Origin of the sequence: [Micrococcus luteus] ATCC 49442 (genome assembly GCF_010367585.1) — a bacterium.
GTDB classification, from domain to species: domain Bacteria; phylum Actinomycetota; class Actinomycetes; order Actinomycetales; family Micrococcaceae; genus Arthrobacter; species Arthrobacter luteus_A.
In genome coordinates, this window is the sequence record NZ_JAAAXP010000001.1 from 286,918 (window position 1) to 343,519 (window position 56,602).

54 protein-coding genes (2 of these 54 running past the window's edge) are annotated in these 56,602 nt (G+C 66.2%); 38 read left to right on the forward strand and 16 right to left on the reverse strand.

All coding sequences use genetic code 11. The features are described 5' to 3' along the window. The 5 genes in view from atpD to GUV69_RS01330 are tightly spaced (at most 10 nt apart) and all read left to right on the forward strand, a layout consistent with a single transcriptional unit that may run on beyond the window. Positions 1-1,364, forward strand: the 3' portion of a protein-coding gene (gene atpD, locus GUV69_RS01310) for a F0F1 ATP synthase subunit beta (protein WP_164199034.1). It extends 91 nt beyond the left edge of the window; 1,364 of the gene's 1,455 nt are visible here — the last part of the coding sequence; the start codon falls outside the window, past its left edge; the stop codon is at positions 1,362-1,364. Between the two features lies 1 nt (position 1,365). Further along, positions 1,366-1,650, forward strand: a complete 285-nt coding sequence (locus tag GUV69_RS01315) for a F0F1 ATP synthase subunit epsilon (protein ID WP_164199036.1) — start codon at positions 1,366-1,368, stop codon at positions 1,648-1,650. 10 nt (positions 1,651-1,660) lie between these two features. After that, positions 1,661-2,092 carry a DUF2550 domain-containing protein gene (locus GUV69_RS01320; protein ID WP_164199038.1) on the forward strand — a complete coding sequence of 144 codons (432 nt, stop codon included), beginning with the start codon at positions 1,661-1,663 and terminating at the stop codon, positions 2,090-2,092. Between the two features lie 4 nt (positions 2,093-2,096). After that, positions 2,097-3,404: an alpha/beta hydrolase gene (locus GUV69_RS01325; protein WP_164199040.1), complete on the forward strand. Its 1,308-nt coding sequence runs from the start codon at positions 2,097-2,099 to the stop codon at positions 3,402-3,404. Then, positions 3,401-5,929 carry a bifunctional lysylphosphatidylglycerol flippase/synthetase MprF gene (locus GUV69_RS01330; protein WP_244292822.1) on the forward strand — a complete coding sequence of 843 codons (2,529 nt, stop codon included), beginning with the start codon at positions 3,401-3,403 and terminating at the stop codon, positions 5,927-5,929. Before GUV69_RS01325 ends, GUV69_RS01330 begins: the two co-directional genes overlap by 4 nt. Positions 5,930-6,041: 112 nt before the next feature. Here the strand turns inward: GUV69_RS01330 and GUV69_RS01335 are convergent, their stop codons facing one another. Then, the gene (locus tag GUV69_RS01335; RefSeq protein WP_011692441.1) at positions 6,042-6,245 is read right to left on the reverse strand and encodes a cold-shock protein; all 204 of its coding nucleotides are present in this window, start codon (positions 6,243-6,245) and stop codon (positions 6,042-6,044) included. 296 nt (positions 6,246-6,541) lie between these two features. After that, the gene (nucS, locus tag GUV69_RS01340; RefSeq protein WP_164199042.1) at positions 6,542-7,237 is read right to left on the reverse strand and encodes an endonuclease NucS; all 696 of its coding nucleotides are present in this window, start codon (positions 7,235-7,237) and stop codon (positions 6,542-6,544) included. Positions 7,238-7,274: 37 nt separating this feature from the next. On the opposite strand from nucS, the gene GUV69_RS01345 reads away from it, so the two are divergent. Together GUV69_RS01345 and GUV69_RS01350 are read left to right on the forward strand one after the other, a co-directional pair. Continuing rightward, positions 7,275-7,643, forward strand: coding sequence for an ATP/GTP-binding protein (locus tag GUV69_RS01345; protein ID WP_164199044.1), 369 nt, complete (start codon positions 7,275-7,277; stop codon positions 7,641-7,643). Between the two features lie 75 nt (positions 7,644-7,718). Continuing rightward, positions 7,719-8,516 (forward strand): alpha/beta hydrolase, encoded by a 798-nt coding sequence (locus GUV69_RS01350; RefSeq protein WP_164199046.1) that lies wholly within the window; start codon positions 7,719-7,721, stop codon positions 8,514-8,516. A gap of 7 nt (positions 8,517-8,523) precedes the next feature. Here GUV69_RS01350 and GUV69_RS01355 read toward each other — a convergent pair whose 3' ends face one another. Continuing rightward, positions 8,524-9,762 (reverse strand): AI-2E family transporter, encoded by a 1,239-nt coding sequence (locus GUV69_RS01355; RefSeq protein ID WP_164206100.1) that lies wholly within the window; start codon positions 9,760-9,762, stop codon positions 8,524-8,526. Between the two features lie 286 nt (positions 9,763-10,048). Between GUV69_RS01355 and GUV69_RS01360 the strand changes: the two genes are divergently transcribed. From GUV69_RS01360 to GUV69_RS01400, 9 genes are all read left to right on the forward strand, one after another. Next, on the forward strand, positions 10,049-11,746 hold the full coding sequence (locus tag GUV69_RS01360) for a DUF8094 domain-containing protein (protein WP_244292582.1): 1,698 nt from the start codon (positions 10,049-10,051) through the stop codon (positions 11,744-11,746). A 57-nt stretch (positions 11,747-11,803) separates the two neighbouring features. Next, positions 11,804-12,826, forward strand: coding sequence for a tetratricopeptide repeat protein (locus GUV69_RS01365; RefSeq protein WP_164199048.1), 1,023 nt, complete (start codon positions 11,804-11,806; stop codon positions 12,824-12,826). Next, entirely contained in the window at positions 12,826-13,923 is a 1,098-nt protein-coding gene (locus tag GUV69_RS01370; protein WP_164199050.1) for an NADH:flavin oxidoreductase/NADH oxidase, read from the forward strand. The genes GUV69_RS01365 and GUV69_RS01370 overlap by 1 nt, the downstream gene beginning before the upstream one ends. A gap of 5 nt (positions 13,924-13,928) precedes the next feature. Then, a complete protein-coding gene (locus GUV69_RS01375; protein WP_164199052.1) occupies positions 13,929-14,240 on the forward strand; it encodes a DUF3253 domain-containing protein in 312 nt (103 codons plus the stop codon). Positions 14,241-14,337: 97 nt separating this feature from the next. Beyond that, positions 14,338-15,132, forward strand: coding sequence for an ABC transporter ATP-binding protein (locus tag GUV69_RS01380; RefSeq protein ID WP_164199054.1), 795 nt, complete (start codon positions 14,338-14,340; stop codon positions 15,130-15,132). Beyond that, a complete protein-coding gene (locus GUV69_RS01385) occupies positions 15,114-16,685 on the forward strand; it encodes a transporter (RefSeq protein WP_164199056.1) in 1,572 nt (523 codons plus the stop codon). Before GUV69_RS01380 ends, GUV69_RS01385 begins: the two co-directional genes overlap by 19 nt. A gap of 46 nt (positions 16,686-16,731) precedes the next feature. Continuing rightward, positions 16,732-17,511 (forward strand): glucosamine-6-phosphate deaminase, encoded by a 780-nt coding sequence (gene nagB / locus GUV69_RS01390; RefSeq protein WP_164199058.1) that lies wholly within the window; start codon positions 16,732-16,734, stop codon positions 17,509-17,511. Positions 17,512-17,633: 122 nt separating this feature from the next. Further along, positions 17,634-17,975: a DUF3039 domain-containing protein gene (locus GUV69_RS01395; RefSeq protein ID WP_164199060.1), complete on the forward strand. Its 342-nt coding sequence runs from the start codon at positions 17,634-17,636 to the stop codon at positions 17,973-17,975. Further along, positions 17,975-19,759, forward strand: coding sequence for a DEAD/DEAH box helicase (locus GUV69_RS01400; RefSeq protein WP_164199062.1), 1,785 nt, complete (start codon positions 17,975-17,977; stop codon positions 19,757-19,759). Before GUV69_RS01395 ends, GUV69_RS01400 begins: the two co-directional genes overlap by 1 nt. 74 nt (positions 19,760-19,833) lie before the next feature. Here GUV69_RS01400 and GUV69_RS01405 read toward each other — a convergent pair whose 3' ends face one another. Together GUV69_RS01405 and GUV69_RS01410 are read right to left on the reverse strand one after the other, a co-directional pair. Continuing rightward, positions 19,834-20,466 (reverse strand): isochorismatase family protein, encoded by a 633-nt coding sequence (locus tag GUV69_RS01405; protein ID WP_164199064.1) that lies wholly within the window; start codon positions 20,464-20,466, stop codon positions 19,834-19,836. After that, a complete protein-coding gene (locus tag GUV69_RS01410) occupies positions 20,466-21,794 on the reverse strand; it encodes a nicotinate phosphoribosyltransferase (RefSeq protein ID WP_244292583.1) in 1,329 nt (442 codons plus the stop codon). Before GUV69_RS01410 ends, GUV69_RS01405 begins: the two co-directional genes overlap by 1 nt. 96 nt (positions 21,795-21,890) lie before the next feature. On the opposite strand from GUV69_RS01410, the gene clpS reads away from it, so the two are divergent. The 6 genes from clpS to rdgB all read left to right on the forward strand — a co-directional run bounded on the left by clpS (position 21,891) and on the right by rdgB (position 26,307). Continuing rightward, entirely contained in the window at positions 21,891-22,283 is a 393-nt protein-coding gene (gene clpS, locus GUV69_RS01415) for an ATP-dependent Clp protease adapter ClpS (protein WP_164199066.1), read from the forward strand. Beyond that, positions 22,276-22,842 carry a DUF2017 domain-containing protein gene (locus GUV69_RS01420; protein WP_164199068.1) on the forward strand — a complete coding sequence of 189 codons (567 nt, stop codon included), beginning with the start codon at positions 22,276-22,278 and terminating at the stop codon, positions 22,840-22,842. Before clpS ends, GUV69_RS01420 begins: the two co-directional genes overlap by 8 nt. An 80-nt stretch (positions 22,843-22,922) precedes the next feature. Beyond that, complete coding sequence (gene murI, locus GUV69_RS01425; protein ID WP_164199070.1) at positions 22,923-23,990, forward strand: glutamate racemase; 1,068 nt, start codon at positions 22,923-22,925, stop codon at positions 23,988-23,990. Beyond that, positions 23,987-24,784, forward strand: coding sequence for an MBL fold metallo-hydrolase (locus GUV69_RS01430; RefSeq protein ID WP_164199072.1), 798 nt, complete (start codon positions 23,987-23,989; stop codon positions 24,782-24,784). Before murI ends, GUV69_RS01430 begins: the two co-directional genes overlap by 4 nt. 63 nt (positions 24,785-24,847) lie before the next feature. Beyond that, complete coding sequence (gene rph, locus GUV69_RS01435) at positions 24,848-25,606, forward strand: ribonuclease PH (RefSeq protein WP_164199074.1); 759 nt, start codon at positions 24,848-24,850, stop codon at positions 25,604-25,606. Between the two features lie 71 nt (positions 25,607-25,677). Further along, positions 25,678-26,307 carry an RdgB/HAM1 family non-canonical purine NTP pyrophosphatase gene (gene rdgB, locus GUV69_RS01440; protein ID WP_164199076.1) on the forward strand — a complete coding sequence of 210 codons (630 nt, stop codon included), beginning with the start codon at positions 25,678-25,680 and terminating at the stop codon, positions 26,305-26,307. Positions 26,308-26,398: 91 nt separating this feature from the next. Here rdgB and GUV69_RS01445 read toward each other — a convergent pair whose 3' ends face one another. After that, on the reverse strand, positions 26,399-27,169 hold the full coding sequence (locus tag GUV69_RS01445; protein ID WP_280113775.1) for a VTT domain-containing protein: 771 nt from the start codon (positions 27,167-27,169) through the stop codon (positions 26,399-26,401). Positions 27,170-27,319: 150 nt separating this feature from the next. On the opposite strand from GUV69_RS01445, the gene GUV69_RS01450 reads away from it, so the two are divergent. Together GUV69_RS01450 and GUV69_RS01455 are read left to right on the forward strand one after the other, a co-directional pair. After that, positions 27,320-28,333, forward strand: a complete 1,014-nt coding sequence (locus GUV69_RS01450) for an exonuclease domain-containing protein (protein WP_164199078.1) — start codon at positions 27,320-27,322, stop codon at positions 28,331-28,333. A gap of 68 nt (positions 28,334-28,401) precedes the next feature. Then, positions 28,402-28,920 (forward strand): DUF4395 domain-containing protein, encoded by a 519-nt coding sequence (locus GUV69_RS01455; protein ID WP_164199080.1) that lies wholly within the window; start codon positions 28,402-28,404, stop codon positions 28,918-28,920. Here the strand turns inward: GUV69_RS01455 and GUV69_RS01460 are convergent. Continuing rightward, entirely contained in the window at positions 28,907-29,986 is a 1,080-nt protein-coding gene (locus GUV69_RS01460; protein ID WP_164199082.1) for an ADP-ribosylglycohydrolase family protein, read from the reverse strand. The genes GUV69_RS01455 and GUV69_RS01460 overlap by 14 nt on opposite strands. A 205-nt stretch (positions 29,987-30,191) precedes the next feature. On the opposite strand from GUV69_RS01460, the gene GUV69_RS01465 reads away from it, so the two are divergent. From GUV69_RS01465 to GUV69_RS01480, 4 genes are all read left to right on the forward strand, one after another. Further along, positions 30,192-31,154, forward strand: coding sequence for an MIP/aquaporin family protein (locus GUV69_RS01465; protein ID WP_164199084.1), 963 nt, complete (start codon positions 30,192-30,194; stop codon positions 31,152-31,154). Between the two features lie 92 nt (positions 31,155-31,246). Next, complete coding sequence (locus GUV69_RS01470) at positions 31,247-32,452, forward strand: exonuclease SbcCD subunit D (RefSeq protein WP_164199086.1); 1,206 nt, start codon at positions 31,247-31,249, stop codon at positions 32,450-32,452. Further along, positions 32,449-35,706 carry an AAA family ATPase gene (locus GUV69_RS01475; protein ID WP_164199088.1) on the forward strand — a complete coding sequence of 1,086 codons (3,258 nt, stop codon included), beginning with the start codon at positions 32,449-32,451 and terminating at the stop codon, positions 35,704-35,706. The genes GUV69_RS01470 and GUV69_RS01475 overlap by 4 nt, the downstream gene beginning before the upstream one ends. Positions 35,707-35,786: 80 nt before the next feature. Then, positions 35,787-37,154, forward strand: a complete 1,368-nt coding sequence (locus tag GUV69_RS01480) for an MFS transporter (RefSeq protein ID WP_244292585.1) — start codon at positions 35,787-35,789, stop codon at positions 37,152-37,154. Between the two features lie 31 nt (positions 37,155-37,185). Here GUV69_RS01480 and GUV69_RS01485 read toward each other — a convergent pair whose 3' ends face one another. The 3 genes from GUV69_RS01485 to GUV69_RS01495 all read right to left on the reverse strand — a co-directional run bounded on the left by GUV69_RS01485 (position 37,186) and on the right by GUV69_RS01495 (position 40,340). Then, positions 37,186-37,833 carry a phosphoribosyltransferase gene (locus tag GUV69_RS01485; RefSeq protein ID WP_164199091.1) on the reverse strand — a complete coding sequence of 216 codons (648 nt, stop codon included), beginning with the start codon at positions 37,831-37,833 and terminating at the stop codon, positions 37,186-37,188. A 118-nt stretch (positions 37,834-37,951) separates the two neighbouring features. Beyond that, on the reverse strand, positions 37,952-38,779 hold the full coding sequence (locus tag GUV69_RS01490; RefSeq protein WP_164199093.1) for an alpha/beta fold hydrolase: 828 nt from the start codon (positions 38,777-38,779) through the stop codon (positions 37,952-37,954). Between the two features lie 181 nt (positions 38,780-38,960). Then, positions 38,961-40,340: an amino acid permease gene (locus GUV69_RS01495; protein WP_164199095.1), complete on the reverse strand. Its 1,380-nt coding sequence runs from the start codon at positions 40,338-40,340 to the stop codon at positions 38,961-38,963. A gap of 196 nt (positions 40,341-40,536) precedes the next feature. Between GUV69_RS01495 and GUV69_RS01500 the strand changes: the two genes are divergently transcribed. From GUV69_RS01500 to GUV69_RS01520, 5 genes are read left to right on the forward strand one after another with little or no spacing between them, the layout of a single operon-like run. Beyond that, complete coding sequence (locus GUV69_RS01500; protein ID WP_208786690.1) at positions 40,537-41,247, forward strand: NUDIX hydrolase; 711 nt, start codon at positions 40,537-40,539, stop codon at positions 41,245-41,247. Continuing rightward, positions 41,244-42,566 carry a quinolinate synthase NadA gene (gene nadA, locus GUV69_RS01505; RefSeq protein WP_164199099.1) on the forward strand — a complete coding sequence of 441 codons (1,323 nt, stop codon included), beginning with the start codon at positions 41,244-41,246 and terminating at the stop codon, positions 42,564-42,566. The genes GUV69_RS01500 and nadA overlap by 4 nt, the downstream gene beginning before the upstream one ends. 35 nt (positions 42,567-42,601) lie before the next feature. Further along, positions 42,602-44,332: an L-aspartate oxidase gene (gene nadB / locus GUV69_RS01510; protein ID WP_164199101.1), complete on the forward strand. Its 1,731-nt coding sequence runs from the start codon at positions 42,602-42,604 to the stop codon at positions 44,330-44,332. Continuing rightward, on the forward strand, positions 44,329-45,198 hold the full coding sequence (gene nadC / locus GUV69_RS01515) for a carboxylating nicotinate-nucleotide diphosphorylase (RefSeq protein ID WP_164199103.1): 870 nt from the start codon (positions 44,329-44,331) through the stop codon (positions 45,196-45,198). Before nadB ends, nadC begins: the two co-directional genes overlap by 4 nt. A gap of 10 nt (positions 45,199-45,208) precedes the next feature. After that, complete coding sequence (locus GUV69_RS01520; protein ID WP_164199105.1) at positions 45,209-46,366, forward strand: cysteine desulfurase family protein; 1,158 nt, start codon at positions 45,209-45,211, stop codon at positions 46,364-46,366. Between the two features lie 87 nt (positions 46,367-46,453). Here GUV69_RS01520 and GUV69_RS01525 read toward each other — a convergent pair whose 3' ends face one another. Genes GUV69_RS01525 through GUV69_RS01535 form a run of 3 tightly spaced genes read right to left on the reverse strand, consistent with a single transcriptional unit; the run spans position 46,454 to position 48,530 of the window. Further along, entirely contained in the window at positions 46,454-46,945 is a 492-nt protein-coding gene (locus GUV69_RS01525) for a GtrA family protein (protein WP_164199107.1), read from the reverse strand. 17 nt (positions 46,946-46,962) lie between these two features. After that, a complete protein-coding gene (locus tag GUV69_RS01530) occupies positions 46,963-47,811 on the reverse strand; it encodes a fumarylacetoacetate hydrolase family protein (protein WP_164199109.1) in 849 nt (282 codons plus the stop codon). A gap of 56 nt (positions 47,812-47,867) precedes the next feature. Then, complete coding sequence (locus GUV69_RS01535) at positions 47,868-48,530, reverse strand: DUF1684 domain-containing protein (protein ID WP_164199111.1); 663 nt, start codon at positions 48,528-48,530, stop codon at positions 47,868-47,870. A 93-nt stretch (positions 48,531-48,623) separates the two neighbouring features. Between GUV69_RS01535 and GUV69_RS01540 the strand changes: the two genes are divergently transcribed. Both GUV69_RS01540 and GUV69_RS01545 read left to right on the forward strand, forming a co-directional pair. Next, positions 48,624-49,442 carry a hypothetical protein gene (locus GUV69_RS01540; RefSeq protein ID WP_244292586.1) on the forward strand — a complete coding sequence of 273 codons (819 nt, stop codon included), beginning with the start codon at positions 48,624-48,626 and terminating at the stop codon, positions 49,440-49,442. Positions 49,443-49,513: 71 nt separating this feature from the next. Next, complete coding sequence (locus GUV69_RS01545) at positions 49,514-50,320, forward strand: transglutaminase-like domain-containing protein (RefSeq protein ID WP_164199113.1); 807 nt, start codon at positions 49,514-49,516, stop codon at positions 50,318-50,320. Between the two features lie 32 nt (positions 50,321-50,352). On the opposite strand, the gene GUV69_RS01550 is transcribed toward GUV69_RS01545, so the two are convergent. Beyond that, entirely contained in the window at positions 50,353-50,823 is a 471-nt protein-coding gene (locus tag GUV69_RS01550; protein WP_164206111.1) for a MarR family winged helix-turn-helix transcriptional regulator, read from the reverse strand. Continuing rightward, positions 50,823-51,932, reverse strand: coding sequence for an LLM class flavin-dependent oxidoreductase (locus tag GUV69_RS01555; protein WP_164199115.1), 1,110 nt, complete (start codon positions 51,930-51,932; stop codon positions 50,823-50,825). The genes GUV69_RS01550 and GUV69_RS01555 overlap by 1 nt, the downstream gene beginning before the upstream one ends. A gap of 343 nt (positions 51,933-52,275) precedes the next feature. Between GUV69_RS01555 and GUV69_RS01560 the strand changes: the two genes are divergently transcribed. The 3 genes from GUV69_RS01560 to GUV69_RS01570 are packed head-to-tail and all read left to right on the forward strand — an operon-like array spanning position 52,276 to position 54,954. Next, positions 52,276-53,070 (forward strand): ABC transporter permease, encoded by a 795-nt coding sequence (locus tag GUV69_RS01560; RefSeq protein ID WP_208786566.1) that lies wholly within the window; start codon positions 52,276-52,278, stop codon positions 53,068-53,070. A 37-nt stretch (positions 53,071-53,107) separates the two neighbouring features. Then, on the forward strand, positions 53,108-54,130 hold the full coding sequence (locus tag GUV69_RS01565; RefSeq protein ID WP_164199119.1) for an ABC transporter substrate-binding protein: 1,023 nt from the start codon (positions 53,108-53,110) through the stop codon (positions 54,128-54,130). A gap of 14 nt (positions 54,131-54,144) precedes the next feature. Further along, complete coding sequence (locus tag GUV69_RS01570; RefSeq protein WP_164199121.1) at positions 54,145-54,954, forward strand: ABC transporter ATP-binding protein; 810 nt, start codon at positions 54,145-54,147, stop codon at positions 54,952-54,954. A 96-nt stretch (positions 54,955-55,050) separates the two neighbouring features. Here GUV69_RS01570 and GUV69_RS01575 read toward each other — a convergent pair whose 3' ends face one another. Next, on the reverse strand, positions 55,051-56,602 hold the final stretch of the coding sequence (locus GUV69_RS01575; protein ID WP_164206113.1) for an efflux RND transporter permease subunit. Its footprint extends 1,661 nt past the window's final position; 1,552 of the gene's 3,213 nt are visible here — the last part of the coding sequence; the start codon falls outside the window, past its right edge; it ends in the stop codon at positions 55,051-55,053.

Genomic DNA, 56,602 nt, shown 5'->3' on the forward strand with positions numbered 1-56,602 from the left:
TCCCGGCTGACGCAATCCCCTCGATTTACAACGCCCTCACCACGGAGATTACCCTCAACGGTGAGACCAGGACCATCACGTTCGAGGTTGCCCTCCACCTGGGCGATAACCTCATCCGCGCCATCTCCCTGCAGGCCACCGATGGACTCGTCCGCGGCACCAACGTAGTGGACAGCGGCTCCCCGATCACCGTGCCTGTGGGCGACGGCGTCAAGGGCCACATCTTCAACGTCCTCGGCAAGCCGCTGGACGTTGACGAGTCGGAAATCCAGGCTTCGGACTACTGGCCGATCCACCGCAAGGCTCCCGCCTTCGCAACCCTCGAAGGTTCCACCGAGATGCTGGAAACCGGCATCAAGGTTATCGACCTTCTCACCCCGTACATCAAGGGTGGAAAGATCGGCCTGTTCGGCGGCGCCGGCGTGGGTAAGACGGTTCTGATCCAGGAAATGATCACCCGTGTGGCACGTAACTTCGGTGGTACTTCGGTATTCGCCGGTGTTGGCGAGCGTACCCGTGAAGGTAACGACCTCTGGGTTGAAATGGAAGAGGCAGGCGTCCTGAAGGACACTGCCCTTGTGTTCGGCCAGATGGATGAGCCGCCGGGAACGCGCCTGCGCGTTGCACTGTCCGCACTGACCATGGCGGAGTACTTCCGCGATGTGCAGAACCAGGACGTGCTGTTGTTCATCGACAACATCTTCCGCTTCACCCAGGCAGGCTCCGAGGTTTCCACCCTCCTCGGCCGCATGCCTTCGGCTGTGGGCTACCAGCCCAACCTGGCTGACGAAATGGGCCTCCTCCAGGAGCGCATCACGTCCACCAAGGGCCACTCCATCACCTCGATGCAGGCCATCTACGTTCCCGCAGATGACTACACCGACCCGGCTCCGGCCACGACCTTCGCACACCTCGACGCGACCACGGAACTTTCCCGTGAAATCGCATCCCGTGGTCTGTACCCGGCCGTTGACCCGCTGACGTCGACCTCGCGCATCCTGGACCCGCAGTACATCGGTCAGGACCACTACAACACGGCTGTCCGTGTGAAGCAGATCCTGCAGAAGAACAAGGAACTCCAGGACATCATCGCCATCCTCGGCGTTGACGAGCTCTCTGAAGAGGACAAGATCGTCGTGTCGCGTGCACGCCGCATCCAGCAGTTCCTCTCCCAGAACACCTACACCGCCAAGCAGTTCACCGGCGTGGAAGGCTCCACGGTTTCCATCAAGGACACCGTTGAAGGCTTCACCGCTATCTGCGACGGCGACCTCGACCACATCGCAGAGCAGGCGTTCTTCAACGTCGGCGGCCTGGATGACGTTGAGCGCCAGTGGGCCAAGATCCAGGAACAGACCAAGTAATATGGCTGAGCTTGAGGTTGAGATTGTCGCAGCGGACCGGTTTATCTGGTCCGGAGCGGCCAAGATGGTCAAGGCCCGCACCAGCGATGGTGAAATCGGAATCCTGCCCGGCCACGCGCCCCTGCTGGCGATCCTGGCCGAAGGTGAACTGGCTATCCAGCCGGTTTCCGGTGACCGTATTGCCGTGGTTGTTGACGGCGGGTTCTTCTCTGTCGACAACAACCGCGTGGTGATTGTTGCTGACAACGCCCAACTGGGCGACGCGGCTACTGCTGGGATCCGCTAGCATCACCCTGATGGACGTCCAGACACTCCCGTTCATCGCACTGGCAATCAGTTTTGGATTGCTCATCTTTGCACTGTGCCTTGTGGGGGTGCGCCGCTTCAATCTGCGGCGCGCCCTCGGCACGGTGGACGCCTCCATTTGCATGGCTGGAAACAGCTGGCAGATGGGGGTTTGTCGTTATCAGGACAACGACCTCGAATGGTTCCGCTTGGCGTCCCTGAGCCTGCGTCCCAAGCATAAGTTCAAGCGCAGCTCGCTGGAGCTCCTTGGCCGGCGCAAGCCCGCTGAAGCCGAGGCAGTCAAGGTCCAGCCCGACGTTGTGATCGTGGAACTGCGGTACGAAGGACGTGATCTTCGGCTGGCCATGAAGTTCGATGCCTACACAGGGTTGTCCTCCTGGCTGGAAGCCGGGCCGGTCATCGGCGTGGGCACCTGGCGCTAGCCTCGTGGACTGGATTGCAGATATCCGGTTGACGGACGGCCCGCTGTACTGGACCGCCTTGGTTCTCGGCGCGGCCGCGACGGCGTACCTGATCTGGCGCCCGCGTCCGCTTGGCCTCCGCCGCTGGCTCCTCAGCGCGGCCGCCGCACTCGTTGCCGCTGCCGGCCTGGTGCTTCTGGTGCACTGGATCCTGATCTATATCACTCCGGTCTTCCCTGATGACCTCCCGTTCACTGTCCTGGCGTGGGTCTTCGCCGCAGTGGCCGCACTCATGCTGATGCTGCTCCGGATCCCAACGGGTTCATGGCGGCGCCGCGCCCTGGATACCGGGGCGCTTCTGGGTGTCGTCTTGCTGTGCAGCGTTCAGGTGAACGCCTACTTTGGCCTCAACCGCACGGTGGCAGACCTGACGGGAACCGCCCTGACGCGCATCCCTGCCCTTGAGCAGGAGCTGATGCGCCAGCCCGGCAGTGACGCCCGGCCGCTCGCAGGCTGGTCACCCGGCACAGAACTTCCCGGCGATGGTGTGCTGCGTACCGCCTCGATACCGGGCACCGTGTCCGGCCTGCAGACCCGCGCCTCCTACGTCTACCTTCCGCCGGCATACTTTGCGCCGGTCCGACCCGCACTGCCGGTCCTGGTGTTGGTGCCCGGCCAGCCGGGGGGCCCCGCTGACTGGCTGACCGGCGGATCGCTGGTGCCACGGATGGAGAGTTTCGCCGACCGGCACGGGGGAGTGGCTCCCGTTGTGGTGGTGGTGGATCCCAACGGCAGCCAGTCTGCCAACACCCTCTGTATGGACAGTGACCTGGCCAAAGCGGACACGTACCTCTCCCAGGACGTTCCCGCCTGGATCATGAACACCCTCGACGTGGATGCGGACCCCCGGCAGTGGGCGGTGGGGGGCTTCAGCTTTGGAGCCACGTGCGCCGTCCAACAGGTGACCCGGCATCCTGAGCGGTTTACCGGCTTCCTTGCCTTTGCCAGCGAGAGCGAGCCGGCCCTCGCCAAGGAACGGCAGAAGACCATCGATGCGGCGTTCCATGGCGACACCGGCGCCTTTGATGCCCAGGTGCCCCTGACGCTGATGAAGGAACGCCAATACCCCGGCAAGGTGGCCTACTTTGCGGCGGGGGCCACCGACCCCGAATTTGTTGCTAACCTCAAGGCCCTGGAAGCCGCAGCCCGCGGCGCCGGGTTCACGGTTCAAGCGGACGTCGTAGAACACACCGGCCATTCCTGGGACATGCTGACCCCCGGTATGGACAACGGGCTGGAGCTCCTGGCCACCCACTGGGGGTGGGAACGTTGAAGCCGGCCCCCGATGCACGTCCGCCGGCGCTGTTCTGGTCCACCGTGGGGTACCCGGCAGTTCAGCGGCTCGCCGGCCATCTCCGGTCCGTGCCCATGACGCTCTGCTTCCTGGGGCTTTTCCTGGCGGCGGGGGCGCTGACTGACAGTTTCCTGGACGGCCCGCCGGTGGAGCTCCTGCCGGTTGCCGGCGTCAGCGGCCCCGGCTTGCGGGCGGGCCACTGGTGGTCCCTGGTGACGTCACTGTTTTTTGCCACAAATCCGCTGGCCTACCTGGTGGCTTCCGTGATGATCCTTGCGCTGGTGGGGCTGGCGGAGAAGAAACTAGGCACGCTTCATGCTGCCGCCCTCCTGCTGGGCGGCCAGTTTGCCGCCGTCACCGTGTTCCTGCTCCTCACCCAGCTGGCACGGTACGCCGGGGACGGCTGGCTGGGCCTGATGGCGGACAACATCCTGATCGGGCCCTATGCAGCCGTCCTGGCCGTTTCAATGGCGGCGAGCGGCCGGCTGCCTGTTCTGTGGCGGCGCCGGCTGCGGACGGCGGTGCTGTCCGTTTCACTGTTGTTGGTCCTGTACGTGGGGCATGCAGAAACGGTCATCGGGTTGGTTGGTGCCCTGGTCGGGCTGGGGGTCAGCTGGTGGGACGAGAATGACTTTGGCCACCTCCATGCGCCGCGTTCCACCGGCCGCGAGACGAGGAACCTGCTCGCACTGACAGTGGCGGTTTTCGCCGTTGGACCCATCCTCACCACAATCACCCGGACACCCACCGGTCCGCTGGCGCTGCTGCGGGACATCCTGCTGAATCCGGTGCCAACACTGGGCCAGCTGGAGGCGAATTGCGGATCCACGGTAGAGGACTCATGCCTGGAGGTGGGGAGGACAGGCTTTGCCGGCCCTTTTGGGCTGGCCCTGGCAGTTGTCCCGGTGGTGCTGCTGCTGATCTGTGCCGACGGCATGCGCCGGGGACGGCGGATGGCCCTTCGGATCACGTTGGTCATCCAGCTGGTGATCACGGCCCTGGCCGCCGTGTACCTTGCCCTGTTTGCCCTCATCCCGCACTATCCTTCCCGCCCGCAGCCGGCCGCGATGGGTTCGGGATTCGCCCACATCCTTCCCCTCGTGACGGTGCCCCTCCTGCTGGCCGTGCTGCTGTGGGCCAACCGGCGGCAGTTCCGGGTGGAGACCGTCCCGGCTGCCCGGCGCAAACTGGCGGCAGTGGTGGTCGGCGTCTGGCTGGTCCTTGCCGGCGGCTATACAGCCGCGTGGCTGGCCGCCGGAGGACTGACGCGCGACGGCGGCCCGCTGGGTTTGCTGGCCGAGTTGTCCAGGCAATACCTGCCTGTGCCGCTTCCCAACCTCTATCACCGCGTTTTCGCCGAACGTAACAGCCTCGAGGCACTGATTTTCGGCTATTCGGGCCCCGTCTTCTGGCTGGTGGCGCTGGCCGGCGTCTGGTCGGTGCTGGTGGGCCGCCACCACGGCAGCGATTCAGGGCACGATGGCAGGACTGCTGCCCGGAAACTGCTCCATGAGGGCGGCGACTCGCTGTCCTGGATGGCGCTCTGGGAGCCCAACCGCTACTGGTTCACGCCGGATGGCCATGCTGCCGTGGCGTACCAGCTGCACGGAAGCGTGGCCCTGACGCTCGCGGGTCCCTTCGGCCCGGCTCACGCCCGCGAACGGACTGCTGAGGGGTTCATCGAGTACTGCAGCGCGCGGGCGCTGATCCCGGCCTTCTACTCGTGCGATGGCGCACTGTGGCCGCTGCTGAGCGGCCGGGGATTTCAGCGGGTGCCCGTTGCGCAGGAGACCCGGCTGTCAGTCCGGGAACTGGATTTCAAGGGCAAAGAATGGCAGAACGTACGCACGGCGCGCAACCGGGCCGCCAAGATGGGCGTCACCGCCGTGTGGGGGACGTACAACGGACTTCCGCCGGCACTGCGGGCCCGGCTCAGCGAGGTGTCGGAGGAATGGGCCGCCGCCAAAACCGTGCCCGAGATGGGGTTCACCCTGGGCGGCATCGATGAACTGATGGACGACGAGGTGCTCTGCTGCCTCGCCGTGGACGCCGACGGCAACGTTCATGGGATAACGAGCTGGTTGCCCGTTTACGACGGCGGGAAGCTGGTCAGCCGCACACTGGACGTGATGCGCCGGGGAGCCGAGGGATTCCCCGGGGTCATGGAGTTCCTGATTGCGGCCGCCGTGGTGGAGCTGCGGGAATCGGTGGAGGTCATCTCGCTGTCCGGGTCACCGTTGGCGTCCCGGCCTGATGACGGCCAGCTGCCGGCCGAGAACCTGGTCCGCATCCTGGACGTTGTGGGCCATGCACTGGAACCTGTTTACGGGTTCCGGTCGCTGGCAGCCTTCAAATCACGGTTTCAGCCTGAATACCGGACGCTGTACCTCTACTACCAGGACCCCCTGCAGCTGCCTGCCATAGGACGGGCGCTCACCCTGGCCTACTTGCCAGGCCTCTCGCTCCGGCAAGGTGCCCGGCTGGTGCGCAGCCTGGTGGGCTGAGCTGGAGAGGGATGACCTGGAAAGCGAGTCGACACAAACAAAAAGATCCCCGGCACGGGTGCCGGGGATCTTTTTGCCGGAAGCCGCGACGAGGCGGCCTCCGGGCGGGTTATTAGACCAGCGTTACGCCGGTAGCCTGGGGGCCCTTGGCGCCCTGACCGATTTCGAACTGAACGCGCTGGTTCTCGTCGAGGGTCTTGAAACCACCGGTCTGGATCTCGGAGTAGTGAACGAAGACATCGCCATCGGAGTCATCCGGGGTGATGAAGCCGAAGCCCTTTTCAGCGTTGAACCACTTGACGGTTCCCTGTGCCATTTATTTCTCCTCATTATGGAACTTGTCTAAGCCCGGCACACCTCGTGCCGGACTCGGTCACTCCGCGAGAAGAATCCTAAACTGCGGTCCCGAAGGGGACCGGCGGTGCAGGAGCTTCGCGCTCGCAACTTGTCTTGCGAGCATGAAAAAACACCTACACAAAGACTGTTCTAAGAATTTCATGCCGTCCGCGTCAGGTCAACGGTCAGGCCGGGAAATTTTGGGCAAAACGGCATGAATCCCCTTGTCAGGGCACTATTCACCGCAGCCGGCGCAGGCCAGGGGAGAGCCAGGGCTCAGAACAGCCGCGATTCGGTGTCGTCGACGCCCCGCATGGCGTCGTAGTCCAGTGTGACGCAGTCGATGCCGCGGTCGTTGGCCAGCACCTTGGCCTGGGGTTTGATTTGCTGGGCGGCGAAGATTCCGCGGACCGGAGCCAGCAGCGGGTCGCGGTTCAGCAGCTCCAGGTAGCGGGTCAGCTGCTCCACGCCGTCGATATCGCCGCGCCGCTTCAGTTCGATGGCCACAGTTGCGCCGTTGGCGTCCCGGGCAAGGATGTCCACGGGCCCGATGGCGGTGAAGTACTCACGGCGGATCAGCGAAAAGCCGCTGCCGAGGGTTTCAATCTGGTCAGCAAGCAGACGCTGCAGGTCCGCTTCCACGCCGTCCTTGATCAGGCCGGGGTCAACTCCCAGGTCGTGGGACGACTCATGGATGTGCTCATGGATATTGATGATGAGGCGGTCATCGGTTTTGGCGGACTGGACGGTCCACTGTTCGGTGACGCCCAGCTCCAGGTCAACATCCTCCGGCGACGAGACACGCAGGGTTGCCGGCGGGCTCATCCAGTTCAGCGGCTTGTACGAACCGCCGTCTGAATGGACCAGCACGGAGCCATCGGCCTTGACCAGCAGGAGCCTGGTAGCAAGGGGAAGATGGGCTTTGAGCCGGCCAACATAATCAACTGAACATCGGGCTATGACAAGTCGCACGCCGTACACACTACCGGGGCTAGGGCAGAATGGAGGCATGCCGCGTTCCAACCGTCCCCGCCGCCCTGCCTCCGGGAAGGGTCCCGCTGCCAAGGGGAGCGTGGCCGGCAAAGTGTCGGGCAAGAAGGGGAACGGCGAGATTCCGGAGCTGGATCTGGAGCATGCCCGGGCAGGAATTGCGCGGCGCGAAAGCGCTCCCGACGGCGAGTGGATGGTCAGGACGATGACCGCCAGGAACGCGGAAAAGACCTACATCTGCCCAGGCTGCTCCACGGCAGTTGTTCCCGGGGTGGCCCATTTGGTGGTGTGGAAGGACGACCACATCTTTGGTGCCGCCGCCGGTCTCGCCGAGCGCCGTCACTGGCACACCAACTGCTGGCTGTCCCGGACATACCGCTACCGCTGAGGGCGCGCGCCACCCGGGGCAGCGACCTGCTGCGGGGCAGGGCAGGGGCGGCGCGGAGTCGCTAAGCTGGCAGGCATGACTTTTGATCCGGCGTCGTACACATTCAGCCAGCCCTCGGGCCCGTCACCCATCCGCGCGTCCACGGTCCTGCCGGCGAAGCGGGAAAATATCGAGCTCCACACGGAGGACGGCCACAGGCTGGTCGGTGAGCTGGCCGTGCCGGAATCCGGTCCCGTTACCGCGACGCTGATCACCTTGCATCCCCTCCCGACCCACGGCGGGTTTATGGACTCCCATGTCTACCGGAAGGCGTCCTACCGGCTCCCCGCCCTGGCAGGGGTGGCCGTGCTCCGCTTCAACACCCGGGGAACCGCATCGCCGCGGGGAACCAGCGCGGGCGCGTTTGAAGAGGGAATCGGTGAACGCCTGGACGTCGAGGCGGCCGTGCGTTTCGCCGTCGAACGCCAACTGCCCAACCGCTGGCTGGTGGGATGGTCCTTCGGCACCGAGCTTGCGCTGATGTACGGTGCGGCGGAGCCGGTGGCGGGCCAGATTGAGGGTGCAGTGCTGCTCTCACCCCCGCTTCACCGGGCCACCGATGCGCACCTGCGGATGTGGGCGGAGGCGGGAAAGCCGCTGACGGTCCTGGTGCCGGAGCACGATGACTACCTCCAGCCCGCCGCTGCGGCCGAACGCTTCAGCCTGGTGCCGCAGGCGCGGGTAGTGGGGGTCGACGGCGCCAAGCACCTTTGGGTGGGCGAGAAGTACGCTTCGCGGGCGCTCAACGAGATCGTGGATGAGGTGACCGAGGCGGGTTCGGGTCCCAACGGCCTGCCGACGGAGTGGAACGGCCCCGTGGCGTCAGCGGCCTGATGGTTGGTTAGTGCTTGTCCTGCCGCACGATGTATATCTCTTTGACCAGCAGCAGGATGGCGGCTGCGGTGGGGATGGCAATCAGGGCGCCCAGCACACCGAGCAGGCTGCCGCCGGCAATGACGGAAATGACGGCGACGGCGCCGGGCACTGCCACGGCTTTCTGCATGATGCGGGGCGAGACGAAGTACGCCTCGAACTGCAGGTAGGCGAAGTAGCAGATCCCGTAGATAGCCGCGGTCTGCCAGCCCTCCGTCAGTGAGACAAGGAGAACCACGATGCCCGCAATCATGCCGCCCACCAGCGGGATGAACGCCAGCAGGGCCACCACGAAGGCAAGCAGGAGGGCGAAGGGGACGCCCACAATGGACATCACAATAAACGCGAAGGTGGCATTCAACAGGGCAACGCATGCCTGACCGATGACGTAGTTGCCCACGGACCGGGTAATCTCCTCGGACAGCGCTTCCACGCGGCGGCGGCGTGAGCGGGGCGCCAGCCGGTAACCCCACTTTTTCATGGCCGGCAGGGCCGCCAGGAAGTACAGGCTCAGCACCAGGACAATCAGGGCGCCAAAAAGTCCGTTGGCCAGGGTGGAGCCGAAACCCACCACGCCGCCGAAAATCCCGCCCATGGCCTCGGGGTTGTTGACGAATTTATCGAGTTCCTCGTTGATGCGGTCCCGCACGCCGAACTGGTCATCAACGGTCCGGAAGAACTCCGAGTCGATGAAGTCCCGCACCCAGGTGGGCGCCTGCTCCACGATCTCGGTGACCTGTCCGACGATGGTGGGGATGAGTGTGGCAAAGAACCCGGCCACAGCACTGATCAGGACCGTCACGGAGACCAGGATGCCTACCGGGCGGGGGATTTTCCGGTTCTCCAGCCAGCCCACTACGGGTTCCAGGCCCAGGGCAATAAAGAGGGCGGCAACAATCCACAGCAGCAGTTGCGTGGTGTTGGAGCCGATCCAGTAGACCAGCAAGGCCAGCCCCACACCCACGGTTCCCATGAACCCCATATAAAGGGGGTGCTGCCTGGACATCTGCGGGCCGGGACGGCCGAACTGTGCATCCGTCTCGCCGTCGTCGGCCGGCGTCTCTTCTACGTGGTTGTACTCCGGCGGAAATTCAAAACGCAGCCGGGGCTGGGCACCCGGCAGCGGCTGGCGCAGGCGCTTAACAACCTTGGCCAGGACCGTTGCGGCGGCGCCCCGGCGCTTGGCCGGCGCGGGGTCGGCGGACAGGGATGGGGCAATGCCAGGGGCCGAGTGATTTTCGTGTCCTGCGGAGGATTCTTCCGTCTTGTCAGTCACTGGTCTCTGGAGCCTGTTCCGTGCGTGGCGCCGCATTTGCGGGCGGGTGTGATGATCATCGCAAACACTATCAGCAGCCTTGTCATCAGCAGCGAGGGCGGCCGGCAGAGGCCTCGAAGTGTTGCCTCCGGTGCTGTCCTGCAACCCGCCAACGGGGGTTTTAGTAACAAAACCGTTACCATTGAAAGCAAACCCCCGCTGATGATAGGTGTTTCCTTTGCGTTTCAAGACTGCAGTCGCACTCGTGCTGCTCGGCCTCCTGACACTTTTTGCCGGTATCGGCCAGAAGACCATCTGGGCTCCGTCCGCCACCTTCACGGCCTCGGCTCCTACAGATGCTGCCGCGGCGCCACTGACCGTCATCGACCAGTCCCTGCGTACAGCGCAGGGCGGAACGGTGAAGATCAATGTTGAGGGCGACGGGAATTTCCTGCTTGCCGTAGGCCGTCCCGATGACGTCGATGCCTGGGTAGGCCAGACCGCCCATAACACCGTCACCGGGGTTTCGGAGGATAAGGAAGCCCTTGTGGTGGAGCGCGCCGATGGCGAGGCCACCGCACCGAATCCTTCCGGATCGGACCTCTGGGTTTCCACCGAAACTGCCAGCGGTGAGCTGGAGTACGCGTGGACGCCTCCCGCCGATGGCGAATGGTCGCTGCTGCTGGCAGCCGACGGCACCGCGCCGGCACCGTCGTCAGTCTCCATGACGTTCCCGAACGACACCTCCACGCCGTGGGCCGTTCCCCTGATGGTCATCGGCGGGCTGCTGATCCTCGCAGGCATTGCCCTGGCGCTGCTCTCCGCACGCAAACGCAACGGTGAAGGCGATGGCGAGGGGAGCCTCTTCGCAAAGCGTGCCAGGCTGAAGGCTGACGCCAAGTCATCCTCCCGTCTTGGCATGGCCTCGGGCGGCATTGTCACGGCCGCTGTGACCGCCGCCGTGGTGGCGGTGTCCGGCGCCCCGGCGAACGCTGCCACGACCCCCGCGCCGGCTCCGCCCACGGAATCGGCCGCCGCCCCGGCCGAGGCGTCATCGCCGGTCCTCCTGGACGCCCAGTTCCGCCGGGTCCTTGAGCAGGTCTCCAGCGCAACGGACGCCGGCGACGCCGCCAAGGACGCTGCCAAACTCGCCGACCGCGTGGGCGGGACCGAACTTGAGGTCCGCACGCAGAACTACAAGATCCGTTCCCAGGTGGGCACCTACGAAGCCCGGATGCCCGTCCGTTCCACGAAGCTCCTCACCACAGTGGTCACCAGCGACCGCAGCTGGCCCCGCTCGGTCCTGGCCGTGACGCAGGGTGACGGCAACGTGGTCCCGCAGCTGCTCACCCTGGTCCAGCCTTCGGCGCGGGAGAACTACAAGCTGACCGAAACCACCCCGCTGCAGCCCGGAACCACCTTCCCCGCCATCGACCGGGACGGAACCCAGACACTGGCCGCCAGCAACAAAGAGGGCCTGCTGTACAGCGGCGAAGAAGCCCTCGCCGGCCTGGCCGACCGCCTGACCAACCCAGAGTCCAGTTTCAAGGACAAAATCGTCGAAGGCGCATCCTCGCCGTACATCTCTGACACCCTGTCCTACCAGGCCGAGGTGGTGGCCTCCGGTGCCAACGGCAACTTCTCCTTCACCCACAACGTGGTGCCGGAAAGCACCGTGGTGTTCCGCACGGCCGACGGCGGAGCGCTGGTGATGGGCCGGATCAACTTCGGGTTTGATGGCACGCCCAAGGCTTCCGGCGACAAGCTCACCATCGGAGACGACGCCGCAGCGCTCGCCGGCGGTAAGGAAACCACCACAGGCATGGTGCTGAACTTTGCCGAATCGATGGCCGTTTACGTGCCGTCGGCCGGATCCACGGACCCCATAAAGCTGGTCGCGGCAACCCGCGGCCTGGTGGGGGCAAGCTTCAAGTAGCCCCGGAAGCGTTATTCAGTACTCCTGGCAGCGGCCGGAGTGGCTAGAGTGGAAAGCATGAGTTCGCCAGCTTCCCGCCCAGTCCCTCCAGCCGCTGCCAGCCTGCTTAACCTGCGTGGCGCCGTCGACCTTTCATCCCTCAAACAGCGCCAGGCGCCCCCGGGGGCCGCCGGCAACCCGCCGGCTCCTGCCGGCCCCGGTGCCGCCAACGGGGCTGCTCCCAACGGAACAGCCGCTGCCGGAGCGGCCGACGCCGGCACCGCAACGCTGCGGGTCAACGTCACCGAAGGAAACTTCCAGGAGCTTGTGGAGCTTTCGGCCCAGGTCCCGGTGGTATTCGCGCTATGGGCCGCCTATTCGCCGGAATCCGCCGCGATGGTGGACTCACTGGAACGGGTGATCAACAGCTTCGGCGGCCGCCTGGTGCTGGGCGCCGCGGACATCGATGCCTTCCCGCAGCTGGCCCAGGCCTTCCAGGTGCAGGCCGTACCTACGGCGGTGGCCGTGGTCAAGGGCCAGCCGGTCCCGCTCTTCCAAGGCGGCGCAGATGAAGCCCAGATCCGCCCCCTGCTGGATGAACTGCTGAAAGTAGCCGCTGCGAACGGCGTTACTGGCAGCCTCGGCGGCGCCGCCCCGCAGGACACGGAACCTGCGCCCCTTCCGCCGCTGCACCAGGCGGCCTTCGACGCCATCGAAGCGGGGGATTACGAGGCAGCTGCTGTGGCTTACCGCCAGGCGCTGCTGGAAATGCCCGCGGACACCGAGGCTAAGGCCGGCCTGGCGCAGGTGGAGCTGATGGCCCGGCTCCAGCCGCTGTCTGCGCAGGAGTCCGAAGCGCTGCGCACGCTCGCCGCCAACGAACCCGATAACCTTGACGCCCAGTTGGGTGTGGCAGACCTGGACGTGGCGGGCGGACATGTGGAGGACGCCCTGAACCGCGTGGTCAGCTTCATCGGACGGAACTTCGGTCCGGAGCGGGAGACGGCCCGGGTACGGCTCCTGGAACTCTTTGACGTTGTGGGCACGCACGACGACCGCGTGGCGAAGGCCCGGCAGGCTTTGGCCAGGGTCCTGTTTTAATGTCGGCGCTGTTCCAGCCGCTGACGCTCCGTTCGCTTGAGCTGACGCACCGCGGCTGGGTGTCGCCGATGTGTCAGTACAGCTGCGATCCCGACGCCGCCCCGGGGGTCCCGAACGACTGGCACCTGATGCACCTGGGTTCCTTCGCCGCCGGGGGCGCAGCCCTGATCCTCACCGAGGCCGCTGCCGTGAATGCGGCCGGCCGGATCAGTCCGCGGGACGCCGGGCTCTACAACGACGACCAGGCCGAGGCCTGGGCGCGCATCACGTCCTTTGTGCACCGGCATGGTGCCGCGAACGCGAAGATCGGCGTCCAGCTGGCACACGCGGGCCGTAAAGCGTCCACGTACTGGCCGTTCTCGGGGCAGCGCGGGACCGTGCCCGGCTCCGACGGCGGCTGGACCACCGTGGGCCCTTCCGCGTCGGCGTTCGATGGCTACGCCGAACCGGCCGCAATGACCGGGGAACAGATCCAGGACGTCATCGCCGACTTTGCCGCCGCCGCGGTGCGGGCAGTCGACGCAGGATTCGACACCGTGGAAATCCACGGTGCGCACGGATACCTGCTGCACCAGTTCCAGAGCCCGTTGATCAACACCCGCACCGACTCCTGGGGCGGGGATGAGGCGGGGCGGAACCGGCTTATGCTGGCCGTGGTTGATGCCGTCCGCAACGCCATCCCTGAGGGTATGCCGCTACTCCTACGGATTTCAGCCACCGACTGGGCGGAGAACGGGATCGACATTGCGGCTTCGGTACGTCTTGCCAGGGAGGCCCGGGAACACGGCGTGGACCTCATTGACGTCTCCAGCGGGGGCGCCGTGGCCCATCAGGACATCAAGCCCGGTCCCGGCTACCAGACCGGCTTCTCTGCGCGGATCCGCCGCGAAACCGGTGTGCCGACGGGAACCGTGGGCCTGCTGACCTCTGCCGGACAGGCGGAACACGCCGTTGCCACAGCCCAGGCCGACGGCGTGTTTATTGCCCGTGCCGCGCTCCGGGATCCGCACTGGTGGCTGCGGGCGGCGTTCGAACTGGGCCACGACATCACGTGGGCGCCCCAGTATGAACGTGCCGTACCGCGGCATTCGTTCTGACGGCCATGGTCCACCGACAGCACGACGTGGCGCAGACCCCTGGTGATAATCCCAGCGGAAAGGCTCCCGGCAACATCGACAAGCAGTTGGAAACGGCCATCCTGGAACTCCTGGCAGCCAGGGCCGCAACGTCCACCATCTGCCCTTCGGATGCCGCTCGTGCTGTCGGCGGGGAGACATGGCGTGATCTGATGGAGCCCGCCCGGAGGGCCGCGAGGCGGCTCGTTGATGCGGGCGAGGTCCAGATCACCCAGGGTGGTTCGGTGATTGACCCCTCCACGGCCAAGGGGCCCATCCGCATCCGTAAGGTGCAGTAGGAACATTCGGCCCGGCGCGCTGACAGGGCGGGTAAGCCTTTGGCCCTACTCCTGCGGGAGGACCCCGCCGGCGGAGCGGCAGGACTAGGCTGGCGTTATGACTGCTCCGCAACCCGGGCCGGTGCCACCCGCCGCCCCCGTCCCAGCCCTGTCCATCCGCGGCCTCGCCAAGCGGTTCGGCGAAAAAATCGCGGTCGACGGACTCAGCCTGGACGTCCCGGCAGGTTCGTTCTACGGCATCGTTGGGCCCAATGGCGCCGGCAAGACCACCACCCTGTCGATGGCCACCGGCCTGCTGCGGCCGGACTTCGGCGCAGCCGTTGTGCACGGTGTGGACGTCTGGGCCAGGCCGCTGGAGGCGAAGAAGCTGATGGGCATCCTCCCGGACGGAGTCAGGCTCTTTGACCGGCTCACGGGCGAGCAACTGGTTACCTACGCCGGCCTGCTGCGCGGCATGGACAAGGACGTGGTGGCATCCCGCGTAGCGGAGTTGCTCTCAGCCCTTGACCTGTCGCAGGACGCCGGAAAGCTGGTGGTGGACTACTCGGCCGGCATGACGAAAAAGATTGCCCTGGCCTCGGCGCTGATCCATGCTCCGCGGCTGCTGGTCCTCGATGAACCCTTTGAAGCCGTTGACCCCATCTCCGCGGCCAACATCCGGTCCATTCTGGACAGCTATGTGTCCTCCGGCGGCACCGTGATCGTTTCCAGTCACGTGATGGACCTGGTCCAGCGGATGTGCGACCACGTGGCCGTGGTGGCGGGCGGCAGGCTGCTTGCTGCCGGGACCGTGGATGAAGTCCGCGCCGGTGCTTCCCTGGAGGAAAAGTTCGTCCAGCTCGTGGGCGGACGGAATCACACGGAAGGCCTGGAATGGTTGCGCACCTTCTAAGGCTGAAGCTGGTCCTTCTTCGCAACGGCCTGCGCCGGAGCCCGTGGCAGCTGGTGGGCCTGGCTTTGGGCGGGCTGTATGCCCTGGGCATCGTCGGCGCGCTGGTGGTTGCCCTGGTCCTGCTGCGTACTGCGGATCCGGAGCTGGCCCACACGGCGGTGGTGCTGGGAGGTTCTGCGGCCCTCCTGGGCTGGGGCCTCATTCCGGTGGTCGCGTCCGCCACGGACCTGACGCTGGACCCCGCCCGTTTTACTACGTTCGCCATACCCATGCGCCAACTCCTCACAGGGCTTGCCCTCGGCGGACTGATCGGCATCCCCGGCCTGGCCACCGGGCTCGCGGCGCTTGCCACCGTGTGGACCTGGGCCCGGGGACCCCTTCCCGCGGCCGGCGCCCTGGTGGGTGCCGCAGTCGGCGTCCTGACATGCATTGTCCTGTCCAAGGTGGTCACCACAGCCACCGCCAGCCTGGCATCGTCACGGCGGTTCAAGGACGTCAGCGCAATCGCGTTTATGATCCCGCTGGTCCTGATGGGACCGATAGTGGCCGGCGTGTGGCAAGGCATTTCTGCCTCGGCCGGTTTCCTGCCGAAGCTGGCGGCAACCGTGTCCTGGACGCCCCTGGGTGCCACCTGGTCCCTCGGCGGTGACCTGGCTGCCGGGCGCCCCGGAGCGGCAGCACTGAAACTTCTGATCGCCGCCGCAACACTCGCCGTCCTGGCCTGGTGCTGGAAACTGCTCCTTGAACGGGCCCTGGTCAACCCGCCTTACTCAGGCAGCGGCAGCCGCAAGGGCGGAAAGCTGGGCTTGTTCGGCGTCCTGCCGGCCACCCCCGCCGGTGCTGTCACGGCGCGGGCGCTGACCTACTGGCTCCGCGATCCGCGCTATTCCGGGTCGCTCGTTGTGGTGCCGCTGCTGCCTTTCCTCTTGGTCTTCCAGGGCAGCCAGTCCGGTGATTTCGGCATGCTGGCGGTCGCGGCACCGCTGGCTGCCTTCCTGCTGGCATGGTCCATCTCCGCGGACGTCTCCTATGACAACACGGCATTCGCGCTGCACGTGGCCTCGGGAGTCCGCGGCGTTGACGACAGGCTGGGCCGGGCGCTGGCATGCCTGGCCCTCGGACTGCCCGTGGTCCTGATCTTCGCCGTTGGCCAGTACTTCTTCACCGGCGGTTGGGAGGCCCTGCCCGGCCAGCTGGGACTGAGCCTGGGCATCCTGTTCACCGGGCTGGGCCTGTCCTCTGTGGTGTCCGCCCGCTACACGGTGGCCGTTCCGTTGCCCGGCGACAGCCCGTTCAAGAAACCCCCGGGGAATGTAGGGCAGACCCTTGCGGTCCAGTTTGCCGGTATGGGCATCCTGACCCTGCTGGTCCTGCCCGAAGTGGCACTGTTCATTGCGCAGACGGTCACCGGGAATCCCGTCTTCGGATGGGCAAACCTGGCAGTTGGCCTGATACTGGGGCTGGCCCTGTTCGGGTCCGGCATCCGCCTGGGCGGAAAGTGGCTTGACGCCCGCGGACCCGAGCTGCTTGCCCAGCTGACCGTCAACCGCTGACCCGGCAGGACAATAGAAACCAGCACTCCAGAAAGGCGGCCGACCAGTGGAAGTTGTTATCCTCCCGGGCAGCAGGCAGATCGGCAAGCTGGCGGCCGACGCCGTCGAAGCCCTGATCCTGCGCAAGCCCGACGCTGTCCTGGGGCTGGCAACAGGATCCTCGCCGCTGCCTGTCTACGACGAACTGGCAGCACGGCACGAGCGCGGGCTGGACTTCAGCGCCGTCCATGCCTTTGCCCTGGATGAGTATGTTGGCCTGGCGCCCGGCCACCCGGAGTCGTACCGGGAGGTCATCAGGCGCGAGTTCAGCAGCCGGGTGAACATCCGCCCTGAAAACGTCCACACCCCTGACGGGTCCGCAGCGGATATCCAGGCAGAATGCCGGGCTTACGAGGACAGGATGCGGACGGTTGGCGGCGTTGACCTTCAGATCCTGGGCGTGGGAACGGACGGCCATATCGGCTTCAACGAGCCGGGCTCGTCGCTGGCCTCCCGGACCCGCATCAAAACGCTGATTGAACAGACCCGCCGCGACAACGCAAGGTTTTTCGCCAATCTTGCCGAGGTGCCCCACCACGTGGTGACCCAAGGGCTGGGCACCATTCTCGAGGCCCGGCATGTGCTGCTCATAGCCACGGGCGCACAAAAGGCGCCGGCAGTCCGCGACTTCGTGGAAGGCCCGGTCGCGGCGATTTGTCCGGCCTCGGTCCTGCAGTTCCACCCGCACGCCACCATCCTGGTGGATGAGGCTGCGGCCTCGTCGCTGAAGCTCGCGGACTTCTACCGGCACACCCATGACCACAAACCCTCCTGGCAGGGGCTGTAACACGTGCCACAGTGGTGCGGCCGCCAACTGCCGGATTTACAGGGAACGGCCGACGGCGGCGGGTACCGTGGGAGCAAAACGGCCCCGCCGGCGTCGAACGTCCCCCGCCCCGGGACGCTAAGATGGATGCCATGACTAGCATGACGGACCCTCTCGAAAACGACCCGATGCGCGAGCTTTCCGGGGCTGGAACGTCCACGGCCACCATTGAGCGCGAAGAGCTGCGCCAGGAAGTGGAGCCCGGTGACCGGGAACGCTTCTCGCACTATGTGCGCAAGGAAAAAATCATGGAGTCCGCACTGACGGGCGATCCCGTCATCGCCCTGTGCGGTAAAGTGTGGACGCCGGGCCGGGATCCGCAGAAGTTCCCGGTCTGCCCCATGTGCAAAGAGGTTTATGACGGCCTCCGCCCAAGCAACGACGGCGGCAAGGGTCCCGGAGGGGACTCAGGCAACAACAAATAGTGACGGAGACGCTCTTTGGCGGCCCCACCCTGCCACCGGCCTACCCGGAACGCGCAGCCTGGGGAACCGCCCAAAAACTCCGTGCCTGGCAGCAGGAAGCCCTCGACCTCTACTTCAGGACCGGCCCGCGGGACTTTCTTGCCGTAGCAACGCCCGGTGCCGGTAAAACCACTTTCGCCCTGCGCGTGGCCTCCATGCTCATTGAGTCCGGTGCGGTCAACCGCGTCACCATCGTGGCGCCCACGGACCACCTGAAGCGGCAGTGGGCTGATGCTGCCGCCAAGGTGGGCATCGCCATCGACCCCAACTTCAAGAACGCGGACGGCCAGCACGGCCGTGGTTTTGTGGGCGTGGCCGTTACGTACGCGCAGGTTGCCAGCAAACCCATGCTGCACCGTGCCAAGACCGAAGCCGCCCGCACGCTGGTGATCCTGGACGAAATCCACCACGGCGGCGAAGCCCTGTCCTGGGGCGACGGCCTGCGCGAAGCCTTTGACCCCGCGGCGCGGCGGCTGTCCCTGACCGGTACGCCGTTCCGCTCCGACACCTCGCCCATCCCGTTTGTGGAATACGCGGAGGACCGGGACGGTATCCGCCGGTCCAAGGCGGACTACACGTACGGCTACGGGAACGCACTGCGCGACCACGTGGTGCGCCCTGTCATGTTTATGGCCTACTCGGGGCAGATGCGCTGGCGCACCAGCGCCGGCGAGGAGATGGCAGCGTCCCTCGGCGAAGCCGCGGTTACCAAGGACATCACCTCGCATGCCTGGCGGACGGCGCTCAACCCGGCCGGGGAATGGATTCCGGCCGTCCTCGCCGGGGCGGACAAACGCCTCAGCGAGGTACGGCGGACCGTGCCGGACGCCGGCGGGCTGGTCATTGCCACGGATCACGAGGATGCCAGGGCCTACGCCGGGCAGCTGAAGCGGATCACCGGCGAATCACCCACCGTCATCCTCTCCGATGATGCGAAGGCCTCCAGCAAGATCGAGGAATTCACCGCGAGCGAGAAACGGTGGATGGTGGCAGTCCGGATGGTGTCTGAAGGTGTGGACGTTCCCCGCCTGTCGGTGGGTGTGTATGCGACGTCCACCTCCACGCCGCTCTTTTTCGCCCAGGCTGTGGGCCGCTTTGTGCGTGCCCGGAAACGCGGTGAAACGGCATCGGTCTTCCTGCCGTCCGTGCCGCAGCTGATGGCACTGGCGAACTCCATGGAATTGGAACGGGACCACGCGCTGGACCGTCCCGAAAAAGAAGACAGCGACGGCCTCTTTAATCCCGAGGACTCCCTGATGGCCGAGGCCAACCGGGAGGACAAGGCCTCGGACAGCCTGACCAAGGGCAAGTTCGAGGCCCTCGATTCGCAGGCGTCCTTCGACCGGGTGCTGTTCGACGGCGGCGAGTTCGGTACCGGGGGTGAAGTCGGCTCCGAAGACGAGCTGGACTTCCTGGGAATCCCGGGGCTTTTGGACGCTGAGCAGGTGGGCACGCTGCTGCGGCAGCGCCAGCACGATCAGCTCAACCGGAAGAACCGGCGCGCACCGGCGGCTGAACAGGCCCCGGCGGCGCCTGCCATTCCTGACCACCGGATGCTGATGGACCTTCGCAACGAACTCGCGAAGAATGTGGCAGCCTGGTCCGCGCGGACCGGAACCCCGCACGGCGTGGTGCACACCAAGCTGCGGACGGTCTGCGGCGGACCGCCTGTGGCCCAGGCGAACGAGGAGCAGCTGCAGTCGAGGCTGCGGAAGCTGCAGGACTGGTTTATCGGGCGGAAATAGCGGTGGCCTGATCTGCCAGGACACGAAAAGAGGGTGACCCGTAACAGGATCACCCTCTTTTGCGTCTGTCAGTTTCAGGCGACGTCCACGCCGCCGAGCTCCATCTCGGCAACAGCGTCATCAAGGTCCTCGGCGATGCCGGCGGTCAGGTGCCGCAGGACAGTCACGGAGTAGCCTGCCTGGACCGCGTCCAGCGCGGTCGCCATAACGCAGTAGTCAGTGGCGATTCCCACCACCACAACGTCTTCCACGTCGTGGCTCTGCAGCCAATCATCCAGGCCGATGGCATCATCGGCCGGCGCGTAGGCATCTGCGTCCGAGGGCAGGGCGCCGGGCTGCCGTTCGCCGGTGGGCACGGCGTCCTCTGGAGCCAGCAGGCCCTCGAACCCCGAGTATGCCGCGGCAAACTGGCCCTTCTGGAAATAGGCCTGGATGTATTCGGTGTCCAGATCGGGGTGGAGTTCCGCGCCACGGGTGCCGGCGACACAGTGCGGGGGCCAGCTGTCCTTGAAATCGGGGGTTTCGGAGAAATGCGGACCGGGATCGATGTGCCAGTCCTGGGTGGCCACGATGTGGTCGAATTCTGCATGGTGGGCCTCGACGTACTCGCTGATCGCTCCGGCGACGTCAGCACCGCCGGCTACTGCGAGCGAACCGCCCTCGCAGAAGTCGTTCTGCACATCGACAATGATCAGGGCGCGGGACATCAGTTCTCCTCGTAGACAGTGGGAATGGCTGCTTCTCCACGTTGCAGGCGGTTGACCACGGACGGCAGTTCGGCCATGGTGTCCGCGTGCCGCTGGCGGGCACGGATGACGCCCTCGTGGCCGGTCCAGCCCGGAAGCAACTCGCCGTTCTTCACAAACTGCTGGAGCAGGGGCCGGTCATTGCCGTCGTCTTCGGGACGGTGGCCGATGCCTACGATCTCCTGGGTGGCGATGCCGCGCTCGTTGAGCTTGCGCAGCGCATACTTGCGCCCGCCCATACTGGTTTTGTTCTTCGCTGCCTTGGCCACGGAGACGAAGTTGCCGGCGTCGTCCGTGCGGCTGACCAGCTTGTAGACCATGCTCGCCGTGGGGGCGCCGGAACCGGTGACCAGGGAGGTGCCGACCCCGTAGGAGTCGACCGGGGCGGACTGCAGCGCCGCGATGGCGAACTCATCCAGGTCCGAGGTGACCATGATCCGTGTTTGCTCGTTGCCCAGCTCATCCAGCAGTTGGCGCACCCACGAGGCCTGGGCCACCAGGTCGCCGGAGTCCAGGCGCACCCCGCCCAGCTTGGGCCCTGCCAACTCGACGGCGGCACGGACTGCAGCTTCGACGTCGTACGTATCCACCAGCAGCGAGGTGCCCACCCCCAGTGAGGCGATCTGCGCCTCGAAGGCTTCCCGCTCAGTGTCGTGCAGGAGGGTGAACGAATGCGCGGCGGTGCCAACGGTCTTGATGCCGTAGCGGATGCCTGCCTCGAGGTTGGAGGTGCTGTGGAACCCGGCGATCACGGCGGCGCGGGCGGCCGCAACGGCTGACTCTTCATGCGTACGCCGGGAGCCCATCTCGATGCACGGCCGGTTGCCGGCCGCCGTGATCATGCGGGACGCCGCAGACGCGATGGCGCTGTCATGGTTCAGGACGGAGAGGAGGTAGGTCTCCAGCATGCAGGCTTCGGCGAAGGTGGACTCCACAATGAGGATGGGGGAGTTGGGGAAATACGCCTCACCCTCCGGGTAGCCCCAGATGTCACCGGTGAAGCCGTAATTCGCCAGGTAATCGAGGGTGTCCTGGTTCACCACGCCGGTGCGGCCCAGGAAGTCGAGCTCCTCTGCACCGAAGCGGAAATCGGCCAGGCCTTCCAGCAGCCGGCCAGTGCCGGCCACAATCCCGTACCGGCGGCCGTCCGGAAGCCGCCGTGCAAAAGCCTCGAACACGGACCGCCGGTGTGCAGCGCCGGAGTGCAGCGACGCCTGAAGCATGGTCAGCTCGTAGTGGTCTGTGTACAAGGACGCGCGGGGATGGTCCCAGCCGGCAGGATTACTCACGAAATTCACTCTAGTCCCCGCCAGCTCCCACGTCTCGCTCCGCTTCGCCGCGGGGCCCTCGCCAGCGTGGGCCCGTCCTCCCCATAGAATGGACAGATGACCTTAAGCGTTGCGCTCGGCCCTGATACTCAGGAGGGCACCCGGACCGGGACAGAGGCGTCCACAGACTCCCTGACCGCCCCGGACATCCCCTGGAACCTGGTGATCTGGAACGATCCCGTCAACCTGATGAGCTATGTCAGCTATGTATTCCAGAGCTACTTCGGCTATTCCGAGACCAAGGCCAACAAGCTCATGATGGAGGTCCATAAAAAGGGCCGGTCCATCGTTGCCCACGGCAGCAAGGAACAGGTTGAACGCCATGCGGTGGCCATGCACGGCTTCGGGCTGTGGGCCACTGTGGAGAAGGCGACCGGAGGTCCGGGCGGCAACTCCAGAAACTCGGGAAAATCCGGCGGGTCCGGGCAGGGCAAGGGGAAACGTGGCTAAGGCATTCAAATACGGGCTCAAGGGCATCACCGGGTTTCTCGAACCCGCCGAGCGTGAACTGCTCCGCAGCCTGATCGACGACGTGATCTCCATGCTTGAGCCGGCCGAAAACCCCAGTGAGGATCCCCTGGTTGCCCTGATCGGGCTGGACATGGACGTCCAGGTCCCCACGGACCGTGCGGTCAGGCGGCTCCTGCCGGATGTCATGAAGAACGACGACGGCGCGTCCCTTGAATTCCGCCAACTCACCGAGCGTTCGCTGCGGGAAACCAAGATCGGGGCTCTCCGCGCCGCTGCGCTGGATCTGGACAAGGATGAGATTGTCCTGACCGCCGAGGGTGCCAGGCATTGGTCGATGGCCCTGAACGATGTCCGCCTGGTGCTGGCGGAGCGGCTGGACATCCGGGATGAGGCAGACGCGGAGCACGTGCACCTCATGCAGGACTGGTCCCAGGCCGAGGACGTGGAAAGCTACCTGGCCCTCGTGTACAACTTCACCACGTGGCTGCAGGAGTCCCTGGTCCAGGCCATGCTCCAGTCCTTGGATTCGCGCCCCTGAACAGCTGTCCTGCCGCCCGCTGAACCACGGGTCTGGTCCGCAGTGTGACAAATTCGACATGAGTGCAGCGCCACAATGTGATGGCTGAGGCCGCAGGGAAGACCTATCCTCGAATAATCATGACAACAGCCTCGAGCATGGACCCGGCAGCGACAGCAGCGGGGGAGTCCACAGCCGGCAACAGCGCCGGCCTGGTGGGATCCCGCCCTATTGGCGTCTTTGATTCGGGCGTCGGCGGACTGACTGTGGCGCGGTCCATCATCGACCAGCTTCCCAACGAGTCCATCCTCTACGTCGGCGATACCGCCAACGGGCCGTACGGGCCGCTGCCCATCGCCGAAGTCAGGGCGAATGCCCTCGGAGTAATGGACGAACTGGTGGACTCCGGCGTGAAGCTGCTCACCATCGCCTGCAACTCGGCGTCGGCCGCTGTGCTCCGAGACGCCCGCGAGCGGTACACAGCCAAGTACGGCATTCCCGTCATCGAAGTGATCCAGCCGGCGGTCCGCCGGGCGGTCGCGGCGACCCGCAGCGGCCGGATCGGTGTCATCGGAACCTCGGCGACCGTGGGCTCCCGCGCCTACGAGGACACGTTCGCAGCCGCACCCGACCTGGCGATCACCTCGGTGGCCTGCCCCCGGTTCGTCAGTTTCGTGGAGGCCGGCATTACCACCGGTCCGGAACTGCTCGCCGTCGCAGAGGAATACCTGGCCCCGCTGAAAGCGGCGGGCGTGGACACGGTGGTCCTCGGCTGCACGCACTACCCGTTGCTGACCGGTGTGATCTCCTTTGTGATGGGGGACAACGTGACGCTGGTATCCAGTGCCGAGGAAACAGCCAAGGACGTGTACCGGGCATTGGTCACCCACGACCTGCAGCGCACCAGCGAAGCATCGCCGGAGCATCATTTCATTGCCACCGGAGACGCCGCCCAGTTTGAGACGCTGGCCCGCAGGTTCCTGGGCCCTGAAGTCCTGTCCGTCGAACACGTGGACCACGTGGCTGCCCAGTACCCCACCGGAAGCCTGGCCCGCATCACACCGGAGATGATCGAAGCAGCGCAGCGCGCCAGTGCCCGTTCCGGCACGTCCGGGCAGCGGATTTCCAACTTCGTGGGTGCCCGCCGGGCCGGAGGTCCTGCCCTGTGAAACTGACCATCGTAGGCTGTACCGGTTCCTTTCCGGGCCCCGGCTCCCCGGCGTCGTGCTACCTTCTGACCGCCAACGACGGCGAGCGGACGTGGAAGATCGTGATGGATCTCGGCTCCGGAGCCCTCGGCGCCATCCAGCGGTACACCGACCTCGAGGACATCGACGCGATCTTCCTGACCCACCTGCACCCTGACCACTGCATGGACCTCTGCGGCCTGCATGTGGCGGTCCGCTGGAAGCCGGGCGGCTGGGGACGCGGCCGGATCCCGGTGTGGGGTCCCGCCGCCACCGCCGACCGGATGGCCACGGCCTACGGGCTGGACCTTGACCCCGGCATGCATGAAGAATTCGACTTCACCAACTGGACCGAACGCAAGCCGGTCAGTGTGGGGCCGTTCACCGTGACGCCCTATGCCGTCAATCATCCTGTCGAAGAGGCGTACGCCCTCCGGGTGGATGTCACCGAGCCGGACAAGGAAGGCAATCCGGTCAGCCGCGTCCTGACGTATTCGGGCGACACCGATTCCTGTGCCGGGCTGGAGGAAGCGGCCCAGGACGCGGACCTGTTCCTCTGTGAGGCGGCGTTCGAGGAAGGCCGCGACGACGGCATCAAGGATGTGCACCTGACCGGAAAGCGCGCGGGGGAGGCCGCCGCCGCTGCCGGGGCGCGAAGGCTCCTGCTCACGCACATTCCCGTGTGGACCTCACCGAGCACTGTGATGGCGGAGGCCCGGCCGGTCTTCCCCGGCGACGTCGCCGTTGCCGTCGCCGGAGTGCATTACACGGTTTAGGGCTGGCCGGTGACAGGGCCGGGTGCGTCGGGCCGACGAGCTGTGAGTCGATAAGCTTGCAGTATGACTTCTGAAGCCACAACTGTCCCTGTAGTGCGTGCCGATGGCCGCGCCCCCGACCAGCTCCGCCCCATCAGCATTACCCGCGGATGGTCCAAGCAGGCAGAGGGATCGGCCCTCATCGAGTTCGGCAACACGCGGGTCCTGTGCACGGCTTCCCTGACCGCCGGTGTGCCGCGCTGGCTCAAGGGCGAAGGCCGCGGCTGGGTGACGGCCGAGTATGCCATGCTTCCGCGCGCCACCAACACCCGCTCTGACCGCGAATCGGTCAAGGGAAAAATCGGCGGCCGTACCCACGAGATCTCCCGCCTGATCGGCCGTTCGCTGCGGTCCATCATTGACACCAAGGCCCTCGGCGAGAACACCATCGTGCTGGACTGCGACGTGCTCCAGGCCGACGGCGGAACCCGTACAGCCGCCATCACCGGCGCCTACGTGGCCCTGGCCGACGCCATCCGCTTCGCCCGCGACAACAAGCTGATCGCCAAGAACGCCCAGCCCCTCGTGGACACCATCGCCGCGGTCTCGGTGGGCATCATCGACGGCGTGCCCATGCTGGACCTGCCCTACGTCGAGGACGTCCGCGCCGAGACCGACATGAACGTTGTGGTCACCGGATCCGGCAAGTTCGTCGAAGTCCAGGGCACCGCCGAAGGCGCTCCCTTCGACCGCGACGAGCTCAACCAGCTGCTCGACCTCGCCCTGCTGGGCACCACCCAGCTGGCGGCGATCCAGCGCGAAACCCTCGCGGACGCCCTGTGAGCGTTGCGGGCCCGGGCAGCTCTCTTCCGGAGAGGACGGTGCAGGACGGCGCGGGTCAGGAGAGCGGAGCAGTGCCGCGGCTCGTCCTCGCGACACATAACAAAGGCAAGCTACGGGAGCTCCGCGAGCTCCTGCGCGGTCAGGTTCCCGGGCTCGACGTCGACACCCAGGTGGTGGATGCCGCGGCGGCGGGAGCCCCGGACGTCGTCGAAACGGGTGTGACCTTCGCAGAAAATTCGCTCCTGAAGGCACGGGCGGTGGCTGCGGCCACGGGCCTGGTGGCCATCGCGGACGACTCGGGACTGGCCGTGGACGTCCTTGGCGGTGCGCCGGGGATTTTCTCGGCCCGCTGGGCCGGGCGGCACGGCGACGACGACGCCAACCTCAGGCTCCTGCTGGACCAGCTCGCCGATGTTCCGGACGGGCATCGAGGGGCGGCATTTGTCTGCGCCGCGGCGCTGGCCGTTCCCGCGGCGGACGGGACCGGACACGAGACCGTGGAGTATGGCCAGCTTGAAGGTGTCCTCCTGCGTGAACCGCGGGGCGAGGGCGGTTTCGGCTACGACCCCGTCCTGCAGCCCGCGGGCGAGGACCGCAGCTGTGCCGAGCTCTCAGCGGAGGAGAAGAACGCCATTAGCCACCGCGGCAAGGCGTTCCGGGCACTCCTGCCGGCCATCGTCGAGGCCCTGGCGCGGCAGTAGAGCCTTACGCCGTTCGTAAACGAGTGAGGGAGCCACACACTATGTGTGGCTCCCTCAGCTGTTTCCGGGAACTGTGCCTGACAGTACTGAGCTAGTCCAGGTTGGTTTTGCGTTCCTCGTGGGGAGCGTGCTCTTCGATGAACTCATCCACCGGATCCGTGCCGAAGCGGGCTGCCTGGCGTTTCGCCGACAGGCCCTTGAGGACCTCGACGCCGATCGGAATCACGGAGATCAGCACGATGGTGATGAAGATGATGTCGATGTTCTCGCCCACCCAGCTGAACTGGCCCAGCCAGGCACCCAGGAGGGTGACGCCGCCGCCCCAGAGGAGCGCGCCGATGACGTTGTAGAGGAAGAATTTGCGCTTGTCCATCTGGGCAACGCCCACGATGACAGGCACGAACGTCCTGATGATGGGGACGAACCGGGCAAGGATCAGCGCCTTGCCGCCGTGCTTCTCGAAGAACGCGTGGGCACTTTCCACGTTCTCACGCTTGAACAGCCGGGATTCAGGTTTGTTGAAGATGGCCGGCCCGGCTTTGGAACCGATCAGATACCCTGTCTGGTTGCCCAGGATGGCGGCCACAATGATCAGCCCGCACATGCCCCACAGGTTGAAGTCAATGGCGCCGGTGGACACCAGCAGGCCGGCGGTGAACAGCATCGAATCGCCGGGCAGGAAAAAGCCCACCAGGAGTCCGGTTTCCGCGAAGACGATGGCGCAGACCAGCAGGACCACCCATGGTCCGAGCGGGGAGTCACGGAGGAAGACATCGGGGTTCAGCCAATCGGGCAGGAACGAGGCCAGCTGTGGCTGGATGGGTCCCGCACCTCCCAGCATGGGCACGGCAAAGTCGCTGATCGCATGAAAGTTCACCTACTCAGGGTACTTGACCGTCCCCTGCCCCCGGGGCTGTCCCGTACCTGCCGGCCGCCGGCGGGCAGGTGATATCCACGACAGGGCCGCCCCAGTGACACGGGAACGGCCCTGTCCGGCGGTAAAGTATGGGCCGTGGGACTGGACTTTACGGCGATCGACTTCGAGACGGCAAACGGCTTCCGGGGATCGCCGTGCGCGGTGGGCCTGACAAAGGTCCGCGGCGGACGCGTGGTGGAGGAAGCCTCCTGGCTGATGCGGCCCCCGGCAAACCACGACCATTTTGAGTACCACAACACCAGGATCCACGGCATCAGATCCGAGGACGTCGCAGGCCGTCCGCGGTTCGGGGAGCTGTTTCCGGAGATCGGGGCCTTCATTGGCGGGGACATCCTGGCAGCCCACAACGCCGCCTTTGACCTTGGCGTGATCCGGTCCGGCCTTGAGGTCTCAGGGCTCGCCGGTCCTGCCTATGAGTACGTCTGCACCGTGATGCTGTCCCGGCGGTGCTACTCGCTGGTGTCTAATTCCTTGCCGTTCGCCGCCGAGGAAGCCGGTGTGCCGCTGGTCAACCACCACGATGCCGCGGAGGACGCCCGAGCCTGCGCCGGCATCCTGATCGACATCGCGGCGCGCAACAATGCCAACAGCATCGCCGAGCTGTACCTCTCCCTGGGCCTCGAGCTGCCCCGGCAGGAATCCTTTGACCCGGCCTATGACGACCTCTCGAAACCCAGCATCGCCGCACTCTCCGGCGCCGCTGCCGGCCGCAGCGGCGCGCCGGTCCGGCCATTCCTCTCCGGCTGGCCGGAGGAAGGCGCCAACCCCTTGCCCAACGCCGACGCCGAGCCGTCCCATCCGCTGTACGGCCAGACTGTGGTCTTCACCGGCGAACTGGCCATGGGCCGTCCGGAGGCAAAGGTGCGCTCGGCCGAGCTGGGTGCCCGGCCGGAGAGCCGCGTGACAGCCCGCACCACCGTGCTTGTGGTGGGCGACGGGTTTGTGGCCTCGGACCTGCGGTCCGGACGGTTGACCGGCAAGGCACGGCGCGTCCTGGAGCTCCATGACCGCGGCCAGCCCATTGAGGTCCTCTCCGAGGGAGAGTTCCTGCAGATGGTGGGCGGCTACGCAGGTGCTGCTGCCGTCTAGGCACGCTGCCTGGTTCATCCGGCGCAACAAATCTTCCCAGCCGTCCGGGCGGCTCCTAGCCTTGCAGGATGAGCAAACCCACGCACGGATCCGGCAGCGGCATCAACTGGCCCGCCGTGTTTGCCTTCCCCAACCCAGTCAATGAATACGCTGCCCGCATCACCGCCGGCCTGGTGGTGCTTTTGGCAGGTGTGACTCTGCTGGCCGGATCCGGGTGGGGACTGGCCCTGATCGCCGGCGGATTCTGGCTGCGGGTACTGTTCGGGCCGCGGATTTCGCCGCTGGCCCTCCTGTCGGTGAAGGTCCTCGCGCCCCGACTGGGCCGCGCCCGCCTCGTGCCCGGGCCGCCGAAGCGTTTTGCGCAGGGCGTGGGCACGGTGGTCTCCACCACGGCACTGATCCTGTTCGCCGCGGGCGCCGCGCCGGCCGCCTGGATTGTCCTCGCGGTCCTCATCGCGGCGGCCTCGCTCGAAGCCTTCGCCGGATTCTGCCTGGGCTGCGTGATCTTCGGCGTCCTGCAGCGCCGCGGCCTGATCCCGGAGGACGTCTGTGAGGCCTGCAACAACGTGGCGCTCAGGCGGTCGTAACACCCGCCAGCAGATCGGCCATGCCGCGGATGACCTCCGGGGCTTCGAGGGCTTCGAGCCATGCTTTGGGCAGGCACGCCTCCCCGTAGTACGCGCCCAGGATGTTTCCCGCGATGGAACCCGTGGAGTCGCTGTCACCGCTGTGGTTCACGGCCAGGGCGATGGCTGCCCGGAAGTGATCTTCGGGAGACGGTGCGGAATCCGCGCCCGGCGCCGTGGCCAGGACGGCATAAAGCCCGACGGCGAACGCTTCCTCGGCGACCCAGCCTTCGCCGAGGTGCCGCACCAGTTCCTCCGGCGAAAGGACGCCTGCGGCTGCGCCGCGGATTGCTGCTTCGAGCCGCTCCGGGAGCTCGGCCGCCACATCCTTCAGGCCGCGCACCTCATCCAGGACCGCCGCCGCCGCGTCCTGCAGGCTGTCGCCGGCCACCAGGCGGTGGATCAGCAGGCTGAAGCCGCCGGCACTTTGCCGGGCGGACGGATGGCCGTGGGTCAGGGCGGCGGCATCGGCACTCAACTTATAGACGGCGTCGGACGCTATATGGGGAATCAGCCCGAACGGGGCGGAGCGCATCACGGTTCCGCAGCCCTTCGACTCCGGGTTGACCGGCCGGAAAACCGTCCCCATTTCGCCGGTGGCCAGTCCGGTGATGCACGCGTTTCCGGGTGCACGGCGGTGCCGCAGGACGTCATTGGTGTCGATCCAGCGCTTCGGCTGCACGGGGGACGACGACGGCACAGGCTCGCCCTGCGTGGCCAGCCAGCGGAGGTAGGCCAGCCAGATGCAGGCGTTCACATCGGCACCCACCCCGTCATTGGCCCACTCCAGCGCCTCCACCAGGCCGTCCACCGTGTACAGCGTCATCTGGGTGTCGTCCGAAAAGTGGCTGCCGGCGCCGAGCATTGCGGGATCGGTCACGCCGGCGGGGCCGAACCGGCTGCGGATTGCCTCAATGGTGTCGAACTCCACCGCGTAGCCCAGCGAGTCACCCAGGGCGCCGCCCAGCAGGCAGCCGTGGATGCGGGACGTCAGCGAGGGCGCGACGGCGCCCGGATCAATGCTCATACCAGCCAATTTACCGTGGCTCGGAGGCGGCACGCGCCGGGTGCCCGCCCGGCCATCCACTAAGCTCGGACTCAGCCAACGCCCAGAATTCCTTGGCAGAATGCAGAGGCCGCCGCGGTTACATCCCGCCGGCCCCCCTCAACACTTTGCGCGCAGCGACGCTCCAACGAACGCGCAGCGACTCCAACGAAAAGGACTGCCCACCATGACCACGCCTGTTCCCGTCCACCATGATTCCGCCTCCGGGCCGGCAGCAGGCAACAGCGCCGGCATCCGGCACGGGCTGGTGTCCAGGCTGTCCGCAGAGGCGTTCGGCAGCCTCTTCATTGTGGTGGCGGGCCTGGGCGTGCCGCTGTTCTCCATTCCCCAGTCAAGCCCCCTGCCGGCCGCACTCGCCGCAGGCCTGGCCGTAACGGCGGCGATGCTGGCTTTCGGTTACGTTTCCGGCGGTCACTTCAACCCCGCCGTGACCGTGGGCCACGCGGTTGCCGGCCGCATCCGCCTGGGGGACGCGGCGGCCTACATCGCCGCGCAGCTGGTGGGCGGCTTGCTGGGTGCCCTGGCACTCTTCGGCATCCTCCGCACCCTGCCGGGCATCCAGGACAGCCGAACGGCTTTCGACACGGTGACCGCCGGCTTCGGTGAGCATTCCATCATCCAGGCGCCCCTGGCCGGCGTGCTCCTGCTCGAGGTGCTCGGCGCGGCCATCCTGGTCGCCGTCTTCCTGGGCACCACCGCCCGCAACAACATGAACAAGGCCGCCGCCGCCCTGTCAGTGGGTCTCGCCGCCGCCGTCCTGCTCCAGCTTGGCCTGTCCGTGGGCAACGCCCCGTTCAACCCGGCCCGCGCAACCGCCTCCGCCGTGTTCAGCTCCAGCTGGTCCCTTGAGCAGCTGTGGCTGTTCTGGGTCGCCCCGATCGTGGGTGCAGCCATTGCCGGGCTCGTCTTCCGCGGCTTCGCCGCCGGTGACGCCCCCGCCGCAGGTTCTGTAGCGGACACCGAAGCTGATGATGCTGCTGACTTTGACGATCTTGACGACATCGAAGGTAGCGGCGACGAAGCGCGCGACGCCAGATTTTCCGACACCGGGGCCCCTGCAGCGGCCGCCGTGCGGGAGCAGGCCCGCCGCGACGAGGCCCGGGAATTCTTCGACGGCAAGCGTGGCTAGGAGCACCGGCGCGGACGCACTGGCGGAACAGGAAGAGGCAGCCTGCCGCGGCGGTTTCCTGCGTTGTCAGTGGCAGCCGATAGCGTAGGAATATGCGGTTATTGCACACCTCGGACTGGCACTTGGGCCGGTCGTTCCACGGCGTCGGAATGCTGGACGCCCAACGGGCATTTGTTGATCAGCTTGTCAGTACCGTCTCTTCGGAGGCGATTGACGTTGTCCTGATCGCCGGTGATGTGTACGATCGCGCCCTGCCGGGTGTGGACGTCGTGCGCCTGCTGGATGACGCGCTGGTCCGGCTGACAGCGGCGGGCGCCCGGGTTGTGCTGACCAGCGGCAACCACGACTCCGCCATCCGGCTGGGTTTCGCCTCCCGCCTGCTGGAGCGTGGCGGAGTGCACCTTCGGACCAGGCTGGCGGACCTGGACCAGCCCCTGGTCCTGCCCCTGGAGCCCGGCGCGGCCGCTGGCCCGGGGGCGGGCGGGAGCAAGGACAACGCCGCCGTCCTGGCCATCTACGGAATCCCGTGGCTGGAGCCACGCCTCGTCGCGGAACAGCTGGGCGCAGAGCCTGCGAGCCACTTCGCCGTCACCCGGGCCGCAACAGACCGCATCCGGGCGGATCTCGCACAGCGCAGCGCGGGGGGAACCGTGCATTCCGTTGTGCTCGCCCATACATTCGCCAGCGGCGGGATCAGCTCCGACAGCGAACGGGACCTCAGCATCGGGGGAGTCGGCGCCGTTCCGCTGGACCTGTTTCATGGCTTCAGCTACACCGCACTGGGCCACCTGCACGGCCGGCAGACCCTGTCACCGCAGGTCAGGTATTCAGGCTCGCCCCTGGCCTACTCGTTCTCCGAGGCCAGGCACACCAAGGGAAGCTGGCTGATTGATGTCGGCCCGGAGGGTGTCACCAACGTCTCGGAACTGTCGTGGGACGCTCCCCGGAAGCTGGCGGTGCTCCGCGGCGAAATCACCGAACTCCTGGAGTCCGGCGACCACGCCTGGGCCGAGGACGCCTTGTGCCAGATCACGCTGACTGATGCGCAGCGGCCGCAGCAGGCCATGGAACGGCTGCGGGTGCGCTTTCCGGACACGCTGGTCCTCGGGTTTGATCCGCAGGGCGGGTCCGCCAGATCGACCACCAGCTACAGCACGCGGCTTGCCGAAGCCCAGGACGACCTTTCGGTCTGCTGCGGTTTCCTGGAGCATGTCCGGGGACGGGATGCGGATGATGCCGAGCGGCTGGCCCTCGCCGCTGCGCTGGATAATGTGCGTCTCCGGGAGGCATCGCTGTGAGAATCCACCGCCTGACCATGTCAGCGTTCGGACCGTTCGCCGGCACTGAAGAGGTGGACTTCGACAGGCTGAGCGCCCACGGCCTTTTCCTCCTGAACGGACCCACAGGAGCCGGCAAAACCAGCGTGCTGGATGCCGTCTGCTTCGCGTTGTACGGATCGGTGCCAGGTGCGCGCCAGGAAGGCAAGCGCCTCCGCAGCGACCATGCTGAGCCTGCGCTTGAACCGTCTGTGACCTGCGAGTTTTCCGCCCAGGGACGCCACTTCGAGGTCACCCGGTCCCCGGCCTGGGACAAGCCCAGCGCCCGCGGCAAGTACGGCTTCACCACCCAGCAGGCGAAGACCCTCCTGCGGGAACGCGTTGGCGGGGCGTGGACGGACAGGTCCGGCCGAAACGACGAGGCCGGCGCTGAAATTACTGCCCTGCTGGGCATGGACCGCGAACAGTTCACCCGGGTGGTCATGTTGCCCCAGGGGGACTTCGCGGCCTTCCTAAGGTCAAAGGCCTCCGACCGCCTGGAACTGCTGCAGAAACTTTTCGGCACGCAGCGGTTCGAGGCGCTGGAACAGGAACTGTCCGCCCGCGCCCTGGCCGCCCGGAACGATGTTGCCAAGCTCAACGCGGAGCTTGAACTGCTGGCCGCACGGGCGGAAGCCGAGGCCTCGGCACTGGCGATCGATGATGCTGCCGCGGCCGGCCCTGGCTCTAGCGGCGGCTTAGGCACTGGCGCGGGTCATGACGCGGACGCTGCAGGAGGGGCAGGCAACGCCTGGGACGAACCCGGCGCCCGGCTTGGCTGGCTCCAGGCGGCCGTAGCCCGGCGTGCGGCCGAACTCGCAGCAGCAGCGGAGACCGCGGTGTCGGTGAGCAAACACGCATCAGCCACGCTGGAGAGCGAAACGTCGAGGCGGGAACGGCAGCGGAGGCTGGCCGCCGCGCAGGCCCGGAAGGAAGCCGCTGCGGCGTCGCTTCCGGCCCTTGAGGTGCTGACTTCGCGGCTGGACCAGCACCGTCGCGCCGAGGTGCTCACCGGCCAACTGCAGGCTGTGCAGTCGAGCGAAAGGCAGGTCCGGAACGCGGCAGGCGAGATGGAATCGGCCATCACGCTCCTGCGGATGGCCGCGGGCGAAGACGCCGAACTCGAACATCTGGATCTTTCCGCTTTGGATGCGGCACAGGGGACAGCCGCGGGACCGGGTGCGGACTCGCTTGGGCTCTTGGGCACGGACGGGTTTCCGGACACGGACGGTGGCAATGGCATGCCCGGAACAGGCACCGGCGTGGCCGCCGACGGGAATGCAGACGCCGTCGTCGCCCTTGACGTCACAGGTGAACTCAGCCGCATCCGGTCACTGCTGGCGGTCGTTGAAGCCAGGCTGCCGGACGAGGAGCGACTCCAGGCACTGGCCGCGAGGCGCACTTCGCTCGCGGCCCGGCAGCAGGAGCTGACCCAATCCGGCAGGGAGCTCGTCGAGCGGCTAGCGGACCTTCGGGCCCGGCAGGCGGACCTGACGGCCGAACTGAAGCCCCTGGAAGTGCTGGCCTCGGCGGCCGTCCTGCACGCGAAGGAAGCCGCAGCCGCAGAGGAACTCCTGGACGTTGTCCGCCGGTACGGGACGGCAGTCACGGCACAGAAGCAGGCCATACAGCGGCACTCGGCATCCCGGGAGATCCAGCTCGAGGCGAAGGCCCGCTGGCTGGACGTGCGTGAGGAGAGGCTTGCCAACGCTGCCGCCGAGCTCGCGGCCCACCTGGCTGAGGGGGACGCCTGCCCGGTCTGCGGCAGCGAAGACCACCCGGCCCCCGCGGAGGCGGCGGCGTCCGTGCTTGGGCTCAGCCAGGCTGAAGAGATTGCCCAACATGCTTATGAGGAAGCCGAGGCGAAACTGGCAGCAATCACCGCCGAGCTGGGCGAGGCCAGCCAGTTGGTGGCTGTCCTGGCCGGCCAGGGCGGTGACACGCCCGAGGACGAGGCCGTCCAGGCCGTGGCAGCCGCCCGCCACGCTGCCGGCCAGTCCCGGCTCGCCGTGAAGAACCTTGAGGACCTCCGGAAGAGGATCGAAGCCGCAGAAGTCCGGATCGAGGCCGCGGAAGCGGACAGGAGCGCCGCGGCGGACGAACTCGCGCGGGTTTCGGCGGCGTCGGCCGAGGTCGGGGACACCCTGGCATCCCTGGACCAGGCGCTGTCCGGCCTGCGTGGAAGTCACCGCAGCCTCACACGCCGGCTGCGGTCGCTGCGGGAGGCCGCGGCCACGCTGGAGAAGGCCGTAGCAGCCCGGGACCTGCTGGACAAAGCCAAAGCCCGGGCGGAGGAAGCACGTCTTCAGCTAGAGCGCGCCTTACCCGAGGCCGGCTTCAGTAGTGCCGGAGAAGCCCGGGCCCAGCTGCTGGCGGCGGCTGAGGCAGCTGCCCTGCACGCCGAGGTCCGGGCCGGCCACGACGAACAGGCCCGGATTGCCGAGCTCTTCGCATCGGAGGAACTGCAGCTGGCTGTAAAGGAAGCGGCTGAGGATCCGGCAGGTGACGGGGACCTCCTGGCGGAGCTTCAGGAAGCAGCCGCGAAGGCAGGGCAGGAAGCGCGTGACGCCGACCTCGCCGCCGGCATGGCCGCACGCTGTGCTGAATCGTTGACCACAATCCGCCGCGACTATGAACAGCTCGCCGGATCAGGACAAGGGCCCAGGGAGCACGCCCGGCTGCTCACTGCCCTGGCAGACACTGCTGCGGGCCGCGGCGACAACACGTACCGGATGAGCCTGAACAGCTACGTCCTTGCCGCGCGGCTGGAACAGGTGGCGTTGGCGGCCTCGGAGCGGCTGGTTGCCATGAGCGACGGCCGCTACCTGTTGCAGCACTCCGACGCCAAGGCCGCCCGCGGCGCGAAATCCGGGCTGGGCCTTGAAGTGGTGGACCAGTGGACCGGTCATCGCAGGGATACATCCACCCTCTCCGGCGGGGAATCCTTTATGGCCTCGCTCTCACTAGCGCTGGGGCTGGCGGACGTGGTCCAGCAGGAATCCGGCGGAATCCAGATTGACACGCTCTTTGTGGACGAGGGCTTCGGCAGCCTGGACGAGCAGTCCCTGGAACAGGTCATGGATGCGCTGGAAGGCCTCCGCGATGGCGGACGTGTGGTGGGCCTCGTCAGCCACGTGGGGGAGATGAAGCAGCGCATCGGCACCCAGCTCCAGGTCCTGAAGGGTCGCAACGGTTCCACCCTGCGCATTTCCGACGCCGCCGAGGTTCTGGTCTGATCCGGCTATAATTAGACAGTTACCGGGTCAGCGCGCATCGGGAGGAGGGACGATGCGCATGAATGAACGAGCCCGGAACTTTGAACCCTTCACCCCTTTCTTCGCCTTCCGCTGAGCCGGAAGTCTCCGCCCGCCCCACTGAGACCGACGTGCCGGTCCGCCCGGCTGTCTCTGCCGCCCCGCCGTCTCCACCGCGCGGCCGCTTTGCCAGGCTGCCGCATCTCGCCGGCCGCAGCTTCATTCCGATCGGGCTGTTCGCCCGGCTGCCGCTGGCCATGCTCACGGTCGGCGCCCTGACCCTGGTGACGTCGTCCACTGGCTCCTATGCCTTGGGTGGCACCGCCGCCGGGGCCGTCGGAATCGGCTCAGCCATCGGTGCGCCGGTTATCGGAGCCCTTGCTGACCGGCACGGGCAACGGCCCGTTCTTTTGGTGGCCGCAGTGCTCAACGCCCTGGCCGTCCTGGCCCTGATCGGTACGGCGTGGGCTGTGCCGGAAGACGGATCCTTCCCGGCGGCCCTGATCCTGTCAGCCTTCCTCGCGGGCGGAAGCTGCCCCCAGGTCGGCCCGCTTGCCCGTGTCCGCTGGATGGCCCTGACCGCGCGGGGCAAAGGCAAGGACGCTGACCGGGATCTTGATACTGCGTTGTCCTACGAAGGCACGGCTGACGAACTCACCTTTGTCCTGGGCCCGGCACTTGTGGGCATCCTCGCCAGCCTGGTGGCCCCCTGGCTACCGCTCGCCGTGGCGGTGGTCATGACCATTACCCTGGTGCCTGCCTTCGCTGTGCACCCCACGCACAAGGCGGTACCCGTAAGGCTGATCCCGGGAGCGAATTCCGCCCCAGCCCATGCCGCCGGAACCAGCGCCAGGTCATCCGGCGCAGCCCGGATTCCCGCTGCGGTTTCCCTGCCTGTGCTGGCCATGGTGGCCATGGGCACCTTCTTCGGGTCCACCCAGACGGCCCTGAGTTCATTCTCCGCGAGCTTCGCAACGTCCGAAATCGCGGGACTTCTGTATGCGGTACTGGGAGTGAGTTCCGCCGCTGCCGCCCTGTCAGTTGCATATTGGCCGCGGAGCTTTAAGCCTGCCGCCCGCTGGCTGGTTAGCGCGGCACTGATGGCGGGGCTGGCGCCGTTACTGCTGGCGCCGGACTCCCTCGGCGGGATGGTCGGTGTGCTGCTGCTCCTCGGACTGCCGGTGGGTCCGGTGATGGTCACCGTATTTGCCATTGGTGGCATTGTTGCGCCCGCGGAGAGGCTTGGCACGGTGATGACTGCCCTGGCCAGCGGGATCGTGGCGGGCACGGCACTGGGAGCTTCCGTGGCCGGCCAGTTGGCGCAGCACGCCGGCTACCATGCTGCCTTTGCCGTCCCCGTGGCTGCTGCCGGTGCGCTGTTTGTGCTCGGCGTGGCCGCTGCTGCCGTGCTCCGGAAACACACAACGTAGAGCCAGGAACTCACAGGCAAAAAGGGGAAGGCTAGGGAGTCAACTGGCTGATGGCGTCCTCGTCGGACAGTTGCTCGAAGTGCCGGTAGAAGCTGCCCACGGCGCGGAACTTGCCAGGCAGGTGCAGGCACAGCACGGCGTCGCAGACCTCGGACACGGCGGTGTAGGCTTCCACCGATCCCACCGGGGCGGCGGCCACCACAGTGCCCGCACCGGCCGACCGGACTGCCTCCACAGCGGCCCGCATGGTGGCGCCGGTGGCGAGGCCGTCGTCCACCAGTATGACGGTCTTGCCCTTTAAATCATGGTGGATGCCGGGGTAGGTCTCTGCCCGGCGGAGCAGTTCGGCCCGCTCGCGGTGTTCCACTTCGTCCAGCCACTCCTGGCGTACGCCGTGCTCCATGACCCGGGTCATCAGCGGACGGTTCAGCAGCCGCACTACCCGTCCACCGGACCAGGCCAGCGCGCCGTAGGCTGTTTCGTCGTGGCCCGGAATCCCGAGTTCCCTGACCAGGACGGCGCCGAGGGGCAGGTACAGGGCTTTGGCAGCTGCCGCCGCAACGGGAATCCCGCCACGGGCCAGGCCCAGCACGATCGCATCCGGGCGTTCCCGGAACTGCGTGAGTACCGCCGCCAGCTTCTCACCGGCATCGGTGCGGTCTTCAAAACGCGTGCTCATGGGTCCCTCTCCGGCATCTCGCCCCCGCCATCCAGCCTACCGCCGCCCGGTGAATTGGCGGGATACTCCAGCGACGCCGCGGCTGGTGACCGGCGGGCGCAGGTCAGGGTGGCCCTGGTCAGACGCCGAGGAAGGAGATGGCGCCCTGCTTGAAGGCCCTGCTGGTGATGGCGTTGGTGTGGCTCCGCCCGGGCAGCACCAGCTGTTCCGCCATGGACCCGGCGCGGGCCGCGAGATCGGCAAGCCGTGGCATGGTGCCTGCGCGTTCATCCTTATCTCCGGCCACCAGGAGCATGGGCATGTGCGGCACTGCTTCTGCCGGATCAAAGGGCTCGGCCTTGATGGCTTCAATCAGGGACAACAGCGCGAAAATGTTGTTGCTTGGCAGGAGCATGGCCATCTTCAACAGCCCGGCTGTGGACTGGTCAGCAATGGGAGTACCGTCGGCGAGGTAGCGCTGCGCTGCGATGAGGTCGAATTCCGCCAGGGGGTCAGCGATGTTAGGGCCGCCGAGGACCATCCGGTGGACCAGCTCGGGCTGGGTGGCGCCGAACTCCCAGGCGAGGCGGGAGCCCAACGAATAACCCACCACGTCAACCCCGCTGGCAGGGTCACCGTCCACCACAGGCCGCACGCCGGCGTCGAACGTTATCTGCAGCAGATCCGCACGGATCCGGCTCGGGGTGTAGGAATCGAGGTCCTCCGGGGCGCCGCTGCGGCCGTGGCCGGGCAGGTCAACGGTAATGACGCGCCGGCCTGCTTCCAGGAGGGCCGCCAGCCAGCCGGTATCCTCCCAGTTCAGCTTGCTGGAGGAGGAGAAGCCGTGGATCAGCAGGACGGGCCGGAGTCCCGCGTCAGTGGCCGGATCATGCACCTCCACATACAGCTGGGGGTCGGTGCCCTCAACAGTGTGTGAATGCATCTCGCCGGTGTGCCTGCCGCTCATAGTGTCAGTCCTCGTCAAGTACGGCGCTCAGGCGGGCCCGGCGCGTCAGTGCGTCATCCTTCGGGACCACTTTACCTGCCTGCGGACCGGGCGCCTCAACTGCGGATTTACGGGTTTCGTTCCCTGCATCTGAGTCGCAGTTGATGCAGTTATGAGAGCTCAAAACGACATCAACTGTTACCTACCTGGGGTTGCGCCGGCGGGCGGCAAACCGTGCGCCGGCCCAGCAGGCAGCGGCAAGGACTGCAACCAGGGCGAAGGTGGAAAGCAGCTGGATGCGGCTGCTTTCGGCACTGAAGCCGACGGCGAAGATCAGGGCCAGCAGCACCAGGCCGAAGATGGTCAGGCCCGGGAAGCCGTTCATCCGGAGCGGCAGGGCAGTCCCGTCCCGGTCCGCCCGGCGGCGGAGAATCAGCTGGGACACCAGGGCCGTGCCCCAGACCACCAGGCAGGTGGAGCCCACCAGTTGGAACAGGGCCGGCAGGATCCGGTCCGGGAACAGCAGTTCAAGCACGGTGGCGAAGAAGCCGAATGCCACCGAGATGCCCACCGCAATCATGGGTACGCTGGCACCGCTCAGGCGTGAGAGGAAGCGGGGTGCCTCGCCGCGTTCCGCGAGGGAGTAGGCCATGCGGGACGCTCCGTAGAGGTTCGCATTGAGGGCCGAGAGAAGCGCGACGACGGCGACTAACGTGATTGCCGTGCCGGCGCCCGGGATCCGGGCTGCGTCGAGCACACCCGCGAAAGGCGAGGCAAGACCTTCGGAGCTGACCGGCAGGACGGCTGCGATGACGAAGACTGAGCCGATGTAGAAGATCAGGATGCGCCACAGTACGGTCCGCACGGCCCGGCCCACGCTGTGTTCCGGATCCTCGGTCTCGGCGGCGGCAACGGCCACGATTTCGGTCCCGCCGAAGGCGAAGATCACCACGAACAGCGCCGTAGCGATGCCGCCTAGTCCCGCCGGAGCGAAATCTGAGGTGATGTTGGCCAGTCCCGGCGAGGCAACATCAGGAAGGAAGCCAAGCAGCAGCGCGGCGCCGACGCCCAGGAACAGGACAATGGCGAGGACCTTGAGGATGGCGAACCAGAACTCGAACTCGCCGAAGTTCCTCACTCCGGTCAGGTTGATGCCGGTGAACACCACCATAAAGATCAGAGCAAGCGCCCAGACGGGGATCACCGGCCACACGGTAAACAGGAGGCCTGCGGCTCCGAGGGCCTCGGCGGCAATGACCACCACCAGCTGGAGCCACCACAGCCAGCCCACGGTGGCGCCTGCCGTTTTGCCCAGTGCCCGCTCGGCGTACACGGAGAAAGCGCCGCTGGTGGGATTGGCCGCGGCCATCTCGCCCAGGGCCCACATCACCAGGATGATAAGCGTTCCGGCCACCAGGTAGGACACCAGGACGGCCGGTCCGGCCGCCTGCACACCCGCTCCCGACCCCAGGAACAGGCCGGCGCCGATCGCGCTGCCCAGGCCCATCATGGTGAGCTGCCGGGGTTTCATGGTGTGGCCGAGATGGGCTTCCGGACGCACTGCCGTGGACTTCGCTGTCATGCCTGTGAACCTTCTTGGGTAGGGGGCGCCCCTCGAAAGGGACCATTTGAATTTACCCCTTGGGCCAGGGGTCCTGCGCACGAAACATTTTGTATCGGACGAAAGTGGCCGTAGAATCAGTTCTGGTCAATATGACTATAACTAAGGGTTGGCGTGGCGCAGTGGCCGCGATGCAGCGGGAAGCGGGTGAGTGGCCTTGTACAGCAGTTCAGCGAACGTTTCCGAACGCGCCGTGGCAGCGCCGACGCTCGCCATCTCCACAGTCATCTTCGCCCTGCGCCCGAGTGAATCCTCGGGCCGCCCCACCCTCTGGATCCCGCTGGTTCGCAGAATCCGTGAGCCGTTCAAGGACCTCTGGGCACTCCCGGGCGGCCCGCTGACGCACAACGAATCGCTGCAGGACGCGGCGTCGCGGAACCTCCGGGAAACCACCGGGCTGGCTCCCAGCTACGTGGAGCAGCTCTACGCTTTTGGCGGCCTGCACCGCTCGCCTACCCAGCGGGTGGTGTCGATCGTCTACTGGGCCCTGGTCCAGCCCACCGAGGCCGCCTTGGCCGACGAATCGGAAAACGTGAAGTGGTTCCGGGCGGACAAGGTGGGCGGGCTGGCTTTCGACCACAACGCCATTGTGGACTACGCGCTCTGGAGGCTGCGGAACAAGCTGGCCTACGGTTCGGTGGCCTACCACTTTCTGGGGGAGTACTTCACGCTCGCCCAGGTCCGGGAAGTCTACGAAGCCGTCCTGGACACCCGGCTGGACCCGGCAAACTTCCGCCGCCAGCTCAAATCCACACCGGAAATCGAAGAAACCGGCGAATACCTCCAGGGCGGCAAACACCGCCCGCCGCGTCTTTACCGCTTCACCGGCCGCCCCGGCCTTGACCCAGATAACAGGAGCACACCATGAGCAGCGTCAACACAGCCATCCAGCTGATCACGCGCGAACAGGCCGAAGGCGCGGCACGGCGCGCGGCCGCAGGCGAAACAGCCGGCACCTGCAGCCCTGCCCTGGCCAAGGGCCCGTGGGAGTACGACCTTGCCGAAGAGCTCGCAGGCGCCCCCGCCTACGGCCCCGGCGCCTCCAGCGCCGACGTAGCACCGGCGGCCACCCCGCGCCAGGGCCAGCTGCCTGAGGAATACAAGGCCGCCAGCGATGCTGAGCTGGACCTGCGCATCCGCGCTGCCAAGGAAAAGCTGGGCGACCGGGCCGTGGTCCTGGGCCACTTCTACCAGCGCGACGAAGTCATCCAGTACGCGGACTTCGTGGGCGACTCCTTCCAGCTGGCCAACGCCGCCCTCACCCGGCCCGACGCCGAGGCCATCATCTTCTGCGGTGTGCATTTCATGGCCGAGACAGCGGACATCCTCTCGACGCCGGAGCAGGCCGTTATCCTGCCCAACCTCGCCGCCGGCTGCTCCATGGCGGACATGGCTGACGAGGACTCCGTGGAGGAATGCTGGGAACAGCTCGAGGAGATCTTCGGCACCGAGGCCGACGCCGAGGGGCGGGTACCGGTCATTCCGGTCACCTACATGAACTCCTCGGCAGCCCTGAAGGCTTTCTGCGGCCGCAACGGCGGCATCGTCTGCACCTCCTCCAACGCCAAGCTGGTGCTGGAGTGGGCGTTCGAGCGGGGCCAGCGTGTCCTGTTCTTCCCCGACCAGCACCTGGGCCGCAACACCGCCAAAGCCATGGGCGTGCCGCTGGAGCAGATGCCCATGTGGAACCCGCGCAAGGAACTCGGCGGCAACGACGGGCAGGCACTGCTCGATTCCCGCGTCATCCTCTGGCACGGCTTCTGCTCGGTCCACAAGCGCTTCAACGTCGGCCAGATCGAGAAGGCCCGCGCCGATTTCCCCGGCGTCAACGTGATTGTGCATCCCGAATGCCCCATGGAGGTGGTGGACGCAGCCGATTCGGCCGGTTCCACCGACTTCATCAAGAAGGCAATCGCCGCGGCCACCGAACCAACCACCTTTGCAATCGGCACCGAGATCAACATGGTCAACCGGCTCGCCGCCGAATACCCGCAGCACACCATCTTCTGCCTGGACCCCGTCATCTGCCCGTGCTCCACGATGTACCGGATCCACCCCGGCTACCTTGCCTGGGTCCTGGAAGAGCTGGTGGAGGGACGGGTCGTCAACCGCATCACGGTGGACGACTCAGTCCAGGACAACGCCAAGATTGCCCTCGAGCGTATGCTCGCCGCCCGCCCCCTGTAATCCCGTTGTAACCCCGGAACGGAAACGAGCCTGCCATGACAGCAGAGAGCACAGCCCCCCGGCCGCGTCCCCGGCGGCTGATCGTCGTCGGGAGCGGAATAGCGGGCCTGTACGCCGCGCTGCTCGCCGCCGACGCCGGTGCGGAGGTGGTGATGCTGACGAAGGGCGCGCTCGCGGACAGCAACACCTACTACGCACAGGGCGGCATCTCCGCGGTGCTGGACGAGCCGGCGCCCGGGGATACCGTGGCCTCGCATATCGCAGACACGCTCAAGGCCGGAGCCGGGCACTGCAACGAGGAAGCCGTCCGCGTCCTCTGTACCGAGGCCCGCTTCGACATTGCCGGGCTGCAGCGCTTCGGCGTGCAATTTGATTTGGACGACGACGGCGATCCCGCCCTGGGTCTCGAAGCTGCCCACTCCGCGCCGCGGATCCTGCACGCCGGCGGAGACGCCACGGGCGCCCGCGTGGCCGGGGCGCTCATCCGCGCCGTTCTCGATGCCCGGGCGGCCGGGAAAATCCAGGTCATCGGGCAGGCCCAGGTGACGTCCCTGCTGCAGGGCGGAGGCCGCGTGACGGGCGTAAACTTCCTCCACGACGGACGTGAACTGGGCGTCCACGGCGACGCCGTCCTCCTCGCCACCGGAGGAGCAGGACAGCTGTTCGGCCAGACCACCAACCCCGCCGTTGCCACCTCCGACGGCCTGGCCCTCGCCTGGCGCGCCGGCGCCGCCGTGGCCGACCTCGAGTTCTTCCAGTTCCATCCCACCTGCATGGTCCGGCCGGTCCAGGCCCGCGAAGCCGAAGCCGGCAACCACGGGGCTGAGCCCCTGCTGATCTCCGAAGCCGTCCGCGGCGAAGGCGCAATCCTTGTGGACGCCCACGGCGAACGGTTCATGCCCGCCTACCACCCCGACGCCGAACTCGCCCCCCGGGATGTGGTCTCCCGCAGCATCGCCCTGCACCTCGCCGCGCTCGGCGACCCCAACGGCCACGTGTTCCTTGACGCACGCGTGATCGAGGCCGGCCGGGGCGAGGGCTTCCTTGCCCGGAGGTTTCCCACCCTCAGCGCCCGCACCCGCGAGGCAGGCATCGACTGGACCCGCGAACCCGTCCCCGTGGCTCCTGCCGCGCACTACTGGATGGGCGGGGTCGTCACCGACCTTCACGGCAGGACCTCGGTTCCCGGGCTGCTGGCTGCGGGAGAGGTTGCCTGCACCGGGGTCCAGGGCGCTAACCGGCTGGCCAGCAACTCGCTTCTCGAAGGACTCGTCTTCGGGCGCCGGGCGGTTGAAGCGTTCCTGTCTCCGGACCGAGGCGCCGCGCACCCCACGGGGCCGCTGCGGGTGGACACCGAAAATACTCCGCCCGCGCCCGTTTCCTGGCTGTTTGAAACTGTTCCGGCACCTGGGCCTCGGGAGATGTCGTTTGCTGCTCCCGGGGGGTTTTCGCGGGATGCTCTTCGGCGGTTGATGACGTCCCATGCCGGGGTGATCCGGGATGGGGTGTTGTTGCGGGAGGCCGGTGCGTTGCTGGGGGTTTGGGCTGCTGATGTTGTTCCCTTGCAGGCGCCGGACTCATTGGATGTGCGCGAGCATGAGGATGCCAATCTTTTGCTGGCGGCCCAGCTGCTGGTGCACGCCGCGCGGGAGCGGCGGGAGTCCCTTGGCGCGCATTACCGCAGCGACAGCAGGCCACCGGCCGCCGCCGTCGAACCTTTTGACCAGCGTTACACCATGAGCCGGAAAGCGAGCCTCGTCCAATGACCAGCCTGACCCTCCCTGCAGCACCCGTCCGGGAGATCCTGGAACGTGCGTTTGCCGAGGACGCGCCCAGCGGCGACATCACCTCCCAGCTGCTGATCCCGGCCGACGCCCGTGCCACTGCGGTGCTCAACGCCCGGGTGCCCGGCGTGCTCAGCGGGGGAACTGTGTTCCGCGACGCCATGAAGCTGGTGGACCCGGACACGGAGGTCGAGCTGCTGCTCGCCGACGGTGAAGCGTTCGACGCCGGCACGCACCTCGCGCGCGTCACCGGCAGCGCCCGCTCGGTGCTGCTTGCTGAACGCGTCGGGCTCAACCTGGTCCAGCGCATGAGCGCCATCGCCACCAAAACGGCCGAGTTCGTGGAACTCGTCGGCGGGACGAAGGCCCGCATCACCGATACCCGCAAGACAACCCCCGGCCTGCGGGTCCTGGAGCGGTACGCCGTCCGCTGCGGCGGGGGAGCGAACCACCGCTACAGCCTGTCCGATGCCGTGCTGGCGAAGGACAACCACCTCGCCGTGATGACCGGGGGAGACCCCGCCAAACTCACCGCCCTGCTGGCCGCGGCGAAGGCCCAGCTGGGGCACACCACGCACTTCGAGGTGGAAGTGGACAGCACCGATCAGATCGAACCTGTGCTTGCGGCCGGGGTGGACACCATCATGCTCGACAACTTCACCATCGATGAGCTGCGCGCCGGCGTGAAGCAGGTTGACGGCCGGGCCATCGTGGAAGCCAGTGGCAACGTGAACCTGGGTACCGTCGCCGAGATTGCCGCCGCCGGTGTGGATGTCATCTCCATCGGCGGGCTCACGCACACCGTGGCGGCACTGGACCTGGGCCTGGACGTCGAGCTGAACCTCTGATGGGCGTGCCATGATCTTCCTCGACGCCGCCGCCACCACGCCCGTCCGCCGCGAAGTCCTCGAGGCCATGTGGCCTTACCTGAGCGGCGAATTCGGCAACCCGTCCAGCCACCACTCCCTGGGCGAGGCCGCTGCCTCCGCGCTCGCAGACGCCCGGGCAACTGTTGCGAAGGTGCTCGGCTGCCGTCCCGGTGAAGTGACTTTCACCTCTGGCGGCACGGAGGCGGACAACCTGGCCCTCAAGGGCATCGCCCTGGCCCGGCAGGCTGCGGACCCGGCACTCAACCGGGTGGTGATCAGCGCCGTCGAACATCCCGCGGTGGAGGAGTCGGCACACTACCTGGCACGGTTCCACGGCTTCAGCGTGGACGTGGTTCCGGTGGACAGCACCGGGCTGGTGACACCCCGGGCGCTCGCGGCCGTCCTCCGGCCGGAGACGGCACTGGTCAGCATCATGTACGCCAACAATGAAGTGGGCACCGTCCAGCCGGTCGCGGAGCTGGCGGAACTGGCCCGGGCCCACGGGGTGCCCTTCCATACCGATGCCGTGCAGGCCGCAGGGTGGCTGCCTGTGGACGTCAAGGCGCTCGGCGTGGACGCCCTCAGCATGTCCGGCCACAAACTGGGAGCTCCCAAAGGCTGCGGCGTGCTGTACGTCCGGGGCCGGACGCGTATCGAACCGCTGCTCCACGGCGGCGGCCAGGAGCGGGGCAAGCGGTCCGGGACCGAGAATGTGGCCGGGGCGGTGGGCCTGGCCACCGCACTGGCTTTGGCGCACACCGCTCAACTGCAGACGGCGGACCATGTGACGGCCCTGCGCGACGGTTTTATCCGGGACGTCCTCCACGCCGTTCCCGGCGCTGTCCTCACCGGCCACCCGACCGAGCGGCTGCCGTCCGTGGCGTCGTTCTGCTTTCCCGGCACCAGCGGGGAATCGGTCCTCCTCGAGCTGGAGCGGCAGGGCGTGGTGTGCTCAAGCGGGTCGGCATGTGCCGCCGGATCCGATGCGCCCTCGCCGGTCCTGACCGCACTGGGCTTTGAGGCGGAAGTGGCCCAGACGGCGGTGCGGTTTAGTTTTACGTCATCGGTGACCAGGGAGGAACTGGCGGCGGCCGCCGAAGCCGTGGGCACCGCCGTCGGAAGCGTCCGGACCCTCGGCCGCACCTGACGCCCGGGCCAGCCCAACTAAGTAGCCCTATCTGTCGTTTTGGGCCCTCAAAACGACAGATCGCGCTACTTACTTGGGAGCGGGAGCTCAGATGTGGCGGGCGCGGCGGAAAATCCAGTGCCGAAGCAATGTGAACCGCACGGCCGTGGCAACAAACCCGGAGAGCGTGGTGGTCAGGAGTTCGTCGGCCACGGTGGCTTGCGGATGGAGCCAGTGCAGGATCCCGAGGCTGCTGCCGGTAATGAGTAGCGCAATGACGATCACGATCAGACCGTTCAGGTGATCCTGTGTCCGCTTCCGGTTGGACGTGATCTTGAACGTCAGCCGGCGGTTCAGTGCGGTGTTCATAACCGAGGTGACGATCAGCGCGGCTGCGTTGGCGAGCTGCGGGTCAATCCATTGGCGGAGCAACACGTACAGAGCCAGCGAGGATGCCGTGCAGATGATGCCCACGCCGGTGAAGCGGATCAGCTGGCGCACCACCGGAAACCTGAAGATGCCGGGGTAGTGACGGGTGGCCGGCGCGCCACGGGCGGGCTGCTGCGCCAGCCGGGCGGCGGGCGCAGCAGGGGTCTCCATGGATCCAGCCTGACAGATCAGGCCGGGGTTTCCTCCCACGACGCGGCCTTGACCGGGTTGCTGAGTTCCCCGATGCCCTGGACGCGGCACACCACGGTGTCGCCGGGGTGGATACGTGCGCACTCTGCCGGGAAGCCGGTGAGCACCAGATCGCCCGCGTGAAGCGTCATGAATGAGCTGAGATAGACCAGGATTTCATCGACCTTCCAGCCCAGGTCCGCACTGCTGGCCGGCTTCAGTTCGGTGCCGTTGTGGACGATGCCGATGGACAGGTCTGCGTCGTCGAGTCCGGTGACAATCCACGGGCCAACGGGGGTGAAGGTGTCCTGGCTCTTGGCGCTGATCCACAGTTCGTCCGATTTCTGCAGGTCACGCGCGGAGACGTCATTGCCGATGGTGAATCCCAGGACGGCGCTCCGGGCCGTCTCCAATGTCAGGCCCCGGACTGTGTGCCCGACGACGACAGTCAGTTCAGCTTCCGGGTCCACGTATCCCACGGTGGAGCTCAGTTCGATGGCGTCGCCCGGTCCGATCACGCTCGAGGCGGCTTTGTGGAACGCCTGCGGGGGAAGGTCGCGGCCGGGGAGGCCGGTGTTGTGTGCCATGCCCAGGACGTTGACCGGAACAGACGGGGCCAGGAAAACGAAGGAGTCCTGGCCCACCACGTCGCCGGTCTCCCAGCCGGGCCGGGCCGGGCTGGTGGCGTTCGCCCTGGATCCGGCGAACGGGGAGTCAACGACTGTCCAATACCGGCCGGCCTCGGAGCCGAAGTCCGGCGAACCGTTGGCGACGAAGAAATGCTCATCTGAAGCCGCTGCCGGGATCGGGCGGACACGGGCAATACGGCGGGGAGCGCTGGGAGTCATGAAGACATCCTACGTCCTGCCGTGCTGAGGGGCCGGCTGTGTGACGGGAACGCCGGTCAGTACAGCTCGCCCACCGGAATCTCGACGGCCAGGCGGTTCGAGGGTCCGGGAAGCGGACAGGCCCAGGCTTCGTTGTAAGCACAGGACGGGTTGTAGGCAAAGTTGAAGTCCAGGACGAACTCGGCGCCGGGCCCGGAGCCCTGGACTCCATGGAAAGCACCCTTGATGGTGTCCAGCAGGTACCGGCCGGCGCCGTAGGTTCCACCGGGCTGACCTGCGGTGGCGTCCCGGAAGGGAACGAAAATTCCGCCGCCGTAGCCATGCAGCTTCCACACACCGAGCTGACCCAGTTCAGGAAGGTCGAACGTGCCCAGCCGGACAAAATGCACCACGCCGTCGGTGGCTGTTTCCACGCTCATTTCGCGGCCGGCACCCTCAAGGGTGAGTGGCACGTAAAACCGGTAAATGGGGTCGTAGTCGGCAGTCTTCAGGCCGGAGAACTGTGCCTTGTCCTGCGGTGTGAGGGCGGACGCCGGATGGGTTGCGAACATGCGGTCGCGCTCATGCCGCCAATGGGAGTGGGCTTCCTCGGGGCTTTCCGCGGCAATCTTCCGGACTGTGTCGTAGAGGGCAAACGTCCGCAGCCGCCAGTCAGCAATATCGAGGGCGGAGATGTCCGCCAGGCTTCCTTGGTCCACGCCATGCTGATCTACCGACATAGCCCCAAGCCTAGTCCCAAGTCGAGCGGGAAAGTCCGGCAGCGACACGCGGCACCGCCCCGGCGCACGGCTGACCGCCACTAGGCTGGCTGCATGACGTTCAGAATGACATCGTGGGGACTGCGGACCGCGGGACTTCTGATGGCCGGCGTCCTCGCCGCGGGGTGCAGCGCGCCGGGCGGCGGCGGCCCGGCGTGGACGGCGCAGCCTGGCACGGCCTCCGCCCCCGGTCCCTCCGCCCCCGGCGAGTCGGCTTCCGGCGGTGCTGCGCCGGCCTCGGAACCTGCCCCGACGCCGGGAACATCAGGCGCCGCGAGTCCCGGCCCGGCCGCCACTGCCTCAGCCTGGAAAACCTTCACCGATCCCGCCCGGACGGTCAGTTTTGACCTGCCCGAGGAATGGATTGCCCAGTCTGTCACCCCCGAGGAGGGCACACTGGCTGGTGCCTTGAAGATCGAGGTGAAAAAGCAGGACGGCACCTACATGGCTGCCCTGCGGACGGGACTGCCGCCGTCGGACTCTTCCTGCCCGGACGCGGGCAGGAAGCCCTACACCGTCATCAGCAGCGTGCCGGTGGAACTTCCGGGGTTGGCCCGAGAAGGTACCATCGCACCGCACGTGGTGTTCCGCGTGATCCAGGGGTACCGGTACTTCGGCTCGTACGGCATCACCAACATTGTGGGCGGAGCGGACGGGCAGGTCTGCGAGCTGCGCAACGTGGTCCGCGGTCCCGCCGGGAAAGGCGACTATTCTTTCGGGGACGTCAGTGTCCTGAAGGCTTTTGCCCCTGATGAAAAAGTGGCCCCGGCCAAGCCGTTTGACACCTTGGGCCAGGCCGCAGAGTACGTTGATGAGAGCTCGGACTTCGCGAACGTGCAGCGGATGCTAATGTCTCTGGAGATCAAAAACTAGTCCCGCCTCCGGCTCCATCAATGCCGGGACAGAGCGGGACGTTCTGCCGCTGCCTCACACCCCGGAGATACATGGAACGCACCGTTGCCGCACGCATGGTCTTTAAGACCGTGGCTGATACAAAAGCAGCCCTGGCGATCGCCGTGGCCAAAAATTCCGGCTTCACCTCGTTTGAAGAATCCTTGACCGTTACGGCGGAAGGGGACACCGTTCCGGTACGCGAACTTGCAGACCATCACGGCGGCCGCCTCCACTACATGGAGTTCGCCGGGCCCACCGAAGTGACTGTTGAGTACTCTGCGACAGTGGCCGGTAAGGCCCTGCCTGAAGAGGTAACCCTGGCGGACCTCATCCGTTACGTCCGGCCCAGCCGCTACGCGGAATCCGACAGGCTCCTGCCCACCGCCTACGCCGAATTCGGCGGACTTCACGGTGTGGAACTGCTTCAGGCCGTGCGGAGCTGGGTCTATGGCGAGTTGAGGTACATCAGCGGTTCCTCCCGTGGCACGGACGGCGCTGTGGAGACGCTACTGCACCGCCGCGGTGTGTGCCGGGACTTCGCCCACCTCGCTATCGCCCTGCTGCGTTCCAAGGACATCCCGGCGCGGCTCAGCGCGGTCTATGCGCCCGGGCTGACGCCCATGGATTTCCACGCTGTAGCCGAGGCGTATGTCGACGGCGCCTGGCACATCATCGACCCCACAGGCCTGGCCCCGCGGGAGTCGATGCTGCGGATCACCGCCGGGCGGGACTCCTCCGACACGGCGTTCCTGTCCACCGTGGGCGGACGCCTGACCCTGAACGAGCTTCGCGTCACCGCTGTGGTCAACGGAACGTTGCCGATGGAGGACCCCTCCGCACTGGTAGTGCTGGGCTAACTGCAAAAGCGGCCCGGCACTACCCGCGGAGGCTACTTGCCGGTCCTCGTCCCGACCGAATGCCGCAGCTTCTCTGTCAGCCGCTGAAGTTCCTTTTGCTCGGCGGCTGTCAGGGCGGGCCCCACCAGGCTGGAGATGTCCCGTACGTGCTCGCGGCCAATCTCCTTCTGGAGGGCGGCGCCCTCATCAGTCAGTTTCAGCAATACCCCGCGGCCGTCGTCCGGGGCGGGCTGCCGGACCACGAGTCCGCGCTTTTCCAGCCGCTCCACCAGCCTGCTCAGGCTCGACTGGCTCAGCAGGACGTGGTCATTGAGTTCGTTGAGCCGCAGCCAGCCGGACGGGCACCGGGAGAGCGTGAACAGGACGTCGTACTCGTTGATGGCCACGTTCTTGAATGCCTTGCCTGCCTGGAGCTTGCGCATGACCGCAACCTGCGCCCGGAAAAGGGACTCCCAGGTCTCCGCCGCCAGCCGGCTCGGCGATTCCTTCCCTTCGGCAGCCATCATGCCTCCGAGGATGCTTTTTCGTTGGCCTGCGTTGCCATGAGGGCAGCCACCCGGCCGGCGTGCGTTGGGGGCTCCGGCACGTGGGCCGGCTTCTTGGCGGCGTACTCCTTGCGCAGAACCGGGAGAACTTCCTCGCCGAAGAGGTCCAGCTGCTCCAGGACGGTTTTCAGCGGCAGCCCTGCATGGTCGATCAGGAACAGCTGGCGCTGGTAGTCGCCGAAGTACTCACGGAACGTCAGGGTCTTCTCGATGACTTCCTGCGGGCTTCCCACGGTGAGCGGAGTCTGGGAGGTGAAGTCCTCCATCGACGGTCCGTGCCCGTAAACGGGCGCATTGTCGAAGTAGGGGCGGAATTCCTTGACCGCGTCCTGGGAGTTCTTGCGCATGAAGAACTGGCCGCCGAGGCCCACGATGGCCTGGTCCGCCGTGCCGTGGCCGTAGTGCTCGTAGCGCTCACGGTAGAGACCGATCAGCTGCTGGTAATGCTCCTTGGGCCAAAAGATGTTGTTCGCGAAGAAGCCGTCGCCGTAATAAGCGGCCACTTCGGCGATCTGCGGCGTGCGGATGGAGCCGTGCCACACAAAGGGGGCCACGCCGTCGAGCGGGCGCGGGGTGGAGGTGAAGTTCTGCAGCGGCGTGCGGAACTTGCCGGACCAGTTGACCGTGTCCTCGTCCCAAAGCCGGCGCAGCAGGCTGTAGTTCTCGATGGCCAGTTCAACGCCGTCCTGGATGTTCTTGCCGAACCAGGGGTAGACAGGGGCCGTGTTGCCGCGGCCCAGGACCAGGTCAACGCGGCCGTCAGCCAGGTGCTGGAGCATGGCGAAGTCTTCGGCGATCTTGACCGGATCGTTGGTGGTGATGAGCGTGGTGGCCGTGGACAGCGTGATCCGCTCGGTCTGCGCGGCGATGTAGGCAAGGGTGGTGGTGGGGGAGGAGGAGAAGAAGGGGCGGTTGTGGTGCTCGCCGATGGCGTAGACATCCATGCCGATTTCTTCGACCTTCCTGGCGATCGCCACGGACGCCTTGATGCGCTCGTTCTCCGTGGGCGTCCGGCCGGTGGTGGGGTCAGTGGTGATGTCACTGACGCTGAATACGCCGATCTGCATGGTGTGCCTTCCGTTCCTGGACTTCTCTTGGCTTACGTCCACTATACCCGATCTTCATGCGTTTGCATGTATCGATGCGTACAACGCCCCACGGTAGGAAATATTCCCAGTGACTCGCCGAGCGGCCGATATTGGGAAAGGGCTTGCCCGGCAACGTGACTCCTTTTATCAAGAGCTTTGACATGTGGTGGGAATCACTCTAGATTGTGGATCAGGAAAGCGCATTCCAAGCTTCTGTCCCTTTCTAAAGCGGAGAATCACTATGCCATCAACTGTCAGCGATGCCCGAGCGCTGAGTGTCCCGTCCCAACAGCAAGGCCCCGGAACGGAGCCACGTCTGCGCATGAACAACGTCGCCCTGAAATGGGCAGCAGAGTTCTGGCGGCCGGTTTCCTTTGTCGTCGCCCTCGTGCTCGTCTGGTGGCTGGTCACCGCGCAGAAGTGGGTGGCTCCCTTCATCCTTCCCAGCCCGCAGGACACCCTCAGCGCACTGAGTGAGAACGGCACTTATCTCGCCCAACACACTGGTGTAACAACGCTGGAGACCGTCTTGGGATTTGTCATAGCCATTCTTCTGGGTGAGCTGGTCGCGGTGTTGATGGTCTATTCGCGGTCCCTGGAGAAGACCATGTACCCCATCATCCTGTTTGCCCAGGTGATTCCGAAGATCGCTATAGCTCCCTTGTTTGTTGTCTGGCTTGGCTTTGGATTGGAGCCGAAGATCTGGGTCGCGGTGCTGATGGCCTTTTTCCCCATCGTTGTATCCGGTATGGCAGGCCTCCGTTCCGTCGATCCGGAAATCCTGGAACTCACCTCCACCATGGGGGCCAATCCCTTCAAGACATTTCTTAAGGTCCGGCTGCCGGCGTCGCTGCCTCAGTTGTTCTCCGGCCTCAAGGTGGCGGCCACCTTGGCAGTGACAGGCGCAGTGGTCGGGGAATTTGTCGGGGCTAATGAGGGCCTTGGCTACGTCATCCTCCAGGCCAACGGCAATATCGACACCGCCATGCTCTTTGCGGCGCTGATCATCATGTCCGTCCTGGGCATCCTGCTCTTCGCGATCATTCAGATTGCCGAGTGGTTCCTTGTCCCGTGGCAGGCGTCGCGCCGCACCGGCGGCGCATCCACAAACGGCTAATGCATTACTGCAAAAACAACTCAATGGAGAGAACGTTATGAAACTTACCCGCACCGCTGTCCTAGCCGCGATCGCCGCGGCATCCCTTGCCCTCACCGCTTGCGGAGGTTCCTCACAGCCTGAAAGCACTGCCGCTGGAGCCGAAGAATCCGAGTCCGTGACCCTGATGCTGAACTGGTACCCCTATGGCGAGCACGCTGCGTTCTACTACGGAGTGGAGCAGGGCATCTTCAAGAAGCACGGCATCGACCTGACCATCAAGGCGGGCCAGGGTTCCACTAAGACCGTCCAGGCAACAGGCCAGGGCCAGATGGACTTTGGCTGGGCCGATACCCCGGCCGTCCTGGCCAACGTCGATAAGGGCGTCAAGGTGAAGAGCCTTGGGGTCTACCTGCAGACCACTCCCTCTGCTGTGCAGGTCTTCACTGACTCCGGAATCAAAACAGTTGCCGATCTCAAAGGCAAAACCATCGCCATGTCGGCCGGAGATGCACCCAGTGTTACCTTTCCGCTCTTTCTGAAGGCGGCAGGCCTTGCGGAGACGGATGTGAAGCAGCAGAACCTCGACGCTGCAGGAAAGGTCGCGGCGGTCCTCTCCAACAAGGTCGATGGCCTGATTGGATTCGCCCACGACCAGGGGCCGAGCATTGCAGCCAAGAGCGGCAAGGCTATGACGTACTTGCGCTACTCCGACGAGGGCATCAACTTCTATTCGAACGGCCTTATTTCCTCCGATGACTACTTAGCCAAGAACCCTGCCTTGGCAAAGGAGATGATGGCTGCCGTCTCAGAGTCGTTCAGCGCGGCCATCGCCGATCCCGAAGCGGCGGCTAAGTCGATGGAAGGCAAAGACCCCCAGGTCCCGGCGCAGGCCGTAGTTCTGGAACAGTGGACAGAAACTATCAAACTGCTCAATACGTCGGCTACAAAAGGCAAGAACCCGGGCATCAATGATTCTGCTGACTGGGCCGCAACAATCAAGACGCTGTCCGGTGCGGGCCTCATCGGAGAAGGTAGCGACGCGTCCAAATATTTCGATTCGCAGTACCAGCCAAAGTGAAAGCTGAGAACGACATGACAGCCCTTGTGCACGAGAAGCCGGTGACGACAACGAAACCGGTTGTGACCATCGAAAACCTCAACATCACGTATTCGACCAAACGCAGCAAAGTGACCGCCCTCGACGACATCAACCTCAAGGTGGAACAGGGTGAATTCCTCTCGATTGCAGGCCCCTCGGGATGCGGAAAGTCCACCCTGCTGAAAGTGGTGGCCGGCCTGACCCTTGCGACCGGCGGCCGGGCCCAACTCCGCGGCGAGCAGGTTAGGGGCCCGCGCCGCGATATCGGATACGTCTTCCAGCGGGCCGCACTTCTTGAGTGGCGGAACGTGCGTGGCAACATCCTGCTTCAAGCCGAAATGCGTGGCATGGATAAATCCAAGGCAGCCCGGCGGGCAGATGAGCTGATCGAGATGACCGGTCTTGGGGGATTTGAGAAGGCCTTCCCACATGAGCTATCAGGCGGTATGCAGCAACGGGTTTCCCTCTGCCGTGCGCTTCTCCATGAGCCTGACGTCCTGCTCATGGATGAACCGTTCGGAGCGCTGGACGCCCTGACCCGGGAACGCATGAACATCGAACTGCATCGCATCTGGCGCGAGACCGGTACAACGGTCATCCTGGTGACCCACTCCGTGGCCGAAGCTGTTTTCCTTGCCAACCGCGTGGTGGTCATGAGCGCGCGGCCAGGCACGATCCTCGAAACCCTTGACGTGCCGCTCGGTGAGCATCGTGACTACGCTGCGACCATGGAGGACCCGGACTTCGTGCGGGTTTCGGCCCGTGTTCGGGAACTGCTGGGGGCATCCCACAGTGCTGACTAGGTGAGGCGAGCGGCGTCAGCCGCACCAGCTGAGTCTGGCAAGGGAGGGGACAGCAAAATTGCTGTCCCCTCCCTTGCGTTTACCTGTGAATTACGTCTACTCCGGGGCGGCGCGGCGGCCGCTGACCTTGGGAGTGGCGCCGGTGGTCCAGTCACTGAACTCTGCATCGACGTCGTCCGCGGCCGAAAACTCCGGCCGCTCCTGGAGCTCACGCAGCAGCTGCCTGCGTTCCCGGCGCCCCTCCACGAGCCGGTACAGCACGGGCACCAGCACCAGGGTCAGGGCAGTGGAGGACACCAGCCCGCCGATCACTACGACGGCCAGGGGCTGGGAGATAAAGCCCCCGCCGCCGGTCAGGCCGAGGGCCATGGGGGTCAGGGCGAAAACGGTGGCCAGGGCGGTCATCAGGATGGGACGCAGGCGCTGCCGCGCGCCGTGGGTGATGGCGTCAGCCACGGTCATCCCGGGCAGGCCGTTGCGGGGCTGCCGGTACTGGTTGATGAGATCGATGAGCACAATGGCGTTGGTGACCACGATGCCCACGAGCATCAGCATCCCGATCAGCGATGGCAGCCCGAGGGGAACGCCGGTCGCCAGCAGCAGGGCCACGGCTCCGGTGGCTGCGAAGGGCACGGAGACCAGCAGGATCAGCGGCTGGATCAGGGACTTGAAGGTTGCCACCATGATGACGTACACAATGGCGATGGCCGCGAGGAGGGCCAGGCCCAGCTGCTGGAAGGATTCCGCCTGCTGGGTGGTGGCGCCGCCGAGTTCCGCGGTGACACCCGGCGGGAGGCTGACTTCCGCAAGGCGCTTCTGCACTTCTGCGTTCACCGCGCCAAGGTTGGAGCCCGACGGCGTGACTGACACTTTCGCGGTCCGCTGACCGTTGCTTGCGGTAATGGAGACCGGGACGTCCACCTGTTCCACAGAGGCAATGCTGCCCAGGGTCACCGGAACAGCGCCTGCCGGCAGGGCGATGTTGCGCACCGCCTCGATGCTGGTGAACCGGGTGCCCTTGCCGATCTGCACCGGGAAGTCGTTGGTGTCGATCCGGACGGTTCCGGCCGGGATAGGACTGATGGTGGCGGCGAGGACGCCGGCCACCTGTTCCTCGTTCAGTCCTGCGGCGGCTGTCTTGGCCCGGTCCACCTTGACCTGGACCACGGGCTGGCTGGCGGCCAGGTTGGTGGTCACTTCACTGGTTTCCGGGACGCCGGTCATGGCCTCCACCATGGCGTCACTGGCCGTGCGGAGATCCTCGGACGTGGCCGCCTTGATGGTGATGTCCACTGTGGAGGAGGTTCCGAAGCCGCCCTGCTGGGAGCCCACGGTGACCTTTCCGGAACCGGCCACCTTGGCCAGTTCCGTGCGGACTGTTTCCTGGAGCCTGGCCTGGTTCGCCTTTTCATCCGTCACCACAGTAAAGGTGGAGTTGGAGGAGCCGGAGGAGGTCAGCGCGGCAAAGCCCGCCTGGGCGTTGCCGGACGTGACCTGGACATTCTTGACGCCGTCGATGCCGCGGAGGACCTCTTCGAGCTTCACGGCTGCCGAGCTGGTGTCCGCCAGGCTCGTGCCCGCCGGCATCACCTGGCGGACGGTCATGCTGTTCTGGCCGGAGTCGCCCAGGAGGTTGGTTGCAAGCAGC

Excerpts from the sequence above, each read along its gene's own strand:
- nadC (WP_164199103.1), top strand. The coding sequence starts at position 44,329 with ATGACCAGCCTGACCCTCCCTGCAGCACCCGTCCGGGAGATCCTGGAA.
- GUV69_RS01565 (WP_164199119.1), top strand. The coding sequence starts at position 53,108 with ATGAAACTTACCCGCACCGCTGTCCTAGCCGCGATCGCCGCGGCATCC.
- rph (WP_164199074.1), top strand. The coding sequence starts at position 24,848 with ATGACTTCTGAAGCCACAACTGTCCCTGTAGTGCGTGCCGATGGCCGC.
- GUV69_RS01375 (WP_164199052.1), top strand. The coding sequence starts at position 13,929 with ATGGTCCACCGACAGCACGACGTGGCGCAGACCCCTGGTGATAATCCC.
- GUV69_RS01405 (WP_164199064.1), bottom strand. The coding sequence starts at position 20,466 with ATGTCCCGCGCCCTGATCATTGTCGATGTGCAGAACGACTTCTGCGAG.
- GUV69_RS01365 (WP_164199048.1), top strand. The coding sequence starts at position 11,804 with ATGAGTTCGCCAGCTTCCCGCCCAGTCCCTCCAGCCGCTGCCAGCCTG.
- GUV69_RS01335 (WP_011692441.1), bottom strand. The coding sequence starts at position 6,245 with ATGGCACAGGGAACCGTCAAGTGGTTCAACGCTGAAAAGGGCTTCGGC.
- GUV69_RS01455 (WP_164199080.1), top strand. The coding sequence starts at position 28,402 with ATGAGCAAACCCACGCACGGATCCGGCAGCGGCATCAACTGGCCCGCC.
- GUV69_RS01470 (WP_164199086.1), top strand. The coding sequence starts at position 31,247 with ATGCGGTTATTGCACACCTCGGACTGGCACTTGGGCCGGTCGTTCCAC.
- GUV69_RS01485 (WP_164199091.1), bottom strand. The coding sequence starts at position 37,833 with ATGAGCACGCGTTTTGAAGACCGCACCGATGCCGGTGAGAAGCTGGCG.
- GUV69_RS01350 (WP_164199046.1), top strand. The coding sequence starts at position 7,719 with ATGACTTTTGATCCGGCGTCGTACACATTCAGCCAGCCCTCGGGCCCG.
- GUV69_RS01550 (WP_164206111.1), bottom strand. The coding sequence starts at position 50,823 with ATGGCTGCCGAAGGGAAGGAATCGCCGAGCCGGCTGGCGGCGGAGACC.
- nadB (WP_164199101.1), top strand. The coding sequence starts at position 42,602 with ATGACAGCAGAGAGCACAGCCCCCCGGCCGCGTCCCCGGCGGCTGATC.
- GUV69_RS01525 (WP_164199107.1), bottom strand. The coding sequence starts at position 46,945 with ATGGAGACCCCTGCTGCGCCCGCCGCCCGGCTGGCGCAGCAGCCCGCC.
- GUV69_RS01490 (WP_164199093.1), bottom strand. The coding sequence starts at position 38,779 with ATGAGCGGCAGGCACACCGGCGAGATGCATTCACACACTGTTGAGGGC.
- GUV69_RS01315 (WP_164199036.1), top strand. The coding sequence starts at position 1,366 with ATGGCTGAGCTTGAGGTTGAGATTGTCGCAGCGGACCGGTTTATCTGG.
- murI (WP_164199070.1), top strand. The coding sequence starts at position 22,923 with ATGGCTGAGGCCGCAGGGAAGACCTATCCTCGAATAATCATGACAACA.
- GUV69_RS01535 (WP_164199111.1), bottom strand. The coding sequence starts at position 48,530 with ATGTCGGTAGATCAGCATGGCGTGGACCAAGGAAGCCTGGCGGACATC.
- GUV69_RS01320 (WP_164199038.1), top strand. The coding sequence starts at position 1,661 with ATGGACGTCCAGACACTCCCGTTCATCGCACTGGCAATCAGTTTTGGA.
- GUV69_RS01495 (WP_164199095.1), bottom strand. The coding sequence starts at position 40,340 with ATGACAGCGAAGTCCACGGCAGTGCGTCCGGAAGCCCATCTCGGCCAC.
- GUV69_RS01520 (WP_164199105.1), top strand. The coding sequence starts at position 45,209 with ATGATCTTCCTCGACGCCGCCGCCACCACGCCCGTCCGCCGCGAAGTC.
- GUV69_RS01530 (WP_164199109.1), bottom strand. The coding sequence starts at position 47,811 with ATGACTCCCAGCGCTCCCCGCCGTATTGCCCGTGTCCGCCCGATCCCG.
- clpS (WP_164199066.1), top strand. The coding sequence starts at position 21,891 with ATGACCTTAAGCGTTGCGCTCGGCCCTGATACTCAGGAGGGCACCCGG.
- GUV69_RS01540 (WP_244292586.1), top strand. The coding sequence starts at position 48,624 with ATGACGTTCAGAATGACATCGTGGGGACTGCGGACCGCGGGACTTCTG.
- GUV69_RS01570 (WP_164199121.1), top strand. The coding sequence starts at position 54,145 with ATGACAGCCCTTGTGCACGAGAAGCCGGTGACGACAACGAAACCGGTT.
- GUV69_RS01370 (WP_164199050.1), top strand. The coding sequence starts at position 12,826 with ATGTCGGCGCTGTTCCAGCCGCTGACGCTCCGTTCGCTTGAGCTGACG.
- GUV69_RS01560 (WP_208786566.1), top strand. The coding sequence starts at position 52,276 with ATGAACAACGTCGCCCTGAAATGGGCAGCAGAGTTCTGGCGGCCGGTT.
- GUV69_RS01545 (WP_164199113.1), top strand. The coding sequence starts at position 49,514 with ATGGAACGCACCGTTGCCGCACGCATGGTCTTTAAGACCGTGGCTGAT.
- GUV69_RS01460 (WP_164199082.1), bottom strand. The coding sequence starts at position 29,986 with ATGAGCATTGATCCGGGCGCCGTCGCGCCCTCGCTGACGTCCCGCATC.
- GUV69_RS01385 (WP_164199056.1), top strand. The coding sequence starts at position 15,114 with ATGGTTGCGCACCTTCTAAGGCTGAAGCTGGTCCTTCTTCGCAACGGC.
- GUV69_RS01380 (WP_164199054.1), top strand. The coding sequence starts at position 14,338 with ATGACTGCTCCGCAACCCGGGCCGGTGCCACCCGCCGCCCCCGTCCCA.
- GUV69_RS01465 (WP_164199084.1), top strand. The coding sequence starts at position 30,192 with ATGACCACGCCTGTTCCCGTCCACCATGATTCCGCCTCCGGGCCGGCA.
- nadA (WP_164199099.1), top strand. The coding sequence starts at position 41,244 with ATGAGCAGCGTCAACACAGCCATCCAGCTGATCACGCGCGAACAGGCC.
- GUV69_RS01555 (WP_164199115.1), bottom strand. The coding sequence starts at position 51,932 with ATGCAGATCGGCGTATTCAGCGTCAGTGACATCACCACTGACCCCACC.
- GUV69_RS01395 (WP_164199060.1), top strand. The coding sequence starts at position 17,634 with ATGGATGCCATGACTAGCATGACGGACCCTCTCGAAAACGACCCGATG.
- GUV69_RS01345 (WP_164199044.1), top strand. The coding sequence starts at position 7,275 with ATGCCGCGTTCCAACCGTCCCCGCCGCCCTGCCTCCGGGAAGGGTCCC.